Genomic DNA, 55,205 nt, shown 5'->3' on the forward strand with positions numbered 1-55,205 from the left:
GGTGGGTTACATCGTGCTGGCCGGATTCGCCCTGCGCAGCACGCAGCGCCCGGCCAAGACGCTGCTCAGCGTCCTGGCGCTGGGCGCACTGGGCGGGATTTTCTACCTGGCGCTGGCCAAGCCCTGGTGGTGATCAGCGGCCGAGCAGGCGCGCCAGGCCGACGCCGATGGGCGTCGGTTGCGCAAGGCTGAAATGCGCCAGCAGGCGGCTGTTGTCGGCGCGCGAGTGGCGGATGTCGCCGGCACGCGCTTCGGTGTGAGTCACCGAGGGTAGGCCGCCGACCAGTTGGCCGATCTCGGCGAGCAGCTGGTTCAGGCTGGTGACCTGGTTCAGCCCGACGTTCACCGCGCCCTCGACGACCTGCTGCGCTTCCAGCGCCTGCACCAGCAATTGCACGAGATCGGCGACGTAGATGAAGTCGCGGGTCTGCTCGCCATCGCCGAACACCGTGATCGGCTGCCCGGCCTGGGCGCGCTGGGTGAAGATGCTGATCACCCCGGAATAGGGCGAGGACGGGTCCTGGCGCGGGCCGTAGACGTTGAAGAAGCGGAAGATCGCCGGCTCCAGGCCATGTTGGCGGCGATAGAAGTCCAGGTAGTGCTCGCTGGCCAGCTTGTCCGCCGCATAAGGTGTCAGCGGCGACTTCGGCAGGTCCTCGGTGATCGCCGTGCCCTGGCCATTCTGCCCGTAGACTGCCGCGCTGGAAGCGAAGAGCACGCGTTTCACGCCCTCTTCGCGCATCGCTTCGCAGAGATTGAGGGTGCCGATGAAGTTGCTCTGGTGGGTCGCCACCGGATCGTCCACCGACGCCTGCACCGAGGCTACCGCCGCGAGGTGCACAACAGCTTGGCAGCCGCTCAGCGCATGGCGCACCACGGTGGCATCGGCGACGTCGCCGACCAGCAGTTCCACGCCCGCTGCCAGGTTCTCGCGCTTGCCGGCGGATAGGTTGTCCAGCACGCGCACGCGGTAGCCGCGCGCCAGCAGCGCGTCGGCCAGGTGCGAGCCGATGAAACCGGCGCCGCCGGTGATGAGGATGGGGGCGGCGGATGCCGGGGAGATGTCAGCCACGACGGTAGTAACGGTCCAGTAGGGTCGGCAGCGCGGCGCGCCAGGCGCGCGGCTTGATGCCGAAGGTGTGGAGGATCTTCTTGCAGGCGAGCACCGCGTGCTGCGGCTCCTCGCTGGCGTCGGCGCGCACGGCATGGGCCTGGGCGCTCGGGTCGCGCAAGTTCTGCCCGCTGAGAGCACGGGCCTCGGCGACGATCACCTGGCCCAGGGCCAGGGTGGTGGTGGCCTCCAGGCCGCCGTAGTGATAGGTGCCCCACAGCGGCGCCTGGCAGTCGAGCTGCTTGAGCACCGAGAGGATCACCCGAGCGGCGTCGTCCACCGGCGTCGGGTTGCCGCGGCGGTCGTCGGCGAGGAAGAACTCCTGGTCCAGCCGCGTGCGTTCGAGGAAACGCCCCAGGCTGCCTTCCAGGCTGTCATCGATCAGCCAGCCGAAGCGCAGCAGCACATGGCGCGGGCACGTTGCACGCACCCACTGCTCCATGCGCCACAAAGCCTGGCCGCGACGACCCAGCGGCATGGGCTCGTCCTTCTCGCTGTAGGCGGTGGCGCGGGCGCCATCGAACACGCGGTAGCTGGAGGGCTGCAGCAGGAGGATGTCGTGGTGCTGGCAAAGCTCGGCGAGGCGTTCGACCGCGCGTTCCTGGCCGGCCAGGCGCGCCTCGTCGACGGTCTCGGCCTGGAACCAGTCGAAGTAGTAGGCGAGGTTGATCACCGCGTCGGGGCGGGTCTCGTCCAGCAGCAGGGTCAGGCTGGAGGCGTCCCAGCCGGTCTCGGGCGGGCGGGGTGCGAGGAAGCCGATGTCCTCCTCGGCACCCAGGCGGATCAGCGCCTGTCCAAGGGCATTACCACCACCCAACAGCATCAGGCGCATGCGCATCTTCAGGGGGTCACTCGAATCGTGGGCCACGGCCGACGGCGCGACCGTCGGCAATATCCCCGGCATTTTTCCTGCCCTCCGGGACAGCGTCAAGCACAGCCGCCGCGCGGCGCGCGGGATTGAGCCCCTTCAGCGGCGGCGGAACAGCGGCCTGGGCTCGATCGCCGAGCGTCCGTAGAGCACGCTGAGGCCGGCCAGGCCCTTGATGGCGTCCTCCACGGGCTTGTCCTCGCGCACCGCGAAACTGTCGAATCCGCACTGGCGCATGTGCGCGAGCTGGTCGCGCAACACGTCGCCCACCGCCCGCAGTTCGCCGCGCCAGCCCAATCGCTGGCGCAGCAGGTAGGCCAGGCTGTAGCCACGACCGTCGCGGAAGCTGGGGAAGTCGATGGCGATCAGCGAAAGCTCGTCCAGCCGCTCGACGAGGCGCTGCGGATCATCTTCCGGCGCCAGCCACACCCCCCGCGTCGCCCGCGAGGCCAGCCAGGCTTCCAGCGGCAGGATCAGGTCGCCTTCGGGCAGCACCTCCGGCACCTCGCGCAGCAACTCCCAGGAATCTTCCGGCGCCAGCTGTGCCACGCCCTCGTGCAAACGGATCAGGTTCTTCATGCCGGCACCTCCGCCTGCTGGTAGACCCGCGCCTTGAACGGTTCCAGGCCGACGCGCTCGACGGTCTCGACGAAGCTCTCGCCGGCGCCGCGTTGCTCGACGTAGGTGGCGACGATGCGCTCGATCACAGCCGGCACCTCGGCGGCGCTGAACGACGGGCCTATCACCTTGCCCAGCGTGGCGCGCTTGCCCTGGGCGCCGCCGAGGGTGACCTGGTACCACTCGCTGCCGTTCTTGTCGACGCCGAGGATGCCGATGTTGCCGATGTGGTGGTGGCCGCAGGCGTTCATGCAGCCGGAGATGTTCAGGCTCAGCTCGCCGAGGTCATGCAGGTAGTCGAGGTCCTCGAAGCGCTGCTGGATGCCCTGGGCGATGGGAATCGACTTGGCGTTGGCCAGCGCACAGTAGTCGCCGCCCGGGCAGGCGATTACATCGGTGAGCAGGCCCTGGTTAGGCGTTCCCAGCCCGACGGAGCAGGCTTCTTTCCACAGCGCGTGCAGGTCGGCCTTGCGCACGTCCGGCAGCACCAGGTTCTGTTCGTGGGCAACGCGAATCTCGCCGAAGCCGTAGCGCTCGCTCCAGTCGGCGACGCACTCCATTTGCTCGGCGGTGACGTCACCCGGCGGTGCGGCCACGCCCGGCTTGGTCGACAGCACCACGCTCGCGTAGCCCGGCACCTTGTGCGGGCGCACGTTGCGCGAGGCCCAGCGGGCGAAGTCGGCATCGCCGGCCAGGGCACTGCCGTAGGCCAGCTCGTCGCCGGCGGCGGCTTCGTAGCGCGGCGGATCGAAGGCCGCGACCACGCGCTGCAGTTCGGCCAGGGTCAGCTGCGCCTCGCCGTCGCGGATGTGCTCCCACTCCTCCTCCACCTCGCGGGCGAAGGCCTCGATGCCCAGCGCCTTGACCAGGATCTTGATCCGCGCCTTGTACTTGTTGTCGCGCCGGCCGTGGCGGTTGTACACGCGCAGGATGGCCTCGACGTAGGACAGCAGGTGCTGCCAGGGCAGGTCTTCGCGGATCATCTGCGAGAGGATCGGCGTACGCCCCAGGCCTCCGCCGACCATCACCCGCAGCAGCAGTTGCCCGGTCGCGTCGCGATAAACGTACAGGCCGATGTCGTGCATCATCACCGCCGCGCGGTCTTCCTCGGCGGCGCACAGGGCGATCTTGAACTTGCGCGGCAGGAACAGGAATTCCGGGTTCACCGTCGACCACTGGCGGAGGATTTCGGCCAGCGGACGCGGGTCGAGCAGCTCATCGGCGGCGACGCCGGCGAAGGCTTCGGTGGTGACGTTGCGCACGCAATTGCCGGAGGTCTGGATGGCGTGCATCTCGACCTCGGCCAACTGTTCGAGGATGTCCGGCACCTGCTCCAGCTCGATCCAGTTGAACTGGATGTTCTGCCGCGTAGTGAAGTGCCCGTAGCCACGGTCGTACTCGCGGGCAATGCGCGCCAGCGCGCGCAGCTGGGCGCTGGCCAGGGTGCCGTAGGGAATCGCCACGCGCAGCATGTAGGCGTGCTTCTGCAGGTAGAGGCCGTTCTGCAGGCGCAGCGGCAGGAACTCCTCCTCGCTCAGCTCGCCGGAGAGCCGGCGCGCCGCCTGGTCGCGGAACTGCGCGACGCGCTCGCGCACCAGAGCGTGGTCGTAATCGTCGTATCGGTACATCGCCGGGGGCCCTCACAAGGCTGCTGCGGCAGCCTGCGTCGGACCACCACTGATGGATGGCCGCACTATGGCCGGCGGCTGTACTGCAAAACAGCGGCAGATCGCACGCAAAAAAGCAGATCAGATGTTTCGCCAGGCACCACTGGGCCGCCCTGCGACCGCGTGCCGCGCCTACCAGCCAGGCCGCGCGCCGCGCCTGGTCCGGCGCATCTGATATGGCTTTTTCCGCAATACCTGAATCTGTTTCGCCTGCAGGGTCGTTCCTATAGTCGCGGCGCATCCCCAGCCTGATGGGCCACGACAATGAGCGAAAGAATCCCCGCGAAGATCGTCGAGATCGCCGCCCCGCAACGCTTCACCCCGCCGCCCAAGCCGCTCTCGGCGGTCACCCCGACGGTCTACACCAAGCGCTTCACCGGGCGCTTCCGCGACCTGCGGCGGCTCGGCGGCGCGGCGCTGTTCCTGCTGTTCTTCGGCACCCTCTGGCTGAACTGGAACGGCCGCCAGGCGGTGCTCTGGGACCTGCCCGAGCGCAAGTTCTACATCTTCGGCGCGACCTTCTGGCCGCAGGACCTGATCCTGCTCTCGGCGCTGCTGATCATCGCCGCCTTCGGCCTGTTCTTCATCACGGTGCTGGCCGGGCGCATCTGGTGCGGCTACACCTGCCCGCAGAGCGTGTTCACCTGGGTCTTCATGTGGGCCGAACAGGTCACCGAAGGCGACCGCAACCAGCGCATGAAGCTGGACAAGGCGCCGCTGAGCGCCGAGAAGGTCCTGCGCAAGGGCGCCAAGCACGGCCTCTGGCTGCTGGTCAGCCTGGCCACGGCGATCACCTTCGTCGGCTACTTCACCCCGGTGCGCCCGCTGGTCGCTGATCTGTTCAGCTTCCAGCTCGACCTGGAAAGCAGCTTCTGGGTGGCCTTCTTCGCCGCCGCGACCTACGCCAACGCTGGCTGGCTGCGCGAGCAGGTGTGCATCCACATGTGCCCCTACTCGCGCTTCCAGAGCGTGATGTTCGACAAGGACACCCTGGTCATCTCCTACGACGCCGCCCGCGGCGAATCGCGCGGCGCGCGCAAGAAGGAAGCCGACCCGAAAGCCCTCGGCCTGGGCGACTGCATCGACTGCCAGCAGTGCGTGCAGGTCTGCCCCACCGGCATCGACATCCGCGACGGCCTGCAGATCGCCTGCATCGGCTGCGCCGCCTGCGTCGACGCCTGCGACACGGTGATGGACAAGATGGGCTACGCCCGCGGCCTGGTCGCCTACACCTCCGAACGCGCCCTCGAAGGCGGCCGCACGCACCTGCTGCGTCCGCGCCTGGTCGGCTATGCGGCGGTGCTGGTGGCGATGATCGGCGCCTTCGTCTGGGCGCTCGAAGCACGGCCGCTGATCAACCTGGACGTGGCCCGCGACCGTGGCCTGTTCCGCGAGAACGCCGCCGGCGAGATCGAGAACATCTACAACCTCAAGCTGATCAACAAGACCCAGCAGCCGCAGCGCTACCACCTGAGCCTCGCGGATGCCTCGGGCTACCGCCTGCAGGGCGTGCCGGAGCTGAGCCTGGCGCCCGGCGAGATCCGCGACTTCGCCGTCTCGGTGGCCAGCCTGGCGCAGAGCAGCGCCGGCGGATCGGTGCCACTGCACTTCCAGGTCAGTGACGGCCATCAGCAGATCGACGCCGCCAGCACCTTCGTCTCGCCGAGGCGCTGAGCATGGCGCTCCGGCATGGCGACAACCTCGCGCAGCGCCTAGAGTGGGAGCCTTCGCCCCACGCCCAGGACAAGATGAAGCGCTACGAGAAATTCGCCGACGAAATCGCCGAGCTGATCCGCAGCGGCGTGCTCGCCCCCGGGCAGAAGGTGCCCTCGGTGCGCCACGCCAGCCGCACCTACGGGGTCAGCGCGTCCACCGTGTTCCAGGCCTACTACCTGCTGGAGGACCGCGGGCTGATCGTCGCCCGCGCGCGCTCCGGCTACTTCGTCCGCGAGCACGCGCGGCGCGACCTGGCGGAACCTGAGATCGCCCGCCACGAGGCGCAGACCACCGAGGTGGACGTCAGCGAGCTGGTGTTCTCGGTACTCAGCTCGATCAAGGACCCGGACACCGTGCCCTTCGGCTCGGCCTTCCCGGCCCCGGAACTGTTCCCCCTGCCACGCCTGGCGCGCTCCATGGCCCAGGCCGTGCGCGACATGGACCCGCGCGCCACGGTCGCCGACATGACGCCCGGCAGCCACGCCCTGCGCCGGCAGATCGCCTTGCGCTACATGGTCAATGGCACGCCCTTGCCGGTGGAAGAACTGGTCGTAAGCAACGGCGCGCTGGAAGCGCTGAACCTGTGCCTGCAGGTGGTCACCCGCCCCGGCGACCTGGTGGCCATCGAGGCGCCAGCCTTCTACGCCACCCTGCAGGTGCTCGAACGGCTGAAGCTCAAGGCCGTGGAAATCCCCGTGCACCCGCGCGAGGGCATCGACCTCGACGTGCTGGCCGACAGCCTGGAGCGCCTGCCGATCCGCGCCTGCTGGTTCATGAGCAACTTCCAGAACCCGCTCGGCGCCAGCATGAGCGAGGACAAGAAGCGCGCCCTCGCCGGCCTGCTGGCAAAGCACCAGGTGCCGATGATCGAGGACGACGTCTACGCCGAGCTGTACTTCGCCCAGCAGGCGCCCAAGCCGGTGAAGGCCTACGACAGCGAAGGCCTGGTGATGCACTGCAGCAGCTTCTCCAAGAGCCTGGCGCCAGGCTACCGGGTCGGCTGGGTGGCCGGCGGGCGCTTCCACGAGCAGATCGCCCGGCTCAAGCTGATGACCAGCCTGTCGGCCTCGGTGCCGGCCCAGGCGGCCATCGCCGACTACCTGCAGCACGGCGGCTACGACCGCCACCTGCGCAAGCTGCGCCATTCCCTGGAAAGCCAGCAGCACGCGATGCTCGCCGCGGTGGCCCGGCACTTACCCGATGAAACCCGGGTGACCCGCCCCAGCGGCGGCTACTTCCTCTGGCTGGAACTGCCCGAGCGAATCGACGCGCTGCGCCTGTTCCAACTGGCCCTGGCCCAGGGCATCAGCATCGCCCCGGGGCCGATCTTCTCCGCCACCCGCGGCTTCCGCCACTGCCTGCGGCTGAACCACGGCCACCCGTGGACGACGCGCAGCGAAAAGGCCATGGAGACCCTGGGGCGGATCATCCAGTCGCTCTGAACTGCTCCGCTGTCCGGCGGCCGATCTGTACCTGTGCGACCGACCGCCGCAGCGTTAGGCTGGAAGCCTTCGATCACCCTGGAGGGAAGGACATGGAAGCCGAATCCCTGCACATCTTCCTCACCGTCCTGGCGGCGCTCGGCGTGCATCTGGGCGTGCGCTGGTACATCCGCCACGGGCTGGCCGAACGGCGCGACGACTGGGAGGCCTGAGGCCAGCCCCCACCACGAATACCGCCCCCGTAGGGCGAATAACCCCGTGGGGGTTATCCGCCGTTTTCGTGCCGGGCCGCGGCGCATAACCGCGAACGCGGTCATGCGCCCTACGGGTGGATCGGCGCGGGGAATCTCGCGGATGAGATCCGCTTCTACGGGATGACGCCAACCGCCCACCCCACCTGGCCACCCCTCCCCCGCCTGCCATACTTCCTCGCATGATCACCGCGACCTTCCGTTTCTACGAGGAGCTCAACGACTTCCTGCCGAGCCTGCGTCGGCGGCGGGCGTTCGATTGCGTGTGTGCGCAATCCGCGACGGTGAAGCACATGATCGAAGCCCTCGGCGTGCCGCATACGGAAGTCGAGCTGGTGCTGCTCAACGGCGAGTCGGTGGGCTTCGACCGGCTGATCCTGGATGGCGACCGGGTCGCCGTATACCCGAAGTTCGAACGCCTGGACATCAGCCCGCTGCTCAAGGTGCGCACGCGACCGCTGCGGGTGCTGCGCTTCATCGCCGACGCCCACCTCGGCGGGCTTGCCGCGCTGCTGCGCATGAGCGGCTTCGACACCCTCTACGACAACGCCTTCGAGGACGGCCAGATCGCCGAGATCGGCGCCCATGAGGGGCGCGTCGTGCTGACCCGCGACCGCGAACTGCTGAAGCGGCGGATCATCAGCCACGGCTGCTACCTGCATGCGCGCAAACCGGCGCCGCAACTGCGCGAACTTTTCGAGCGCCTGGACCTGGCGCGCAGCGCACGGCCGTTCAGCCTGTGCCTGCGCTGCAACCATCCGCTGCACGAGCTGCCAGCCGAGCTCGCCCGCAGCCGCGTACCGCCAAGCATCGCCGCGCGGCACAGCCGCTACCTCGCCTGCGACGCCTGCGACCGGGTGTTCTGGGAAGGCTCGCACTGGCGCAGCATGCAGGCGCTGCTGGCGCCGCTACTAAAAGCGCGGGAGCGCTAGGACGGCCGGTACAGGTGCTGGTGCCGGGCGCTGTACAGCGACGATTCGGTGAAGCCCTCTGCCCCCAGTACGTGCCCGACGAGGATCAGCGCGGTGCGCTTGAAGCCCTTGGCGCGGGCCTTGGGCAGGATATCGCCGAGGGTGCCGGTGACCTGGTCCTGATCCGGCCAGCTGGCGCGGTGGATGACCGCGATCGGGCAGTCCGCTCCGTAGTGCGGCAGCAGCTCCTCGACGATCTTCTCCAACTGCCCCACACCCAGGTGGATAGCCATGCTCGCCCGGTGCCGCGCCAGGTCGCCCAACTGCTCGCCCTCGGGCATCTTCGTCTTGCTCGCATAGCGGGTGAGGATCAGCGTCTGCGAGATATCCGGCAGTGTCAGCTCGCAGCCCAGCAGCGCGGCGCAGGCAGCCGTCGCAGTGACGCCGGGGACGATCTCGTAGGGGATGCCGAGTCGGCGCAGGTGCTGGATCTGCTCGCCGATGGCGCCGTACAGCGAAGGGTCGCCGGAGTGCACGCGGGCCACGTCCTTGCCCTTGCCGTGGGCCTCGGCAAGCAGCGCGATGATCTGCTCCAGGTGCAGCTCGGCGGTGTTCACCACCACCTCCGCGCTGTGCCCTTCCAGCACCGCCTCGGGCACCAGCGAGCCGGCGTAGAGAATCACCGGGCAGCTGCGCACCAGGCGTTGGCCCTTGACCGTGATGAGCTCGGGATCGCCGGGGCCGGCGCCGATGAAATAGACCGTCATGCTGGCTTCGCTTCGGATCGGAAAAGGTGCGCAGTCTATCCCAACGCAAAGGGCGCCATGGCCAGCGCGCAGGTGGCGTTGGCGCTGCGCCGCTTGGTCAGCACCAGGCGCGCCGGGCCTTCGGCCAGCGCCTCGGCCAGCGCCAGCGCGGAGGCTTCGGCCACGCCGGGGCTGCCGGTGGCCTGGCGCACCAGCGCCGAGGTCGAGCTGAGCTGGCTTTCGTAGGGCAACAGGCGCTCGGCGGGCAGCAGCTCCAGCGGCAAGCGCAACTGGCGCGCGAGTTCGCGCAAGCCGCCCTCCAATGCCTTGGCCTCGCTGCTGGCCAAGGCTTTCAGCAGCGTCTCGTCGAGCCCGGCTTCGCGCAGGCAGGCCCGCAGCAGGGCGAGCAGTTCGTCGGCGCCGCAATCTTTGCGGCAGCCCAATCCGGCAACCAGGATCATGCGGGCCTCCTCGGGCGGGGAATCGCCGGGCAGCTCAGCACGGGCCCCGCGCGCCGTCAACGGCCGGGTGGCGATTGACCGGCCCAGGCGGCCTGCGTAGCCTGTGCGCCTTCGAGGTTCTTCGGCCGCGCGCCGAAGCTAAGAGGGAACGTGGTCCAAGCCACGGCTGCCCCCGCAACTGTAAGCGATCGGAACTCCTTCGAATGCCACTGCCGCAAGGTGGGAAGGCGAAGGACGAGGCGAAAGCCGGATCGCGAGCCAGGAGACCTGCCTCGCACAGCATTACGACAACCGGGCGGGGTGATCCGGGTGGCGGCTTCCGTTGCACGGCTGCTCCGTGCGCGCGCCTCTGCATCCCGTCCTCTGCGCAGAGGCGAACATGCAAACCCTGGCCAAGCTCCCCGTCACCATCGTCACCGGCTTCCTCGGCGCCGGCAAAACCACCCTGCTCCGGCACATGCTCGACAACGCAGAAGGCCGCCGCATCGCGGTGATCGTCAACGAGTTCGGCGAGCTCGGCATCGACGGCGAAATCCTCAAGCAATGCTCCATCGGCTGCAGCGAAGAAGAGGCCGTCGGCCGCGTCTTCGAGCTGGCCAACGGCTGCCTGTGCTGCACCGTGCAGGAAGAGTTCTTCCCGGTGATGCGCGAGCTGGTGGCCCGCCGCGGCGACCTCGACCAGATCCTCATCGAGACCTCCGGCCTGGCCCTGCCCAAGCCGCTGGTGCAGGCCTTCCAGTGGCCGGAAATCCGCAACGCCTGCACCGTCGACGCGGTGATCACCGTGGTCGACAGCCCGGCCGTGGCCGCCGGCACCTTCGCCGCGCACCCCGAGCAAGTGGACGAGCAGCGCAAGCAGGACCCGAACCTCGACCACGAATCGCCGCTGCACGAACTGTTCGAAGACCAGCTCACCAGCGCCGACCTGGTGGTGCTGAACAAGGCCGATCTGCTCGACGCCGCCACCATCGCCCAGGTGCGCGCGCACGTCGCCGAAGAACTGCCGCCGGCGGTGAAGATCATCGAGGCCAGCGCCGGCCAGCTGCCGCTCTCGGTGCTGCTGGGACTGAACGCCGAGGCCGAGCTGCATATCGACAGCCGCCCGACCCACCACGATCACGAAGGGCACGAGGACCACGACCACGACGAGTTCGACTCCTTCCACGTCGACCTGCCGGAAGTCGAGGAGCGCGCCCTGCTGGAAGCCCTCGGCCAACTCGTCGAGCGCCACGGCATCCTGCGCATCAAGGGCTTCGCCGCCATCCCCGGCAAGCCCATGCGCCTGCTGATCCAGGGCGTCGGCAAGCGCTTCGACAAGCACTTCGACCGCAAGTGGCTGAGCGACGAAACCCGCGCCACGCGCCTGGTGGTGATCGGCCAGGAGCTGGACCAGGCGGCCATCACCAACGAGCTGCGCACCGCGCTGGCGTAACACCGCTTTTCGTAGGAGCGAGCTTGCTCGCGAATAGCCCAGCAGCGGGTTTGGTTCGCGAGCAAGCTCGCTCCTACGAAGAGCCACAACCGAGCACGCCCATGCACCTGCTGCGCACCCAACCCGGCGGCTTCGTCCCCGACGACGGCATCGCCCACCTGGCCCAGACGCCCGCCGAGCTGGTCATTCTCTGCAGCGGCGACTCGCACCTCGCGCTGCTTGCCGAGGCCGCCCGCGAGTTGCCGGAGGACTACCCGAGCCTGCGCCTGGCCAACCCCATGCAGCTGCAGAATCACGCCTCGGTGGACCTCTACGTCGACGAGGTGCTGCAGCACGCGAAGGTCATCCTGATATCGGTGCACGGCGGCGTCGGCTACTGGCGCTACGGCATCGAGCAATTGGTAGCGCTGGCCGAGCGCGGCGCCACGCTGATCCTCGCACCCGGCGACGACAAGCCCGATCCCGAGCTGGCCGCGCTCTGCACTGTGTCGCCGCAAGAAGCCGAACGCCTCTGGCAGTACCTGCGCCAGGGCGGCCTGGACAACGCCCGGCAGTTCTTCGCCTGCCTGGCCGCGCAGTACCTGGAGCGCGACTATCCGTGGCGCGAACCGCGCACCTTGCCGCGTGTGGCGCTGCATCATCCGCAGCAGGCAGCAGCCACCCTCGCCCACTGGCAAGCCGAGTGGAATGCGGACTGGCCCGTCGCCGCGCTGCTGTTCTATCGCACTCACCTGCAAGCGGCGAACACCGGCTTCATCGACACCTTCTGCGAACGCCTGCGCGCGCAACAGCTCAACCCGCTGCCGATTGCCGTGGCCAGCCTGAAGGAAGGCGCCTGCCTGGAGCAGGCCGAAGCACTGCTGGACGAGGCCGACGCCGAACTGATCATCAACACCACCGGCTTCGCCCAGTCGAATCCCGAGGCACCGCAAGCCCGGCCATTCCGCCGCGACGTGCCGGTGTTGCAGGCCATCTGCTCGCTGGACAACCTCGAACAGTGGCGCGCCAACCCGCAGGGTCTGGGGCCGCGCGACCTGGCGATGCACATTGCGCTGCCGGAGCTGGACGGCCGCCTGATCACCCGCCCGATCAGCTTCAAGGGCCTGGCCTGGCGCAGCGAGCGCAGCCAGAGCGACGTGGTCTGCTACCTGCCCCATTTGCCGGGCATGGACTTCGTCGCCGAGCTGGCGCGGCGCTGGATCACCCTTGGTCGCAAGCGCAACGCCGACAAGCGCGTGGCGCTGATCCTGGCCAACTACCCGACCCGCGACGGCCGCATCGGCAATGGCGTCGGCCTCGACACACCGGCCGCCGCGCTGAATATCCTGCGTGCGCTGGAAGACCAGGGCTATCCGCTTGCCGGCCTACCGCAAGACGGCACCGCGCTTATCCACAGCCTGCTCGGCGGCGTCAGCAACGACCTCGACAGCCTCGACCTGCGCCCCTGCGCACAGAGCCTGGCGCTGGACGATTACCTCGCCTGCTTCGCCCGCCTGCCGGCCGCCAACCAGCAAGCCGTGCGCGAGCGCTGGGGCGAGCCCGAGCAGGACCCGATGTTCCGTGGCGGTCGCATGATGGTCGCCGGCCTGCGCTTCGGCTTGGCCTTCGTCGGCATCCAGCCGGCGCGCGGCTACCAGCTCGACCCGGCGGCCATCTACCACGACCCGGCGCTGGTCCCGCCGCACGGCTACCTGGCCTTCTACTTCTGGCTGCGCGAGGTATTCGGCGTCGATGCGGTGATCCATGTCGGCAAGCACGGCAACCTCGAATGGCTGCCCGGCAAGGGCGTCGGCCTGTCCGAGGAATGCTGGCCCGACGCGATCCTCGGCCCGCTGCCGAACCTCTACCCGTTCATCGTCAACGACCCCGGCGAAGGCGCCCAGGCCAAGCGCCGCAGCCAGGCGGTGATCATCGACCACCTGATGCCGCCGCTGACCCGCGCGGAAAACTACGGCCCGCTGCGCGACCTCGAACGCCTGGCCGACGAGTACTACGACGCCTCGCTGCTCGACCCGCGCCGCGCCGAACAGCTGCGCGGGGAAATCCTCGACGCGGTGCGCGCCGCCGCGCTCGACCGCGAGCTCGGCCTGCAGCTGAACGACGACGAGGACAGCTGGCTGCCGCAGCTCGACGCCTACCTGTGCGACCTCAAGGAATCGCAGATCCGCAACGGCCTGCACGTGTTCGGCGAATCGCCGGTCGGCCAGCTGCGCCGCGACACGCTGCTGTCGCTGGTGCGCATTCCGCGCGGCGATGGTCGCGGCGCGAACGCGAGCTTGCTGCGCGCGCTTGCCGAGGACCTGAAGCTCGGCCGCGATCCGCTGGACTGCAATTTCGCCGAGGCCTGGGAAGGCCCGCGTCCGGCCTTGCTGGCCGTCGTCAGCGACGAGCCCTGGCGCAGCAACGGCGATACCCGCGAGCGCCTGGAACTGCTCGCCCTGCTGCTGATCGAGAACGACCTGGCAACGCCTGGCGAGGCCAGCGCGCAAGTCCTGCGCCAGCTGCGCGAACAGGTGGCGCCGCTGCTCGATGCCTGCGGCGACAACGAGATCGGCCAGTTGCTGGCAGCGCTGGAAGGCCGCTTCGTTCCCGCTGGGCCCAGCGGCGCGCCGAGTCGCGGACGTCTGGACGTGCTGCCCACAGGGCGCAACTTCTTTACCGTCGACGTGCGCAACCTGCCCACGCCAACCGCCTACCGCCTCGGCTTCCAGTCCGCCAGCCGGCTACTCGAACGCCACCTGCAGGACCACGGCGACCACCTGCGCCAGCTCGGGCTCTCGGTGTGGGGCACGGCGACCATGCGCAGCGGCGGCGACGACATCGCCCAGGCCCTGGCATTGATGGGCGTGCGCCCGGTGTGGCAGGCCGGCAGCCAGCGCGTGGAGGATTTCGAGATCCTGCCGCTGAGCCTGCTCGACCGCCCGCGCGTGGACGTGACCCTGCGCGTCTCCGGCTTCTTCCGCGACGCCTTCGCCAACCTGATCCGGCTGTTCGACGCAGCCGTGCAAGCAGTCGCCGCGCTCGACGAGCCGGAAGACATGAACCCGCTGGCCGCCCGCGTGCGCGCCGAATGCGCGCAACTGCAAGCGAGCGGAGTGGAGGAGCAAAACGCCCGACGCCAGGCCGGCTGGCGCATCTTCGGTGCGCAACCCGGCTCCTACGGGGCCGGCGTGCAAGGCGTGATCGAGGAACGCAATTGGGAAAGCCGCGCCGACCTCGCCGCTGCCTACCTCAACTGGGGCGGCTACGCCTACGGCGCCGGCGACGAAGGCACGCCGGCCCGCGAAGGTTTCGCGCGTCGCCTGGAGGGCCTGCAGGCGGTGCTGCACAACCAGGACAACCGCGAGCACGACATCCTCGATTCCAACGACTACTACCAGTTCCAGGGCGGCATGCTGGCGGCGGCGGAAGTCATCCAGGACCGCCGTGTCGCCAGCTACCACGGCGACCACAGCCAGCCGGACAACCCGCGCATCCGCACGCTGAAGGAAGAGATCGGCCGCGTCGTCCGCGCCCGCGCGGTGAACCCGAAGTGGATCGCCGGGATGAAGCGCCACGGCTACAAGGGCGCCTTCGAAATGGCGGCAACGGTGGATTACCTGTTCGCCTTCGACGCCACCAGCGAACTGGTCGACGATCACCAATACCAGCTGCTCACCGATGCCTACGTGCTCGACGAAGACACCCGCGAATTCATCCGCCAGCACAACCCCGAAGCCCTGCGCGACATCGCCGAAAGGCTGGTCGAAGCGCAGCAGCGCGGGCTGTGGGAAGAGCCCGGCGAATACCGCGAGGCGCTGGAGAACATCCTGGTGGACAGCGAGGAGCAATAGCGCCGACCGGTTCTTCGTAGGAGCGGATTCATCCGCGATCCGTATCATCGACGGAGTCCGCTCGCCCCTGTAGGAGCGGCCCATGGCCGCGATTCGCGCGCATGGCGCGCTCCTACAAGGTCGCATCGGTGCCAGTATTTTCGCGGACAAGATCCGCTCCTACGCGGCACGGATCGACCGTAGGGCGCACAACCGCTCGCGGATGTACACCATGACGCGACGCCCCTGTAGGAGCGGACCTTGTCCGCGATTCGCGCGCATGGCGCGCTCCTACAAGGTTGCATCGGCGCCAGGATTTTCGCGGATAAGATCCGCTCCTACGGCACCGCTCAGCCGCGACGCAACCGCTCCGCCGCATCCAGCAGCAACGCCTCGGTACCGCTCCAGCCCAGGCAGCCGTCGGTGATCGAGACGCCGTAGCGCAGCTCGCCGGACAGCGGCTGGCAGCCGTCGAACAGGTGCCCTTCGAGCATCACCCCGCGCAGGGATGTGTCGCCGGCCAGGCGCTGGTCGAGCACGCTTTGCAGGACCGCCGGTTGGCGCAGTGGGTCCTTGCCGCTGTTGGCGTGGCTGCAGTCGACCATGATGCTCGGCGCGATGCCCAGCTTCTCCAGCCCTTCGCGGATCTTCCGCACGCTGTCCGCATCGTGGTTCGGCCCGCCGTGGCCGCCGCGCAGCACCAGGTGGGTGTCCGGATTGCCCTGGGTCTGCACCAGCGACGGCCGGCCCTGCGGGTCGATGCCGAAGTGCTGGTGCGGGTGCGCCGCCGAGCGCATGGCGTCGGTGGCGATGCCGATGCTGCCGTCGGTGCCGTTCTTGAAGCCCACCGGCAGATCCAGCCCGCTGACCATCTCGCGGTGCACCTGCGACTCGCTGGTGCGCGCACCGATGGCGGCCCAGCCGAGCAGGTCGTCGAAGTAGCCGGCCACCAGCGGTTGCAGCAGTTCGGTGGCGATCGGCAGGCCGCGTTCGAGCATGCCCAGCATCAGCTTGCGCGACAGCACGAGGCCCCCGGCCATGTCGCCGCTGCCATCCAGCTGCGGGTCGTACACCAGGCCCTTCCAGCCGACGGTGGTGCGCGGCTTCTCGACGTAGGCGCGCATCACCAGCAGCAGCTGGTCGCTCACCTGCGGCGCCAGCGCGGCCAGGCGGTCGGCGTATTCGAGGGCGGACTCGGGGTCGTGGATGGAGCACGGGCCGACCACCACCAGCAGGCGTGGGTCGCGACCATCGAGGACGGCGCGGATGGCCTCGCGGCCTTCGCGGACCTGGTGAGCAATGGCGGCAGGCAGCGGCAGGCGCTGGCGCAGTTCGGCGGGGCTCGGCAGCGGCTGTTCGCGGCGGCGAGCGGAGGGCAGCGGCAGGTCGAGGACTTCGGCGGACTGCGGCAGGTCGTGGCGGATCAGGGCGGAAACGGAAGAGTTCATCGGTGGGCATCCTTGGCCGGCGCGGTCATCTGCCGCGCGCGGCGCTATCTGAGTGTTCGACTGAGTCGTTCGGGTGTGGCAGCGGCGCGGCTGCTAAATCGCCAGTCGGAGGTGCGGTAATAGCGGTAGGTGGTGTAAGCGGTCATGTTTCGATCCTGTGCTTGAAGTGTGTTGGCCTTGTGGGCCGGAAAAACAAAAACCCCGGTCGGGTTGCCGACCGGGGTTTCGTGAATCTGTCTGGTTGGCGACCCTGCTTGCTAGGGCGCCTGTGGGGTATCAGGCGCGCCTGTGGCTAAACCAATACCCATAAAAGAAATAACCGGCCGCAGCAGCCAGAACCTGCGCGCGAGCGACCACGGAGCCGATGGCACCGAGGCGAGCGAGGGACTGGATGGACAGGCTGGACGACATGGTTATCTCCACAAGTTGAGGGCCAACTTACTGCATCGCCGCAGGGCTTTCAATCACTCTTGTCTATCGGACCGATCCGCAACGGTCGCCCGACCCTTCCGCCTTCGCTACCATTCGCCCTCTCACGCCCGCCACAGGTAAACCCGATGCAAGCGCACTTCCCCCTCGCCGCCGTGGTCGCCGCCGACGACCTGAAACTGGCGCTGTGCCTGGCCGCCATCGACCCGGCCATCGGCGGCGTGCTGATCGAGGGACCGCGCGGCATGGCCAAGTCGACCCTGGCCCGCGGCGTCGCCGACCTGCTCGATGGCGGGCGCTTCGTCACCCTACCGCTGGGTGCCAGCGAAGAGCGCATCGTCGGCACCCTCGACCTCGATGCCGCACTGGGCGAAGGCCGCGCGCGCTTCTCGCCGGGCATCCTGGCCAACGCCGACGGCGGCGTGCTCTACGTCGACGAGGTGAACCTGCTGCCCGACCACCTGGTGGACCTGCTGCTGGACGTCGCCGCCAGCGGGGTAAACCACGTCGAGCGCGATGGCCTGTCGCACAGCCACCCGGCGCGCTTCGTGCTGATCGGCACCATGAACCCCGAGGAAGGCGAATTGCGCCCGCAACTGCTCGACCGCTTCGGCCTCAAGGTCGAGCTGGACAGCACCCCGCAACCGGCCGAGCGCGCCGAGATCGTCCGCCGCCGCCTGGCCTTCGATGCCAATCCGCAGGCCTTCCTTGCACGCTGGCAAGCCGAGCAGGAGGCCCTGCGCCAGCGCTGCAGCGACGCGCGCCAGCGCCTGGCCTACATCCCGCTGGACGACGACGCATTGCAGGCGATTGCCGAGCGTTGCTACGCCGCCGGCGTCGACGGCCTGCGCGCCGATCTGGTCTGGCTGCGGGGCGCCCGCGCGCATGCCGCCTGGCGCGGCGCCGACCGCATCGAAGCGGTGGATATCGACGCGCTCGATCCCTTCGCCCTGGCCCACCGCCGCCGTCATTCGCCGCCCGCGCAGAGCCAGCCGCCATCCGCGCAAGCACCGAGCGCCAACGAACCGCAGCAAGGCAATCAGGGCGACGGCCAGTGGGGCGAACTGCCCGCCCGCGCCGTGCCGATGGGCGCCGCGCGCGAATTGCCGCGCTGGCCAAAAAAGCCCTGAGCATCCGCCCGCGCCCGGCCCCAGGCGCGGATGCCAACCCCAGACCCGGCCAGCTCGCCGGCGGCCGCAGCGGCGCCCGCCGCGACGGCGCGCAGTTGCGCATCGACTGGCCGGCGACGCTGCGCCACGGCCGCCCGCGAAAGCGCGACGATCTGCGCTGGCATGCCCGCAGCGCGCGGCCCCAGGAACTCTGGCTGGTCCTGCTCGACGCCTCGGCCAGCACCCACCGCCACGGCGCGCTGAGCCAGGCCAAGGGCCTGCTGGCAAACGTCTTCGAGCAAGCCTACCGCAAGCGCGCACGCCTCGCCGTGCTGCACGCCGCAGGCAGCGAACCGCGCTGGCTGTGGCAAGGCCAGAAAGCCTCGCGAGAGCTGCGCGACTGGCTTCGCGAAGTGGGCGCCGGCGGCGGCACGCCGCTCCCCGAAGCACTCGCCCAGGCCAGTGACTGGCTGCAACGGCGCCAGCGCCACAAGCCTGGTGAAAACCAGCGTTTGCTGATCCTCACCGACGGCCGCCTGAGCGACAGCGCCCCCCTGTCGCCACTGCCCTGCCCGACGCTGCTGGTGGACATCGAAAGCGGCCCCGTGCGTCTCGGCCGTGCCCGCCTGCTGGCCAAAAAGCTGGGCGCCGAGTACCAGCCCATCGGCTCGCTGGCGCTGCGCTGATTCCCCGCCAGCGGGCCGCCGATCCCCCGGGCTCGGGGCAATATCCCCAGCCGCGTTCCCCCTCACTTCTTCCTCACTCTCTCCTGCAAGCCGCATGGCACTAGGCCAGCGGCGCGCCAGGCAATTTGTTGCAAATTGTGGCGCGAGCTTTGCGACGGCCCCTTCGCCAACACCAGAAACACCCGCGGCCGTTCCGTACACCGCGGATCGCTACGTCGACCCATCCGCTCGCGAAGCGAAGGAAGCCGAACATGAACTCACAACGCCCCAGGGTTCCCTCACGCCGTCTCAGGAACCTCTCCTGCACCCTGATCCTGGCTGCCGCGCCGGCGCTGCAGGCCTCCTCGCTGGACGACTTCGGCCAGCCGCCGGACAACGATGTCTCCTACTTCCGCGACGTCCCCAACGACGTCGACGCGGCCGCCGAACTGGCCAACACCCCGGATGCCAACCAGGGCGCCTTCGACCTGCCCAACGGCGTGGAGGGCGACCGCACTACGCCGCGCACCGAGAACGTCCTGCCGCCGCTGCAGCAGACCTCGTTCAACTACCCCACCAACGGCAAGCCGAGCCCCCTGTTCGGCGCCCAGCCGTTCACCCAGCAGATGCTGCTGTTCGAGGAATTCGGCCCGGTGAAACTGGACCCGACGACCCCGCCCGGCCCCCTGACCTTCCCGCTGCCGACCGTTGGCCCGGCTCCCGAGCAGGACCCGCTCAGCGTCGCCCGCAGCGGCCCGGCAAGCAGCGCACTGGACGCCTTCCTCAAGCAGCCGGGGCTGACGCCCTACCCCAGCCAGTTCGCCAACGTGCTCGACCGCAACCCCTGGAAGCGGCCGATCGAGGACTTCCTCAACCGCCAGCCGATCGGTTCGCCCGCCGAGGGCCGGCCACCGGGCAAGGGCTGGTCGCACCAGCGCTGGAACGAGTTCTACCCGCAGGCCGCGTACAAGACCGTGCAGGCCGGCGCACGCGCCAACGGCGGCGTGCGCGACGCCTGGCAGATGCACCACTACGCGGTCGGTGAGTTCGCGCCTGGCGGGCTCTACCACAACACCACGGGTACGCAGGGCTTCGACGGCACAACCAAGGGCATCCCGATCCGCATCCACCCGCTGATGCCGATCCAGGACCACAACTCGGTGTGGACCTTCGACGGCACCCTGCCGCCGAAGCTGCTCATGGTGCGCTACGGCCAGCCGCTGCTGATGCGCCACTACAACGCCCTGCCGATCGACCCGGCGGCCAACCGCGGTTTCGGCCTGCACACCATCAGCACCCACGAGCACAACGGCCACACCCCGGCGGAAAGCGACGGCTATACCGCGGCGTTCTTCTTCCCCGGGCAGTACTACGACTACCGCTGGCCGATCCAGCTGGCCGGCTACGACAGCATCAACACCCGAGCCCAGGACCCGCGCGCGGCCTTCCCTTGCGCCCCCGGCGAAACCCTCTGGGTGTATGACGAGCAACCAGGCCTGAAGACCTGCCAGAACGGCCGCATCAACATCCGCGGCGACTGGCGCGAAACCATGAGCACCCACTGGTTCCACGACCACATGCTCGATTTCACCGCGCAGAACGTCTACAAGGGCAACGCCGCGATGATGAACTACTACAGCGCCCTGGACCGCGGCAACGAGGCCATCGACGACGGCGTCAACCTGCGCCTGCCCAGCGGCTCGGCATTGGCCTGGGGCAACCGCGACTACGACGTCAACCTGGTGATCGCCGACAAGGCCTGGGATCAGAGCGGCCAGCTGTGGTTCAACCCGTTCAACACCGACGGCTTCCTCGGCGACCAGGTGCTGACCAACTGGGAGTACAAGCCCTACCTCAACGTGCGCGCGCGCAACTACCGCTTCCGCATCCTCAACGGCTCGGTGTCGCGCTACCTGAAGCTTGCCCTGGTCCGCGAGATCAACGGCAAGGGCGGCGAGTTCCAGGGCCCCTCCGGCTCCAACCTGACCTATGCGCGGGTGCCGTTCCACATGGTCGCCAACGACGGCAACCTGATGGAGCACGCGGTGCCCTTCGACGGCAGCATGGACCTCGATGGCGACGGCGACCGCAGCAACAACAACGCCATCCTGCCGACCCAGGGCATCGCCGAGCGCTACGACATCCTGGTCAACTTCTCCCGCAACGGCATCAAGCCCGGCGACAAGCTCTACCTGGTCAATCTCAAGGAACACGACACCGGCAAGGGCACCAAGCGCGACGTGCCGTTGGCCGACGTGCTCTCGGAGAAGTACAAGGCGGTCATCAAGCAGGGCAGCAAGGGCCCGCAATGGGACAGAGGCGACCCCGGCGTCGGCCTGGTCATGCAGTTCATCGTCAAACCCTACAGCGGCCAGGACCTCAGCCTCGACCCGGTGGCCTACGAGCCGGCCAAGCCGGGCAAGCCCGCCGGCAAGAAGATGATTCCGCTGACCCTCGACCGCGACAACCCGGCCGACAAGGCGAAGCTCGCCCAGGCCCGCCATCGCACCTTCATCTTCGGCCGCTCCGACGGCACCGACGAAGCGCCCTGGACCATCAAGACCGACGGCGGCCTGGGCTTCAGCATGAACTCGCTGCGCGTCTCCGCCGCGCCGCAGCTGGCCAACGGGCCGACCGACGCGGGCTGGAGCGGTGACGGCACCCTCGAGGTGTGGAAGATCCAGAACGGCGGCAACGGCTGGAGCCACCCGGTGCACGTGCACTTCGAGGAAGGCATCGTCCTCAGCCGTGGCGGCAAGGCGCCGCCGGAGTGGGAAAAGTGGGCGCGCAAGGACGTCTACCGCATTGGCGAGGACGCCGACAGCCAACAGGAAGTGCAGATGGCCATCCACTTCCGCGAGTTCGCCGGCACCTACATGGAGCACTGCCACAACACCCAGCACGAGGACAACTCCATGCTGCTGCGCTGGGATATCGAGTTCCCCGGGCAGTTCCAGCTGATGCCGACGCCGCTGCCGACCTGGGATGGCGTCGAATACGCCGGCTCCGTCGCCCTGCCGACCTTCCGTACCGGCGATGTCACCAGCAACAGCGGGGCGCAGCCGTGAAAAGCGCGGCCCGGTGGCTGAAGCCCTGGCTACTGCTCCTGGCGGCCGTCTGCCACATGGCGGCCGCCGAGGGCGATGGCCCCTGGGGCCGCGACTACTTCCCCAACACCGAGCTGGTCGACCAGGACGGCCGGCACCTGCGCTTCTTCGACGACCTGATCGCCGGCAAGGTGGTGGCCATCAACTTCATCTTCACCGGCTGCTCGGCCACCTGCCCGGCGGAGACCGCGCGCCTGCGCCAGGTGCAGAAACTGCTGGGCGACCGGGTCGGCAAGGACCTGTTCTTCTACTCCATCAGCATCGACCCGGCGGCCGACACCCCGGAAGTGCTCAAGGCCTACGCCGAGCGCTTCCACGTCGGGCCCGGGTGGCGTTTCCTCACCGGCGACTTCGCCGCCATCACCGAACTGCGCCAGCGCCTGGGCCTGCTCGACGCGCGGATCGACCCGCAGAACAAGAGCCAGCACAACCTCAGCCTGATCATCGGCAACCAGGCCACCGGGCAATGGATGAAGGTCTCGCCCTTCGAGAATCCGTACATCCTCGCCGACCGCCTGGGCAACGAGCTGCACAACTGGAAAGTGGCCAGCGCCAAGCCCAACAGCTACGCCGACGCGCCCCAGCTGCGCACGCCCTCGCACGGCGAGCAGCTGTTCCGCACCCGCTGCTCCGCCTGTCACTCCCTGGGCGCCGACGCCAATGCCCTGCGCCAGGCCATAGGCCCGGACCTCGTCGGCGTTACCCAGCGCCGCGAACGCGCCTGGCTCAGCCGCTGGCTGCGCGAGCCGGACCGCATGCTGGCCGAGCAGGACCCGATCGCCAGCGCGCTCTACCAGCAGTTCAACCAGGTGGCCATGCCCAACATGGGGCTGGGCGAAACGGACGTCGAAGCGCTGCTCACCTACCTCGAAAACCCCATGCCGCCGGCCGCCCCCACGAAGCCGGCGCTGCAGCAGGCCAGCCAGTGAAACGTCGCCGCCCGACGACCGGTCGGCGCGATCGCCCTCCTGGCGTGTTCCGCAATCACTGGCCGCTCTTTACGAGGGCCGTCAGTGGACCCAGAGCATGTGAGCCCCGGATCGGGCCTCGTGCCCCCAAGCCAATGGAGAGACTCCCATGAAGTTGAAAAAAAGCCTGTTGGTCCTGGCCGTTGCTGGCGCACTGGTAGCGGCTCATTCCTGGCTGCCCGACAATCTTTCGCCGCTGTCCAGCGCCGAGGCGCGGGAAGGCGGTAGCGGCGGAGGCGGAGGCGGAGGCGGCCACGGTGGTGGCGGCAGCGGCGGCGGTGGTGGCGGCCATGGCGGTGGCGGCAGCGGCGGCGGTGGTGGCGGCCATGGCGGTGGTGGCAGCGGCGGCGGCGGTGGCGGTCACGGCGGCGGTGGCAGCGGTGGCGGTGGTGGCGGTCACGGCGGTGGTGGCAGCGGCGGCGGCAATGGTGGCGGCCACGGTGGAGGCAGCAGTGGCGGTGGCAGCGGCCATGGCGGCGGCAACAGCGGTCACGGCAGTGCCAACAGCGGCAGCAGCCACAGCGGCGACAGCGCCGGCAACAGCGGCCGTAGCGGTACCCATGCCGAGGCCGGGGACGACCATGGCAACCATGCCGAAGCCGGCGATGACCACGGCAACCACGCCGAAGCCGGTGACGACCATGGCAATCACGCCGAGGCCGGAGACGACCATGGCAATCACGCCGAGGCCGGAGACGATCACGGCAATCACGCTGAGCCCGGCGACGACCGCGGCGCCAGCTAGTTAGCTAACCGAGCGGCGTATGACCCTTCGCGGTCATACGCCGCTCCCCAGGCTGCGGTTGAAGCGCTCGTTATTCGTTGACGAGAGGCCCCAACGCCTCCCACATCTCTTCGACGCCCTCGAACTGCCGGTCCACCGTCGGCAGTTCGGGACGCGCCAGTATCAGCACCGGAATCCCCCGCTCACGCGCCACCTGCAGCTTCGGCTCGGTGGCCTGGCTGCCGCTGTTCTTGCTGATCAGCACATCGGTCCCCAGGCGCTCGAACAGCTCGCGCTCGCCCTCCAGCGTGAAGGGGCCGCGTGCGCCAAGCACTTCGGCGCGTTCGGTGCCCGGCAGGTTCTGCAGGCAGCGCACCGTCCAGAACTGCTCGGCGGGGATCTCGTGCAGGTGCTCCAGCGGTTCGCGACCCAGGGTGAACAGCGGACGGCGGAATGGCGCCGACGCCTCGATCAGCGCTGCCCAGTCGCGCACCTCGCGCCAGTCGTCGCCAGCACCAGCCTGCCAGCCCGGACGGCGCAGCGCCCAGCAGGGCACACCGGCCAGCTGCGCGGCGCGCGCGGCGTTCGCGCTGATCTGCGCCGCGTAGGGATGGGTGGCGTCGAGCAGCAGGTCGTAGCCCTGCTCGACGATGAACTGCGCCAGCCCCTCGGCGCCGCCATAGCCGCCGACGCGCACCTGGCAGGCCAGGTCGTCCGGCACCTTGCCCAGGCCGGCGAGGCTGTACAGGTGTTGCGGGCCGAGGCGACGGGCGATGGACAGCGCCTCACCGATACCGCCGAGCAGCAGGACGCGCTTGCCACTCACGGTTTGCGCAGCGCCAGCAAGGTGATCGGCAGCGCCGCGCGCCAGGTGTCGAAGCTGCCCAGCGCTTGTGCCTGGGCCACTTGCAGGCGGACCAGCTCGCCGCCGTGGCGCTCGCGCCAGCTCACCAGCATCGCTTCGCTCTGCAGGGTCACGGCGTTGGCGAGCAGGCGCCCGCCCGGCTTCAGGTTCGCCCAGCAGTTTTCCAGCACACCCGACACGGTGACGCCGCCGCCGATGAAGATGGCATCCGGCGCTTCGAGGCCGTACAGCGCTTCGGGCGCATGCCCCGCCACCAGTTGCAGACCGGGTACGCCGAGGGCATCGCGGTTATGCGCGATATGGCCCTGGCGCCCTTCGTCGGCCTCGATGGCGATGGCACGGCAGCTGGGGTGCGCGCGCATCCACTCGATACCGATGGAGCCGCAGCCGGCGCCAACGTCCCAGAGCAGTTCGCCCGGTTCCGGCGCCAGGCGCGCGAGGGTCACGGCGCGCACGTCGCGCTTGGTCAGCTGGCCGTCGTGGCGATAGACGTCGTCCGGCAGGCCGGGCGTCAGCGGCAGGCGCCTGGCATCCACGCCAGCCACGCAGTCGATGGCGATGACATTGAGCGCAGCCGTCTCGTCGACCGCCCAATCGGCAGCCAAACCATCGATGCGCCGCTCGCGTTCGCTGCCCAGGTGCTCCAGCACACTCAGCCGGCTCGGCGCGAAACCGCGCTCACGCAGCAGCGCCGCAACCGCTGCCGGGCTGCGGCCGTCGTTGCTCAGCAGCAACAGGCGACGCCCCGCATGCAGGCGCGAATTGAGCGCCGCCAGCGGACGCCCGACCAGCGACAGCAGCTCGACCTCCTGCAGCGGCCAGCCCAGGCGCGCAGCGGCCAGGCTCACCGAGGACGGCGCCGGCAGCACCTGCATCTCCTCCACCGGCAGCTGCCGCGCGAGCGTTGCGCCGATGCCGAAGAACATCGGGTCGCCACTGGCCAGCACGCAGGTCGGCGTGCCGCGTCGCGCCAGCAGCGGCGCCAGGTCGAAGGGACTCGGCCAGGCCACGCGGCGGGCCTTCAGGCAGTGCGGCAAAAGGTCCAACTGGCGCTCGCCGCCAAATACCACGCCGGCCGCCAGCAGCGCGCGGCGAGCGGCCTTGCCGAGGCCGGCATAGCCGTCCTCGCCGATGCCGACGATGGTCAGCCAGGCTGTCATGGAAACTCCTCGATCTCGCTGCCCACCGATCCGACGGGCAGGCTTTTCCAGCATTCGGACAAAGCGGGCATAATACGCGCTTCGTCGGTGCCCATCAGGGCCGAAGAGGGAACACGGGACCAACCGTGGCTGCCCCCGCAACTGTAAGCAGCGAGTCCGCGCGAATTGGCCACTGGGCAACCGGGAAGGCCGCGCTGGATGAGGACCTGCCAGCCAGGAGACCTGCCGACGAGACCAGTCGCACGTGCAGACATCGAGCGGGGTGTATCGGTGTTGTGAGGTCGCCCTCCGGGGCGATCCGCATGGTCACGGCGACCCAGCCCTGGTGACCCTGTGCAGCGCCCGTCCCCTGCCCCATCCACTGCCATCCGCCCCTCGGCCTGCCCGGGGCTGCTGCGCATCGTCGCCTCGCGCGATGGCGGCATCTGCCGCATCAAGCTGCCCGGCGGGCGTCTCGACGCCGTCGCCGCGCGCGTCATAGCCGCTGCCGCCGAGCGTCATGCCGATGGCGTGCTGGAAGCGACCAATCGAGCAAACCTGCAGATTCGTGGCGTGCATGCCGGCGCCGAAGCAGCGCTTTCCGCCGACCTGCTCGCCGCCGGGCTCGGCCCGCGCGTGGCCGCCGCCGATGACGTGCGCAACCTGCTGCTCAGCCCCGCCGCCGGCATCGATCCGGCCATGCAGCGGGACGTCACGCCACTGGCACAGCGTCTGCTCGACCTGTTGCAGGACAATCCGCGCTTCCACGCCCTGTCGGCCAAGTTCGCCCTGCAACTGGACGGCGGCGAAAGCCTGGCGATGCTCGAACATCCCCACGACCTTTGGCTCTCGGCCATGGACGAAGGGCGTTTTGCTTTCGGCCTCGCGGGCTGCCCGCCAATTCATGCAGACGATCAACCGGCCCTCGCCGCTGTTGCTACCGAGCAAGTACCGGCGCTGGTCGAAGCGCTGCTGAACCTGTTCCTCGACCTGTCCGGCGAAGGCCAGGCGCGCATGCGCCAACTCCTCGAAACGACACCGGCCGAACGCCTGCTGGAGCAGCTCGACGTCCCGCTGCAACGCGGTGCCGCTGTGGGTAACTGGCGGCGCCAGCCGGTGCAGCCCTTCGCCCAGCTCGGCGTTCGCCCGCAGCGCCAGCCAGGCTCGTGCAGCATCGGCGCCGGCTTCGTGCTCGGCCGCCTGGACAGCCGACTGCTGCGTGCGCTCGCCGATCTGGCCGAGCGTGAAGGCGACGGCAGCCTGCGCCTCACGCCCTGGCAGGGCGTGCTGCTGCCGAACATTCCGAACGAGCGCGCCGATGCCGTGCTCGCCGCACTGGCTGACCTGGGCCTGACCATTTCGGCCGAGCAGCCGCTGTCCCGATTGATCGCCTGCAGCGGCTCGACCGGCTGCGCCCGTGGCCTGGCCGACACCAAGGGCGACGCCCTGCGCCTGGCCGAGCGCCTGCAAGCGCCGCTGCCGACCGGCGTGCACCTGTGCGGTTGCCCGCGCTCCTGCGCCGCCGCCCATGTCGCGCCCTTCACCCTGCTGGCAGTCGCCGACGGCCGCTACGACCTCTTCCGTCGCGCCAATAGCGTGGCCGGCTTCGGCCAGCCGCTGGCGCGCAACCTTTCCCTCGACGCCGCCGCCGACCGGCTGCGCGATCCCGGAGTGATTCCCGATGCTTGATTACATCCGCGATGGCCAGGCGATCTACCGCCATTCCTTCGCCACCATCCGTGCCGAGGCCGATCTCTCGGCCATCCCCGCCGACCTGGAAAAACTCGCCGTACGGGTGATCCACGCCTGCGGCATGGTCGACGTGGTGCAGGAGCTGCGCTTCTCCCCCGGAGCAGGAACGGCTGGCCGTGAAGCCCTGGCCAAGGGCGCGCCGATCCTCTGCGATGCGCGCATGGTCGCCGAAGGCATCACCCGAGCACGCCTGCCGGCTGACAACCAGGTGATCTGCACTCTCAACGAAGCCGATGTCCCGGCGCTGGCCCGCGAGCTGGGCAACACCCGCTCGGCGGTCGCCCTGGAGCACTGGCGCGAGCACCTGGAAGGCAGCGTGGTGGTGATCGGCAACGCGCCGACCGCCCTCTTCTACCTGCTGGAAATGCTCGATGCCGGCGCACCGAAACCGGCGCTCATCCTCGGCTTCCCGGTGGGCTTCGTCGGCGCCGCCGAATCCAAGGACCTGCTCGCCGCCGACAGCCGCGGCGTGCCCTACGTGATCGTCCGCGGCCGTCGCGGTGGCAGCGCCATGGCCGCCGCCGCGGTGAACGCCCTGGCCACGGAGGTGGAATGATGACTGGCCGCCTGCTCGGCCTCGGCGTCGGCCCCGGCGACCCCGAGCTGATCACCCTCAAGGCCCTGCGCCTGCTGCAGAGCGCGCCCGTGGTCGCCTACTTCGTGGCCAAGGCCAAGCACCACGCGGGCCACGGCGGCAATGCCTTCGGCATCATCGAACAGCACCTGGGCGAGGCGCAGGAGCGTCTGCCGCTGGTGTACCCGGTGACCACCGAAAAGCTGGAGCCGCCGCTTACCTACGAAGGCGTGATCAGCGACTTCTACGACACCGCCGCCGAGCAGGTCGCGCGCCACCTGGACGCTGGCCGCGACGTCGCGGTGATCTGCGAGGGCGATCCGTTCTTCTACGGCTCCTACATGTACCTGCACGACCGCCTGGCCGAGCGCTATCCGGCGGAAGTAGTGCCGGGTGTGTGCTCGATGCTGGGCAGCGCGGCGGTGCTTGGCGTGCCGCTGGTGTACCGCAACCAGAGCCTTTCGGTGCTCTCCGGCGTGCTGCCGGAAGACGAGCTGAAGCAGCGTCTGGCCAGCGCCGATGCGGCAGTGGTGATGAAGCTTGGGCGCAACTTCGACAAAGTCCGCCGCGTGCTGCGCGAACTGGGCCGCGACGACGGCGCGCACTATGTCGAGCGCGCGACCATGCGGGAACAACGCATCGTGCCGCTGGACGAAGTCGACCCGATGGCCTCGCCCTACTTCTCCATGGTGGTGATTCCCGGCGAAAGGTGGCGCGGCTGATGAACGCCTCCCCCGCCATCGTCATCCTCGGCGCCAGCGCCCTGGCCACCGCGAAACGCCTGCAGGCGCTTTATCCACAGGCGCGCATCCACGGCCTGCAGGGCCGCGCCGAAGGCGCCGACGAGCTTTACCAGGACTTCGGCGACACCCTGCGTGCGCTCTACCGCGGCAACACCCCGCTCATCGCCCTGTGCGCCGCCGGCATCGTCATCCGCAGCCTGGCGCCACTGCTGCAGGAGAAAGGCGCCGAGCCGCCGGTACTGGCCGTCGCCGAAGATGGCAGCGCCGTGGTGCCGCTGCTCGGTGGCCTGGCCGGGGTGAACCGCCTGGCGCGCGAGATCGCCGCCGCACTGGAAGTGGCTCCCGCCATCACCACCAGCGGCGAGCTGCGCTTCGGCACCTGCCTGCTGGAGCCGCCCGCCGGCTACGAACTGGCCGATATCGAACAGGGCAAGCGCTTCGTCGCCGACCTGCTCGGTGGCGAAAGCCTGCGCATAGAAGGTGAAGCGCCCTGGCTGGCCGACGCGAAGTTACCGCTGGCCGAGGATGCCCGGCGCAGCGTGCGGGTGACGTGCGAGGCGGGCCCGGCGCAGCGGGATGAACTGCTGATCCATCCGCGCTGCGTGCTCGCTGAAATCGAAGCGCCCACCGGCAATCTGGAAGCGCTTGTCCACAACGCCCTGGCCGCCGCGAATCTTGCCCCGGCCGCCCTCGCCGCCCTGCTCGCCCCGAGCGAGCACATGGCCGATGCGCATCTCGGTGAGGTCGCCCGGGCGCTCGGTGTACCGCTGCGCTTCATCGCCGAAGACGTATTACCGCCCGTGCATTCGAGCCAGAACGGCATCCGTCTGCGCCTCGCCGATTCCCCAGAGCAGGCCGCTGTCATCGGTCGTCCGCGCGGTCGCCTCAGCGTGATCGGCCTCGGTCCCGGCGCCGCCGAGCACATGACCCCGGCCGTGCGCCGCGCGCTGGATGAAGCCGAAGACCTGCTCGGCTACGAGACCTACGTGAAGATGGCCGAGCCGCTGCGCCCGGAGCAGGTGCGCCATTGCACCGACAACCGCGAGGAAATGCAGCGCGCCCGCCATGCCTTCGAGCTGGCGGCGAGCGGACGCAAGGTGGTGGTGATTTCGTCCGGCGACCCCGGGGTGTTCGCCATGGCCGCAGCGGTGATGGAAGCGCTGCACGAGAGCAGCGATGCGCAATGGCACAACGTCGAGCTGGAGGTGCTGCCCGGCGTCTCCGCCGCGCTTGCCGCGGCTGCCAAGGCCGGCGCACCGCTGGGGCATGACTTCTGCCTGATCTCGCTGTCGGACAACCTCAAGCCCTGGGACATGATCGAGAAGCGCCTGGCCCACGCCGGGCTCGCCGACCTGGCCATGGCCTTCTACAACCCGATCTCGAAGGCGCGCCCCTGGCAGCTCGGCCGCGCCCTGGAAATCGTCCGCGAACACCGTGCGCCGGAAACCCTGGTGGTGCTCGGCCGCGACATCGGCCGCCCGGCCGAGGCGCTGCGGGTGCTGACCCTCGGCGAGCTGCGGCCGGAGATGGTCGACATGCGCACCCTGGTGATCATCGGTTCTTCGCTGACCCGGCGCTTCCCCCGCGCCGACGGCGGCGACTGGGTGTATACGCCGCGCTGGTATCGCTGATCTGCCTAGTGCGATTGGCAGCGGCGGATAAGGCTAGGCCTTGCGATTCGTAGGATGGGTTGAGCCGAAGGCGATACCCATGCTGCCCTGGAAGACGCCCAGGCCGGGCATCGTGTGCGCCGCACCAGTCGCCGCATGGGTTTCGTGCCTCAACCCATCCTACGGGGCTGGCATGCGCCTAGCAGCGCTCCTACAAACGGAAATGAAAAAGCCCGGCATCCCCAAGGGGAATGCCGGGCTTCTTTGAGACCGATCCGACGCTTAGAACGGAATGTCGTCGTCGAAGCTGTCGTAGTCCGGAGCCGGCTGCGGGGCCGGAGCCTGCTGCTGCGGGGCCGGGCGCGGAGCCTGTTGCGGACGCTGCTGCGGCTCACGCGGAGCGCGCGGGGCGTCGTCGCCACCGGCGCCCGGACGACCGCCGAGCAGCTGCATGTTGCCGTTGATGTCTACCACGATCTCGGTGGTGTACTTGTCCTGGCCGTCCTGCCCCTGCCACTTGCGGGTACGCAGGCTGCCTTCGACGTAGATCTGCGAACCCTTGCGCACGTACTCGGCGACGATTTCCGCCAGGCGACCGAAGAACACCACGCGGTGCCATTCGGTGCGTTCCTGTTGCTGACCGGTCTGCTTGTCCTTCCAGCTCTCGCTGGTGGCCAGGGTGACGTTGGTCACCGCATTGCCGTTGGGCAGGTAGCGGGTTTCCGGGTCACCACCGACGTTGCCAACCAGAATGACTTTGTTAACCCCACGGGCCATGACGTTCTCCTGAAGGATCAGCACGCCACCGGCGCGGCTTGCGCCAGACGCTCGAGGGACATGCGATCGACTTGTTGGGTATCCACTTTGACATAGGCGGCGCCTTCCTCGGCGACCACCATCACATCTGCCACACCGGGCAGTGCCTTGAATCGCTGTGCCAGCTCTGCGTCGCGCAGGGCCTCCTCCGAGAGGGGCAGGCGGATGCTGGTCACGTAAGGCGGTTCGCGCATGGTAACAGCAATCGCCAACCAGAGGGCAGCCAGCACCGCGCAGCCGATGAACACCCCGTCGAGGCCACCGTGCTGGAACATCCAGCCGCCGAGAATGCCGCCCACGGCTGCGCCGAGGAACTGGCTGGTGGAGTACACGCCCATCGCCGTGCCTTTACCGCCGGCCGGCGACACCTTGCTCACCAGCGACGGCAGCGAGGCCTCCAGCAGGTTGAAGGCGGTGAAGTAGACGACGATGCCGAACACCAGCTCCTTGAGGCTGTAGCCGAACTCCCAGAAGTACAGCTCGCAGAGCAGCAGGGTCGCTACCGCGCCACTGAGCACGCGCTTCATCTGGCGCTTCTTCTCGGCATAGATGATGAACGGGACCATGCCGAAGAACCCCACCAGCAGCGCGGTCAGGTAGACCCACCAGTGCTCTTCCTTGGGCAGGCCGGCGCGCTCGACCAGCGCCAGCGGCAGGGCCACGAAGCTGGCCATGAGGATCGCATGCAGGACCAGGATGCCGACGTCCAGGCGCAGCAGCTCGGGGTTCTTCAGGGTCGGCACCAGCGACTGCTTGGCCACGCTGGATTCGCGGTGCTGCATGCGATGGTCGGGCGTCGGCACCACGAAGAGGATGATCAGCAGCCCCACCAGCGCCATGCCGGAGGTGAACCAGAACAGCCCGTGCAGGCCGAACAGGTGGGTCAGCACAGGACCGGCGACCATGGCCACGGCGAACGACAGGCCGATGCTCATGCCGATCATGGCCATGGCCTTGGTGCGGTGCTGTTCGCGGGTCAGGTCCGAAAGCATGGCCATGACCGCCGCGGAGATCGCCCCGGCGCCCTGCAGCACGCGGCCGGCGATGATGCCCCAGATGGAATCGGCGTTGGCCGCCAGCGCAGCGCCGGCGGCAAAAATCAGCAGCCCGACGACGATGATCGGCCGGCGGCCGATGCGGTCGGACAGGGTGCCCAGCGGAATCTGCAGGATCGCCTGGGTCAGGCCATAGGCGCCGATGGCCAGGCCGATCAGTGCCGGGGTCGAGCCGGCGAGGTCCTGACCATAGGTGGCCAGGACTGGCAGGACCATGAACATGCCGAGCATGCGAAACGCGAAAACCAGGGACAGGCCCATGGCGGCGCGGGTTTCGGTGCCGCTCATGCGCTCGGTGTGGGTGTCGTGCATAAGCCCCTCGTGGGAAGAATGGATGCGGGCGTTGCCTCATGCCCCGCGCTGGCGTGTCCATCCGCTCCCGGGATGGCCGGCTGGCGCCGACGCCGAAAAACAGCCGGGCATTCTAGCAGCCATGCCGGCCGAGGGCACCAGTCGGCGCTTTGCCGCAGCGGCCGGGGGAAACGTATACTCAGCGGTTTTCGCCCGCCATGCGAGGCCGCTGTGGACAAGATCCTCATCCGTGGGGCACGTACCCACAACCTGAAGAACATCGACCTGACCCTGCCGCGCGACAAGCTGATCGTGATCACCGGCCTGTCCGGCTCCGGCAAGTCTTCCCTGGCCTTCGACACCCTCTACGCCGAGGGCCAGCGCCGCTACGTGGAATCCCTGTCGGCCTACGCCCGGCAATTCCTCTCGATGATGGAAAAGCCCGACGTCGACACTATCGAAGGTCTGTCGCCGGCCATCTCCATCGAGCAGAAGTCGACGTCGCACAATCCGCGCTCCACCGTCGGCACCATCACCGAGATCTACGACTACCTGCGCCTGCTGTATGCGCGCGTCGGCATTCCGCGCTGCCCGGACCACGACATCCCGCTGGAGGCGCAGACCGTCAGCCAGATGGTCGACCAGGTCCTGGCGCTGCCCGAAGGCCGCAAGTTGATGCTGCTGGCCCCGGTGATCCGTGAGCGCAAAGGCGAGCACCTGGCGGTGTTCGAGGAAATGCGCGCGCAAGGCTTCGTCCGCGCCCGGGTCAACGGCAAGCTCTACGAGCTCGACGAGCTGCCCAAGCTGGACAAGAAGCTGAAGCACTCCATCGACGTCGTGGTCGACCGCTTCAAGGTCCGTGGCGACCTGCAGCAGCGCCTGGCCGAGTCCTTCGAGACGGCGATCAATCTCGCCGATGGCATCGCCCTCGTGGCACCGATGGACGACGAAGAAGGCGAAGAAATCATCTTCTCCGCCCGCTTCGCCTGCCCTATCTGCGGTCACTCGATCAGCGAGCTGGAACCCAAGCTGTTCTCCTTCAACAACCCGGCCGGCGCCTGCCCGACCTGCGATGGACTGGGCGTGAAGCAGTTCTTCGACGCGCGCCGGGTGGTGAATGGCGAGCTGACCCTGGCCGAGGGCGCCATCCGCGGCTGGGACAGGCGCAACGTCTATTACTTCCAGATGCTCGGCTCGCTGGCCGCACACTTCGGATTCAGCCTGGAGGAACCCTTCCAGGACCTGCCACCGGAGCACCAGAAATTCATCCTCAATGGCTCCGGCCGCGAAAATGTCGAGTTCCGCTACCTCAACGACCGCGGCGACATCGTCAAGCGCGCGCACCCCTTCGAGGGCATCCTGCCGAACCTGGAACGCCGCTACCGCGAAACCGAGTCGGCCACCGTGCGCGAGGAGCTGGCCAAGTTCCTCAGCACCCAGCCCTGCCCGGACTGCCACGGCACCCGCCTGCGCCGCGAGGCGCGCCACGTATGGGTCGGCGACAAGACCCTGCCGGCGGTCACCTCGATGCCGGTGGGCGCTGCCTGTGACTACGCCGAGGGGCTGACCCTGACCGGTCGCCGCGGCGAGATCGCCGCGAAGATCCTCAAGGAAATCCGCGAGCGCCTGCAGTTCCTGGTCAACGTGGGCCTCGACTACCTGACCCTGGACCGCAGCGCCGACACCCTGTCAGGCGGCGAAGCCCAGCGCATCCGCCTGGCCAGCCAGATCGGCGCCGGCCTGGTGGGCGTCATGTACATCCTCGACGAACCCTCCATCGGCCTGCACCAGCGCGACAACGAGCGCCTGCTGGGCACCCTCACCCACCTGCGCAACCTCGGCAACACGGTGATCGTGGTGGAGCACGACGAGGACGCCATCCGCCTCGCCGACTACGTGGTCGACATCGGCCCCGGCGCCGGCGTGCACGGCGGGCAGATCGTCGCCGAGGGCACGCCGCAGGAGGTCATGGACCATCCGGACTCGGTCACCGGCAAGTACCTCTCCGGACGCCAGAAGATCGTGGTGCCGGCCGAGCGCACGCCGCGCAACAAGAAGCAGCTGCTCAAGCTCAAGGGCGCGCGCGGCAACAACCTGCAGAACGTCAACCTGGAAATCCCGGTCGGCCTGTTCACCTGCGTGACCGGCGTGTCCGGCTCGGGCAAGTCGACGCTGATCAACAACACCCTGTTCCCGATCACCGCCACCGCGCTGAACGGCGCCACCAGCCTGGAGGTCGCACCCTACGAAACCTTCGATGGGCTGCAGCACCTGGACAAGGTGGTGGATATCGACCAGAGCCCGATCGGCCGCACACCGCGCTCGAACCCGGCGACCTACACCGGCCTGTTCACCCCGATCCGCGAGCTGTTCGCCGGCGTGCCGGAAGCCCGTTCGCGCGGCTACGGCCCGGGGCGCTTCTCGTTCAACGTCAAGGGCGGCCGCTGCGAGGCCTGCCAGGGCGACGGCGTGATCAAGGTGGAGATGCACTTCCTGCCGGACATCTACGTGCCCTGCGACGTCTGCAAGGGCAAGCGCTACAACCGCGAGACCCTGGAGATCCGCTACAAGGGCAAGAGCATCACCGAGGTACTCGACATGACCATCGAGGACGCCCGCGAGTTCTTCGACGCCGTCCCGGCCATCGCCCGCAAGCTGCAGACGCTGATCGACGTGGGCCTGTCGTACATCAAGCTGGGGCAGAGCGCGACCACCCTCTCCGGCGGCGAGGCGCAGCGGGTCAAGCTGTCCCGCGAGCTGTCCAAGCGCGATACCGGCAAGACCCTGTACATCCTCGACGAGCCGACCACCGGCCTGCACTTCGCGGACATCCAGCAACTGCTCGACGTACTGCACCGCCTGCGCGACCACGGCAACACCGTGGTAGTGATCGAGCACAACCTGGACGTGATCAAGACCGCCGACTGGCTGGTCGACCTCGGCCCCGAGGGTGGCTCCAAGGGCGGCCAGATCATCGCGAGCGGCACACCGGAACAGGTGGCGGAGATGGAGCAGTCGCACACCGGCCGCTTCCTCAAACCGCTGCTGGAACGCGATCGCGCCTGACGGCCGAAAACGAAAAAGCCCCGCAAACCCAGGCCGTGTGAAAACACGCTGTGAGCAAGGCAAAACAAACGCCCCGACTGGTTCGGGGCGTTTGTTTTTTTGGAGGGATCAGCCCATCAACTCGATCAGGCGACGCGCGCCGAGTACCTGAATCGCGCGTTTGAGGTTGTAGGCCTGCACGGCCAGGGCCATTTCCGTACTGGCGCCCGCTAACTGCCGCAGCAGGAAGCGGCCGTTGCCGAATATCCACTGTTTCAGGTTACCGAAGGGGTGTTCGACGATCGCCCGGCGCTTGGCCATCATCTCCGGCCGGGCCTTCAGGCGTTGCTGCATGCGCTCGAACGCTGATTCATGGGCATGACGGCTGAGATGACGACGCTGGCTATTCGTGCAGCGCGCCTTCAAAGGGCAAGCACGGCAGTCGCCGGCGATCGCATAAATCCTCTCTGTGCCTCGTACCTGTTTGAGCGGGAGCCACTGGCCTGCCGGGCACTGATAGCGGTCATGCTCCGCGTCGTAGGTAAAGGCGCTTCGGTCGAACAGCGCCGTGCCGTTGCCATGATTGTTAACGCCACGGTTCGGCGGTACATACGCCGTGATGCCTGCATCCTCGCACGCCTGGAATTGCTCGCCATTGGAGTAGCCGGCGTCCGCCGTGACCGTCAGTTGCGCCTGTTCCAGCACGGCTTGAGCGGCTTCCGCCATCGGCTGCAACTGGCGAGTGTCATTGCCATCCTGGGTCACCTCGTGGTGCAGCACCAAGCAATGCTTGTCATCGACGGCACTTTGCACGTTGTAGGCGACCCGTGCGCCCTGGTGAGTTCGCATCAACAGGGCATCGGCCTCGCCGATCACGAATTGCTCGAGCCCCTGGGCCTGCATCAGTACCTGGCAGGTCAGGTTGTCCGCGTGTTGAGCCTGCAACTGCTCCAGCGCAGTCTTCACGGCACTCCGGTCGACCCCATCGCCCGCTTCGGCGCGGTCGGCCTCATCCAGGTCGCTCAGATAGCGGGCTATCTCGGCCTCCAGCTTGGCTTGCTGACGCTTGAGCCGCGCCAGGCTCAGGTGCTTGCGCCGTGAAGCCACCGCCTGGAATTTGCTGCCATCGATGGCCACCAACTGACCACCGAGCAACCCGACCTGGCGGCAGAACTGCACGAAAGCACGACAGGTCGCCTGAAACGCCGAACCATTGTCTTTGCGGAAGTCGGCAATGGTCTTGAAGTCCGGCGACAGGCGACCCAGCAGCCACATCACTTCGACATTGCGCTGGCATTCGGCTTCCAGTCGGCGCGAGGAGCGAATTCGCTGGAAGTAGCCATACAGGTACAGCTTGAGCAAGTCGGCCGGATCATAGGCCGGGCGCCCCGTCCGGCTCGCCTGCGCCTTGCTGAAGCCCAGCCGCTGCAAATCCAACCGCGCCACGTAGGCCTCGATCACGCGGACCAGATGTTCTTCGGGAACCAACTCATCCAGCGACACTGGAAACAAGCTGCCCTGATCACGCCCTTCACCGCGGATATAGCCCATGAACGACAATGCCCGTATCGATCGATACGGGCATTGTCTTTGGCTTGTGCTCAGACGGCTAGGTTTTCACACAGTCTGAATCGCCCGGCTTTTTCTTTCAGCACTGGAGCATCAGGCCAGGTCGAAACGGTCCAGGTTCATCACCTTGGTCCAGGCGGCGACGAAGTCCTCCACCAGCTTCTGCTTGCCGTCGGCACTGGCATACACCTCGGCGTAGGCGCGCAGCACCGAGTTGGAGCCGAACACCAGGTCGTTGCGGGTCCCGGTGTACTTTACCTTCCCGGTCTTGCGGTCCTTGCCCTCGAAGACTTCGCCAGAGCTGTCCACAGCCTTCCACTCGGTGCCCATGTCCAGCAGGTTGACGAAGAAGTCATTGCTTAGCACGCCGACCTTGTCGGTGAACACGCCGTGCTGGCTGCCGTCGTGGTTGGCTCCCAGCACCCGCAGGCCACCCACCAGCGCGGTCATCTCGGGCGCAGTCAGCGTAAGCAGTTGCGCTTTGTCGATCAGCATGGCCTCGGTAGGAACACCGAGCTTGCCCTTGCTGTAGTTGCGGAAGCCATCGGCAACCGGCTCCAGCACGCCGAAGGAGTCGACGTCGGTCTGGTCCTGGCGAGCATCGACACGGCCCGCGCTGAACGGCACGTCCACACTTACGCCGGCAGCCTTGGCGGCCTGCTCGATACCCACGTTACCGGCCAGTACGATGACGTCGGCCAGCGACGCCTTGCCAGATGCTTTCTGGATATCCACCAGCTTGGGCAGCGCCTTGACGGCACGTTGGTTGACCACCCAGTCCTTCTGCGGCGCCAGAGCCAGGCGCGCACCGTTGGCGCCGCCGCGCTTGTCGCCACCGCGGAAGGTCGAAGCCGAGGCCCAGGCTACCGAAACCAGGTCGCCAACCGACAGCCCGGAGGCAGCGATCTTCGCCTTCAGATCAGCGATATCGGCAGCGCTCGGATTGTGCGTGGCCGCCGGCAGCGGGTCTTGCCAGAGCAGGTCTTCCTTCGGCACTTCCGGGCCGAGGTAGCGTGCTTTCGGGCCCAGGTCGCGGTGGATCAACTTGAACCAGGCGCGGGCGAAGGCGTCGGCGAAGGCCTGCGGATCGTCCAGGAAGCGCTTGGAAATCTTGCCGAACTCGGGATCGAAACGCAGGGTCAGGTCGGTGGTCAGCATGGTCGGCTTGTGGAATTTGCCGGGGACATGCGCATCCGGAATGATTTCCGGAGCGTCCTTGGCGATCCACTGCTTCGCACCTGCCGGCGAGGTGGTAAGTTCCCACTCGAACTTGAACAGGTTCTCGAAGAAGTTGTTGCTCCACAGCGCCGGGGTCTTGGTCCAGGTGACTTCGAGGCCACTGGAAATGGTGTCCTTGCCGTGGCCGCTGCCGAAGTTGCTGATCCAGCCGAGACCTTGGGCTTCGATGGGCGCGCCTTCCGGTTCCGGGCCCTTGTGCGATTCAGGCGCGGCGCCGTGGGTCTTGCCGAAGGTGTGGCCACCGGCGATCAGGGCCACGGTTTCCTCGTCGTCCATGGCCATGCGGCCGAAGGTTTCGCGGATATCGCGGGCAGCGAGCATGTAGTCGCCACTGGCATTCGGGCCTTCGGGGTTCACGTAGATCAGGCCCATGTGGGTGGCACCGAAAGGCGGGGTCAGATCACGGGCGGCGTCGACGCGCTCGGGGTCCACGCCCAGCCACTTGATCTCGGCGCCCCAGTTCACGTCCTGGTCCGGTTCCCACACGTCTTCGCGGCCCGCGCCGAAACCGAAGGTGCGGAAGCCCATGGATTCCAGCGCGACGTTACCGGCAAGCAACAACAAGTCGGCCCAGGAAATCTGTTGGCCGTACTTCTGCTTGATCGGCCAGAGCAGCCGGCGGGTCTTGTCGATGTTGACGTTGTCCGGCCAGGAGTTGAGTGGAGCGAAGCGCTGCTGGCCGCGACCGCCGCCGCCACGGCCGTCGGTGGTGCGATAGGTGCCGGCGGCGTGCCAGGCCATGCGGATCATTTGTGGACCGTAGTGGCCGAAGTCAGCGGGCCACCAGTCCTGGGAGTCGGTCATCAGCCGGACCAGGTCGGCCTTCAGGGCCTTGTAGTCGAGCTTCTTGAATTCTTCGGCGTAGTTGAATTTCTTGCCGAGCGGGTTGGACTTGTTCGAATGCTGGTTGAGCAGATCCACGCGAAGCTGGTTGGGCCACCAATCCCTGTTAGTGGTGCCGCCACCTGCGACATGATTGAACGGGCATTTTGCTTCATTCGACATTGCTCTCTCCTTTGTCCTCTGTCCTCATCGAGTCGGTCTGGACGACTACGGCCGACGGTTGGGTAAGACTAGACCCGCTCCAAAGAAGGGACCAATTTATGAAAAGCAACGCCACGATAGTTTTTATCTCTTAAAAACTGACATCCTGATAGGCAGCCGCCGGTGCGCTACAGACGCCTGAACGCGCTTCCCGACCCAACAAAAAGCCCCTGGTGCACGGCAGCACCAGGGGCTTCTTTTATGGCGATTCGGCTGTCAGATCTGCGACTGCAGGTAGTTCTCCAGCCCCATCTTGGCGATCAGACCGAGCTGCTGCTCGAGCCAGTAGGCGTGGTCTTCCTCGGTGTCGGCCAGCTGCGCCTTGAGAATCTCGCGGGAAACGAAATCGCGGTGCTGTTCGCAAAGCGCGATGCCTTTGGCCAACGCGGCGCGCACCTGGCGCTCCAGCTTGAGATCGGCCTCGAGCATTTCCGGCACGGTGCGACCTGGATGAATTTCGTCCGGACGCATGCGGGGCGTGCCCTCGAGCAGCAGGATGCGACGGAGCAGCGCGTCGGCGTGCTGAGTTTCCTCTTCCATCTCATGGTTGAGGCGCTCGTAAAGCTTGCTGAAGCCCCAGTCCTCGTACATGCGCGAATGGATGAAATATTGGTCGCGCGCGGCCAGCTCGCCTGCCAGCAGCATGTTGAGATAGTCGATTACTTCCGCGTGGCCTTGCATCAGTCAGCTCCATGAATCCGATGAAGAAAATAAGGGGAGTCCGCCCTCCACGACCGCGATCCGGATCGGGTCGAGGATAGCCCCATTGCGAAAATGCTGACGAAATACGAGCCATTTCCAGGGGCAACAAAAAACCGGGCACGAGGCCCGGTTTCTTGTAGAGCAGCAAGCAGGCTTATTCAGCCGCTTCGACCTGACCGGCAACCGGACGATCGATCAGCTCGACGTACGCCATGGGGGCGTTGTCGCCGGCGCGGAAGCCGCACTTCAGGATGCGCAGGTAGCCGCCCGGACGGTTGGCGTAGCGCTTGCCCAGGTCGTTGAACAGCTTGCCTACGGCTTCTTTCGAACGGGTACGGTCGAAAGCGAGACGACGGTTGGCAACGTTGTCGACCTTGGCCAGGGTGATCAGCGGCTCGGCAACGCGACGCAGTTCCTTGGCCTTGGGCAGGGTGGTTTTGATCAGTTCGTGTTCGAAGAGCGACACAGCCATGTTCTGGAACATAGCCTTGCGGTGCGCGCTGGTGCGGCTCAGGTGACGACCACTTTTACGATGGCGCATGGTTCAATTCCTTTCCAAACTTTACGTTCGGTAGCTACGACGATCAGGCAGTAGCCTTGTCGTCTTTCTTGAGACTTGCCGGCGGCCAGTTATCGAGGCGCATACCGAGGGACAGACCGCGAGAGGCCAGGACGTCCTTGATTTCGGTCAGGGACTTCTTGCCCAGGTTCGGAGTTTTCAACAGCTCTACTTCGGTGCGCTGAATCAGGTCACCGATGTAGTAGATGTTCTCCGCCTTCAGGCAGTTGGCCGAACGGACAGTCAGCTCCAGGTCATCGACCGGACGCAGCAGGATCGGATCGATCTCGTCTTCCTGCTCTTCAACGACAGGCTCGCTGTCACCCTTGAGGTCCACGAACGCTGCCAGCTGCTGTTGCAGGATGGTAGCGGCGCGACGGATAGCCTCTTCAGGGTCCAGGGTGCCGTTGGTTTCCAGATCGAGGACCAGCTTGTCCAGGTTGGTACGCTGTTCGACACGGGCGTTCTCGACCACGTAGGCAACACGACGTACGGGGCTGAACGAGGAATCGAGCTGCAGACGGCCAATGCTACGGCTTTCGTCTTCATCGCTCGAACGAGCATCAGCCGGCTCGTAGCCACGGCCACGAGCGACTTTCAGCTTCATGTTCAGCGCACCGTTATCGGCCAGGTGGGCGATAACATGGTCACCGTTGACGATCTCGACATCATGATCCAGCTGAATATCGGCAGCGGTCACCACACCCGAGCCCTTTTTCGCCAGGGTCAGCGTCACTTCGTCACGGCCGTGCAGCTTGATGGCCAGACCTTTCAGGTTGAGCAGGATTTCAATGACATCTTCCTGCACACCTTCGATCGCGGAGTACTCGTGGAGTACGCCGTCGATCTCGGCCTCGACCACTGCACAGCCGGGCATGGAGGACAACAGGATGCGACGCAGCGCGTTGCCCAGGGTATGGCCGAAACCACGCTCGAGAGGCTCGAGAGTGATCTTGGCGCGGGTTTGGCTGACCACCTGCACATCGATGTGGCGGGGGGTCAGGAACTCATTTACCGAACTCTGCATGGATGCACCTATTTTCTAGCCCTTACTTGGAGTAGAGCTCGACAATCAGGTTTTCGTTGATGTCGGCGGACAGGTCGGCACGAGCCGGAACGCTCTTGAAGGTACCGGACTTCTTGTCGGTGTCCACTTCGACCCACTCAACGCGACCGCGCTGGGCGCACAGTTCGAGGGCTTGAGCGATACGCAGCTGGTTCTTCGACTTTTCGCGAATAGCAACGACGTCGCCGGCCTTAACCTGATAGGACGGGATGTTGACGGTCTGACCGTTCACGCTGATGGTCTTGTGGGACACCAGCTGACGGGATTCCGAACGGGTGGAACCGAAGCCCATACGGTAGACGACGTTGTCCAGACGGCATTCCAGCAGCTGCAGCAGGTTCTCACCGGTAGAACCTTTGCGGCGGGATGCTTCCTGGTAGTAACCACGGAACTGACGCTCCAGTACGCCGTAGATACGACGGACTTTTTGCTTCTCACGCAGCTGCAGACCGTAGTCGGACAGGCGACCACGGCGAGCGCCGTGCTGGCCAGGAACCTGTTCGGCCTTGCACTTGGAGTCGAGGGCGCGAGCGCCGCTCTTCAGGAACAGATCAGTGCCTTCACGGCGAGACAGTTTGCACTTGGGACCAATGTAACGAGCCATTTCTCACTGTCTCCTATTACACGCGACGCTTTTTCGGCGGGCGGCAGCCGTTATGCGGGATCGGGGTTACGTCGGTGATGCTGGCGATCTTGTAACCGCAGGCATTCAGCGCACGAACAGCCGACTCACGACCCGGGCCCGGGCCCTTGACGTTTACGTCGAGGTTCTTCAGGCCGTATTCCAGAGCAGCCTGGCCGGCACGCTCGGCCGCTACCTGGGCAGCGAACGGGGTGCTCTTACGCGAGCCGCGGAAGCCCGAACCACCAGAGGTAGCCCAGGACAGAGCGTTGCCCTGACGGTCGGTGATGGTAACGATGGTGTTGTTGAAGGACGCGTGGATGTGAGCGATCCCGTCAACCACCGTCTTTTTGACTTTCTTACGAGGACGAGCAGCAGGTTTTGCCATGACTAAATTCCTAAGCGATTACTTGCGGATCGGCTTACGCGGGCCCTTACGGGTGCGCGCGTTGGTCTTGGTACGCTGACCGCGAACCGGCAGACCGCGACGATGACGCAGACCACGGTAGCAACCGAGGTCCATCAGACGCTTGATGTTCATGTTGATTTCGCGGCGCAGGTCACCCTCGGTGGTCAGTTTGCCCACTTCGGTACGCAGCTGATCAATCTGCTCTTCGCTCAGATCCTTGATCTTTGCCGACGGGCTGATGCCAGTCGCTACACAGATGCTCTGTGCAGTAGTGCGACCAACACCATAGATGTAGGTCAGCGAGATAACAGTGTGCTTGTTATCCGGAATGTTTACGCCTGCAATACGGGCCATTCAGAAAAACTCCAATTGACAGCTACCCGGCGCCCAGGAAGCCAAGAAAGGGCGCGGATATTAGCGCTGTAAAAACAAATAATCAACCCGGCAGCACACTAGCTGCCGGGCTATATCGCGTGGATCACACTCAGCCTTGGCGCTGCTTGTGACGCGGCTCCGCGCTGCAGATCACGCGAACAACACCTTCGCGGCGGATGATCTTGCAGTTACGGCACAGCTTCTTAACCGATGCACGAACTTTCATCAGTGACTCCTACTAACCTTACGGGCCGGTCAGCGCAGCATGCTGCTGCCGCCATAACCCTTCAGGTTGGCTTTCTTCATGAGGGATTCGTACTGGTGAGAAACGAGGTGCGATTGTACTTGGGCCATAAAGTCCATCACAACCACGACCACGATCAGCAACGAGGTCCCGCCGAGGTAGAACGGAACGTGAGCTGCCACCACCAGGAACTGGGGCAACAGGCACACCGCCGTCATGTACAGGGCACCGAACATGGTCAAACGGGTCAGAACGCCATCGATGTAGCGAGCCGACTGTTCACCCGGACGAATACCCGGAATAAATGCACCGGACTTCTTGAGGTTTTCCGCCACGTCCTTCGGGTTGAACATCAGCGCTGTGTAGAAGAAGCAGAAGAAAACGATCCCTGCGCTAAACAGCAGAATGTTCAACGGCTGACCGGGGGCGATCGCTTGCGCGACGTCCTGCAGCCAACCCAGGCCCTCCGACTGACCGAACCAGGCGCCCAGGGACGCCGGGAACAGCAGAATGCTGCTGGCGAAGATGGCCGGGATTACGCCCGCCATGTTCACCTTCAACGGCAGATGGCTGGTTTGCGCGGCAAACACCTTGCGGCCTTGTTGGCGCTTGGCGTAATGCACGGCAATCCGGCGCTGGCCACGCTCGATGAACACAACGAACGCGATGATCGCAACGGCCAGCAGGCCTACGGCGATCAGGGCGAAGATGTTGATGTCACCTTGGCGAGCAGACTCGAAAGACTGCCCGATAGCGCGCGGCAGGCCGGCAACGATACCGGAGAAGATCAGCATGGAAATACCATTGCCGACGCCTCGCTCGGTGATCTGCTCGCCCAGCCACATCATGAACAGTGCACCCGCCACGAAGGTGGTGACCGACACGAAGTAGAAGCCGAAGTCATTGGAGAAGGCCACGCCCTGGCTGCCCAGACCAACGGACATGCCGATGGCCTGGACCAGCGCCAGAGCGACGGTCCCGTAGCGGGTGTACTGGCTAATCTTGCGACGCCCAGACTCACCCTCTTTCTTCAACTGTTCCAGCTGCGGGCTGATGGATGTCATGAGCTGCATGATGATCGATGCCGAGATGTACGGCATGATCCCCAGCGCAAAAATGCTCATGCGCTCCAGCGCGCCGCCGGAAAACATGTTGAAGAGGCTAAGAATGGTCCCCTCGTTCTGCCGGAACAGTGACGCCAAGCGGTCGGGGTTGATGCCCGGAACCGGGATGTGCGCACCTATCCGATAGACGATGATCGCCAGGAACAGGAAGCGCAGACGTGCCCAGAGCTCGGACAGACCACCACCGTTGCTCAGCGCAGAGAGAGCACCTTGCTTAGCCATTTAGTCCTCGATTTTGCCGCCAGCTGCTTCGATGGCCGCGCGCGCACCTTTGGTGGCGCCGATGCCTTTCAGGGTTACCGCACCAGCAACTTCGCCGGACAGCACGACTTTGACGCGCTGTACGTTACGGTTGATGACATTGGCATCCTTCAGGGACTGCACGGTCACGACTCCGCCTTCGACCTTGGCCAGCTCGGAGGTACGAACCTCGGCGCGGTCCAGGGCTTTCAGGGACTTGAAGCCGAACTTCGGCAGACGACGGTGCAGAGGCTGCTGGCCGCCCTCGAAGCCCGGAGCGATGGTGCCGCCGGAGCGGGAGGTCTGACCCTTGTGGCCGCGACCACCGGTCTTGCCCAGGCCGCTACCGATGCCACGACCCGGACGGTGCTTCTCGCGACGGGCACCCGGCGCGGAACGCAGATCGTTCAGTTGCATGATTAACCCTCAACCTTCAGAAGGTAGTAAGCCTTGTTGATCATGCCGCGGTTTTCAGGAGTGTCCTGAACTTCGACGGTGTGACCAATGCGACGCAGGCCCAGACCCTTGACGCAGGCTTTGTGATTGGCCAGACGACCGTTCACGCTCTTTACCAGAGTAACTTTTACGGTTGCCATGGTTAGAGAATCTCCTCGACGCTCTTGCCACGCTTGGCCGCTACCGACTCAGGGGACTGCATGTTCTTCAGGCCCTTGAAGGTGGCGTATACCACGTTGACCGGATTGGTCGAGCCGTAGCACTTGGCCAGAACGTTCTGCACACCAGCAACTTCCAGGACAGCACGCATGGCGCCGCCGGCGATGATGCCGGTACCTTCCGAAGCCGGCTGCATGTACACCTTGGAGGCGCCATGAGCGGACTTGGTCGGGTACTGCAGGGTGGTGCCGTTCAGATCGACCTGGATCATGTTGCGGCGAGCAGCTTCCATGGCTTTCTGGATGGCAGCCGGCACTTCACGCGCCTTGCCACGACCGAAGCCAACACGGCCCTTGCCATCGCCAACCACGGTCAGCGCGGTGAAGGCGAAGATACGGCCACCTTTTACGGTTTTGGCGACGCGGTTAACTTGAACCAGCTTCTCGATGTAGCCTTCGTCGCGCTTTTGATCGTTGTTTGCCATAACTTAGAACTCCAGACCGCCTTCGCGAGCGGCATCAGCCAGGGCCTTGATGCGGCCGTGGTACTTGAAGCCAGAACGGTCGAACGCCACCTGAGTGACGCCGGCAGCCTTGGCGCGTTCGGCGACCAGTTGACCAACTTTCTTGGCTGCGTCGACGTTGCCGGTGGCACCTTCGCGCAGTTCCTTGTCCAGGGTCGAGGCGCTGGCCAGGACCTTGCCGCCATCGGCCGCAATGACCTGGGCGTAGATGTGCTGGGAAGAGCGGTACACGCAGAGGCGTACAGCTTCCAGTTCGCGCATCTTCAGGCGTGCCTTGCGAGCGCGACGCAGACGGGTTTCTTTCTTGACGCTCATTTGCTATGCCCTACTTCTTCTTGGCTTCTTTACGAAGTACGACTTCGTCGGAGTAACGCACGCCCTTGCCTTTGTACGGCTCCGGCGGACGGAAGTCGCGAATCTCCGCGGCAACCTGACCGACCAGCTGCTTGTCGATGCCCTTGATCAGGATATCGGTCTGGCTGGGGGTTTCGGCGACGATGCCGGCGGGCAGTTCGTAATCAACCGGGTGGGAGAAGCCGAGGGCCAGGGACAGCACTTGGCCTTTGGCCTGCGCCTTGTAACCAACGCCGACCAGCTGGAGCTTGCGCTCGAAGCCCTGGCTAACGCCGATTACCATGTTGTTGACCAGAGCACGGGTAGTACCGGCCATGGCACGGGTCTGCTGGTCGCCGTTACGGGCGGCGAAACGCAGCTCACCGTTGTCCTGGATGACTTCTACGGACGGGTGGACTTTCAGTTCCAGGGAACCTTTGGAGCCCTTGACCGAGAGTTCCTGACCAGCCAGCTTGATTTCAACGCCGGCGGGCAGTTTGACGGGGTTCTTAGCAACGCGAGACATGCTGATTCCCCTTAGAACACAGTGCAGAGCACTTCGCCACCAACACCAGCGGCACGGGCAGCACGGTCAGTCATCACACCTTTGTTGGTGGAGACGATCGACACACCCAGACCGCCGCGTACTTTCGGCAGCTGATCTACGGACTTGTACTGGCGGAGGCCAGGACGGCTGATACGCTTCACTTCCTCGATGACAGGCTTGCCTTCGAAGTACTTCAGCTCGATCGACAGCAGAGGCTTGGCCTCAGTGCTGACTTGGAAATCCGCAATGTAGCCTTCGTCCTTGAGGACTTTGGCTACGGCTGCCTTCAGCTTGGAAGACGGCATGCTCACGACGGTCTTCTCAGCCATCTGGGCATTACGGATGCGAGTTAGCATGTCTGCTAACGGGTCCTGCATACTCATGGGCTTAATGCTCCTGATACAAAAGATAAGCCTTCAACTTCATCACCCCTCAAAACACCGGGCGACATAAACCCAGGCTCGGGGGAGCCGGGTATTCTAGAGATCGCTCAAAAACGAATCAAGCCCCACGAGGGGGCTTGATTTGCGAAGCGATCAACGGGGCTGTTGCCAACCCCGCTAACGACTTACCAGCTGGCTTTCACCAGGCCCGGTACGTCACCGCGCATCGCGGCTTCACGCAGCTTGTTACGGCTCAGGCCGAACTTGCGGTAGAAGCCGTGCGGACGACCAGTCAGACGGCAACGGTTACGCAGGCGGCTGGCGCTCGCGTCACGCGGTTGCTTCTGCAGGGCGACCTGAGCAGCCCAACGGTCTTCCGCACTGGTAGCCGGATTCGCGATGGTAGCTTTCAGCTCGGCACGCTTTTTGGCGTACTTGGCTACCGTGCGCTGACGCTTCAGCTCACGGTTCTTCATGCTCTCTTTAGCCATGGTCCTACTCCAATCAGTTGCGGAACGGGAAGTTGAAGGCGCGCAGCAGTGCACGACCTTCATCATCCGAACGAGCGGTGGTGGTCAGAGTGATATCCATGCCGCGCAGAGCATCGATTTTGTCGTAATCGATTTCCGGGAAGATGATCTGCTCTTTAACGCCCATGCTGTAGTTGCCACGACCATCGAAGGACTTGGCATTCAGGCCGCGGAAGTCACGTACGCGCGGCAGGGAGATGGAGAGCAGGCGGTCCAGGAACTCGTACATCCGGTCGCCACGCAGGGTGACCTTCACGCCGATTGGCCAGCCTTCACGAATCTTGAAGCCAGCGATGGACTTACGAGCGTAAGTCACAACCGGTTTCTGGCCAGCGATCTTTTCCAGATCGGCTACGGCGCTCTCGATGACTTTCTTGTCGCCGACAGCTTCGCCCAGACCCATGTTCAGGGTGATTTTGGTGACGCGCGGAACTTCCATCACGTTCGCCAGCTGAAGCTCTTGCTTCAGCTTGGGCGCGATTTCCTTCCGATAAATTTCTTTCAATCGTGCCATGGTGATCTACCTAGCTCCCTCAAGCCTGAACCGGTTTCTGGGTCGACTTGAAGACACGAACTTTCTTACCGTCTTCTACCTTGAAGCCAACGCGGTCAGCCTTGCTGGTTTCCGGGTTGAAGATGGCGACGTTGGAGACGTGCAGAGGCGCCTCCTTCTCGACGATCCCGCCTTGCTGGTTGAGCATGGGGTTCGGCTTGGTGTGGCGCTTCACCAGGTTGATCCCACCAACGACCAGACGGTCGTCAGCGAGAACCTTCAGCACCTTGCCACGCTTGCCCTTGTCCTTGCCGGCAATGACGATGATTTCGTCGTCACGACGAATTTTTTGCATGACGGCTACTCCTTACAGCACTTCAGGGGCGAGCGAGACGATCTTCATGAACTTCTCGGTACGAAGTTCACGAGTCACTGGCCCGAAGATACGGGTGCCGATCGGCTCCTGCTTGTTGTTCAGCAGGACGGCGGCGTTGCCGTCGAAGCGAATGATCGAGCCGTCGGTACGACGTACGCCGTGCTTGGTGCGAACGACCACGGCAGTCATTACCTGGCCTTTCTTCACTTTGCCGCGCGGAATCGCTTCCTTGACGGTGACCTTGATAATGTCGCCAATGCCGGCGTAGCGGCGGTGGGAACCGCCGAGCACCTTGATGCACATTACGCGACGCGCGCCGCTGTTATCAGCGACATCGAGCATGGATTGAGTCTGAATCATCTTCTATCTCCGACCCTTAGACTTCCACTGCGCGCTCGACGATATCAACCAGAGTCCAGGCCTTGGTTTTGGCCAGCGGACGAGTTTCGCGAATGGTGACCAGGTCACCAATGCGGCACTGATTGGTTTCGTCGTGGGCGTGCAGTTTGGTCGAACGCTTCACGTATTTGCCGTAGATCGGGTGCTTTACGCGACGCTCGATCAGAACGGTGACGGTCTTGTCCATCTTGTCGCTGACGACGCGGCCAGTCAGCGTACGGACGGTTTTCTGAGCTTCAGCCATGATTACTTACCTGCTTGCTGGTTGAGCACAGTTTTAACGCGAGCGATGTCGCGCTTCACTTGCGAGAGCAGGTGAGACTGCCCCAACTGGCCAGTTGCTTTCTGCATGCGCAGATTGAACTGGTCGCGCAGCAGGCCGAGCAGTTGCTCGTTCAGCTGCTCAACGGATTTTTCACGAAGTTCATTCGCTTTCATCACATCACCGTCCGCTTAACAAAGGAGGTGGCGAGCGGCAGCTTTGCAGCAGCCAGGGCGAAGGCCTCGCGCGCCAGCTCTTCGGATACACCCTCGATCTCGTACAGGACCTTGCCCGGTTGAATCTGGGCTACCCAGTACTCGACGCCGCCCTTACCTTTACCCATACGTACTTCCAGGGGCTTTTTGGTAACAGGCTTGTCAGGGAATACGCGGATCCAGATCTTGCCGCCACGTTTTACGTGACGGGTCAGCGCACGACGTGCGGACTCGATCTGACGCGCGGTGAGACGGCCACGGCTGGTCGCTTTGAGGGCGAACTCACCGAAGCTGACTTTGCTACCGCGATGAGCCAGGCCACGGTTGTGACCGGTCATTTGCTTGCGGAACTTCGTACGCTTAGGTTGCAGCATTTGCGTACTCCTTACTTAGCAGCTTTTTTACGAGGAGCGGGCGCTACAGGCTTCAGCTCTTCCTGGCGGCCACCAATGACCTCGCCTTTGAAGATCCAAACCTTCACACCGATCACACCATAAGTGGTGTGCGCTTCGTAGGTTGCGTAGTCGATGTCGGCACGCAGGGTGTGCAGAGGCACACGACCTTCGCGATACCACTCGGTACGAGCGATTTCAGCGCCACCCAGACGACCACTCACCTGGATCTTGATGCCTTTGGCACCAATGCGCATGGCGTTCTGTACAGCGCGCTTCATGGCGCGACGGAACATAACGCGACGCTCCAGCTGCTGAGCTACGCTCTGCGCAACCAGCATGCCATCGAGTTCCGGCTTGCGGATTTCCTCGATGTTGATGTGCACGGGCACACCCATTTGCTTGGTCAGGTCCTGACGCAGCTTCTCAACATCTTCACCTTTCTTGCCGATCACGATGCCGGGACGAGCGGTGTGGATGGTGATACGTGCGGTTTGAGCCGGGCGATGGATATCGATACGGCTTACGGACGCGCTTTTTAGTTTGTCTTGGAGGTATTCACGGACCTTCAGGTCGGCGAACAGATAATCAGCGTAAGTGCGCTTATCTGCGTACCAAACGGAGGTGTGCTCCTTGACGATACCCAGGCGGATGCCATTGGGATGTACTTTCTGACCCATCTGATCGACTCCGTTACTTGTCCGCAACCTTGACAGTGATATGGCAAGACCGCTTGACGATGCGATCAGCACGGCCTTTAGCACGCGGCATGATGCGCTTGAGCGAACGACCTTCGTTTACGAAGACGGTGGAGACTTTGAGATCGTCCACATCGGCGCCTTCGTTGTGCTCGGCGTTGGCCACAGCCGACTCCAGCACTTTCTTCATGATCTCGGCGGCTTTCTTACTGCTGAAAGCCAGGAGGTTGAGCGCTTCGCCCACCTTCTTCCCGCGGATCTGGTCGGCGACCAAGCGGGCTTTCTGGGCGGAGATACGAGCGCCCGACAGCTTAGCGGCTACTTCCATCTTCCTTACCCCTTAACGCTTGGCTTTCTTGTCCGCAGCATGCCCACGATAAGTGCGGGTAGCAGCGAACTCGCCGAGTTTGTGACCGACCATGTCTTCGTTGACCAGAACCGGCACGTGTTGACGGCCGTTGTGGACAGCGATGGTCAGACCAACCATATGCGGCAGAATCATCGAACGACGCGACCAGGTCTTGATCGGTTTACGGTCGTTCTTTTCCACCGCCACTTCGATCTTCTTCAGCAGGTGAAGATCGATAAAAGGACCTTTTTTCAGAGAACGCGGCACTGTCGTATCCCTCTATTTACTTGCGGCGACGGACGATCATGTTATCGGTACGCTTGTTCGCGCGAGTCTTCTTACCTTTCGTCTGAAGACCCCACGGCGACACCGGATGACGACCAGCAGAGGTACGACCTTCACCACCACCATGCGGGTGGTCGACCGGGTTCATGGCAACACCACGAACGGTCGGGCGAACGCCACGCCAGCGCTTGGCACCAGCTTTACCCAGCGAACGCAGGCTGTGCTCGGAGTTCGAGACTTCACCCAGGGTCGCACGGCAGTCAGCCAGGACTTTGCGCATTTCACCGGAACGCAGACGCACGGTTACGTATGCACCTTCACGGGCAACCAGCTGAGCGGAAGCGCCAGCGGAGCGAGCGACCTGAGCGCCTTTGCCAGGCTTCAGTTCGATACCGTGGATGGTGCTACCAACCGGGATGTTGCGCAGCGGCATGTTGTTGCCGGGCTTGATCGGCGCGCCGATACCGGAGATCAGCTGATCGCCAGCTACTACGCCTTTGGGGGCGATGATGTAGCGACGCTCGCCGTCCGCGTATTTCAGCAGAGCGATGTGAGCAGTACGGTTCGGATCGTATTCCACGCGCTCAACGATGGCAGGAATGCCATCCTTGTTGCGGCGGAAGTCGACCAGACGGTAGTGCTGCTTGTGACCACCACCGATATGACGGGTGGTGATACGACCGTTGTTGTTACGGCCGCCCGACTTGGATTTCTTTTCGAGCAGGGGAGCGAACGGAGCACCTTTGTGCAGGTCCTGGTTCACTACCTTGACTACGAAACGACGACCAGCGGAAGTCGGTTTGCATTTAACGATTGCCATGATGCACCCCTTTACTCAGCGCCAGCTGCGAAATCGAGATCCTGGCCCGGCTGGAGAGCGATGTACGCTTTTTTCCAGTCGTTACGCTTGCCCAGGCCGCGAACGGTACGCTTGGTCTTGCCCTGAACATTCAGGGTGGTGACGCGACGTACTTTCACGCCGAACAGGCTTTCTACGGCCTTCTTGATTTCCAGCTTGGTTGCATCAGTGGCAACCTTGAAAACGAATTGGCTGTTGCCGTCCGCGAGACCAGTGGCCTTCTCGGAGATATGCGGGCCCAGCAGCACTTTGAATACGCGTTCCTGGTTCATGCCAGCAGCTCCTCGAACTTCTTCACGGCAGACACGGTGACGAGCACCTTGTCGTAGGCGATCAGGCTGACCGGGTCGGAACCCTGAACGTCGCGTACGTCGACGTGCGCCAGGTTGCGCGCAGCCAGGTACAGGTTTTCATCGACGCCATCGGTAACGATCAGCACGTCTTTCAGGCCCAGGCCGTCCAGCTTGCTAACCAGACCTTTGGTTTTCGGTGCATCGACAGCGAAGTCGGCAACGATTACCAGGCGCTCCAGACGAACCAGCTCGGAGAGGATGGAGCGCATTGCGGCGCGGTACATCTTCTTGTTGAGCTTCTGGGAGTGATCCTGCGGTTTGGCGGCGAAAGTGGTGCCGCCCCCACGCCAGATGGGGCTACGGATGGTGCCAGCACGAGCACGACCAGTGCCCTTCTGACGCCACGGCTTCTTGCCACCACCGGAGACTTCGGAACGAGTCTTCTGAGCACGGGTACCCTGACGACCGCCAGCCATGTAGGCGACGACTGCCTGGTGAACCAGAGTCTCGTTGAATTCGCTACCAAAGGTACGCTCGGAGACTTCGATAGCCTGAGCGCCATTTACATTAAGTTGCATCTCAGCTTCCCCTCTTAACCGCGTGCCTTGGCTGCCGGACGCACGAGCACGTCACCGCCGGTAGCGCCAGGAACGGCACCTTTGACCAGCAGCAGATTGCGCTCTGCATCGACACGCACGACCTCGAGGGATTGAACGGTTACACGCTCAGCACCCATGTGGCCGGACATTTTCTTGCCCTTGAACACTCGACCAGGAGTCTGGCACTGGCCGATCGAACCCGGGACGCGGTGGGAAACGGAGTTACCGTGGGTATTGTCTTGACCACGGAAGTTCCAGCGCTTGATGGTACCGGCGTAGCCTTTACCTTTGGATTCGCCGGTAACGTCTACCAGCTGACCCGCTTGGAACAGATCGACGGAAATGGAATCGCCCGCCTTGAACTCCTCTTCGCCCAAACGGAATTCCCACACGCCGCGACCGGCGGCGACATTCGCCTTGGCAAAGTGACCGGCCTGAGCCTTGGTCACGCGAGAAGCACGACGCTCGCCAGCAGTTACCTGCACAGCGCGATAGCCATCAGTCTCTTCGTTTTTGAACTGGGTGACGCGATTCGGCTCGACCTCAATGACCGTGACCGGAATGGAGACACCATCTTCGGTGAAAATGCGGGTCATGCCGCACTTACGACCGACAACACCAATTGTCATCTTTAGAACCTCTTTAGTGTACGGGGCTTTCACCCGCTATGGCCGCCCATTTCAGAGCGTTACACGACCAATGCCGAAGGCATTAGCCGAGGCTGATCTGTACTTCGACGCCAGCAGCAAGGTCGAGCTTCATCAACGCGTCGACGGTTTTGTCGGTCGGCTGAACGATGTCGAGAACACGCTTGTGGGTACGAATTTCGTACTGGTCACGAGCGTCCTTGTTGACGTGCGGGGAAATCAGCACGGTGTAACGTTCCTTGCGGGTCGGCAGAGGAATCGGACCACGCACCTGAGCGCCAGTACGTTTCGCGGTTTCCACGATTTCCTGGGTAGATTGGTCGATCAGGCGATGGTCAAAAGCCTTCAACCGAATACGGATTTGTTGATTTTGCATTTGACCTCAGACTCCAAGTTGCCATTCCCAACGGACGGACTCCGCCCGTTAAAAGGAGGCGCAATTGTACGGATGCCCCCTGAGGGTGTCAATATTTGATCAACGAAACGAAAAAGGGGCCCCGAAGGGCCCCTTTTTCTCATGCGCTAGATCAACGATTACTCGAAGATCTTGGCAACCACGCCGGCGCCAACGGTACGACCGCCTTCGCGGATCGCGAAGCGCAAGCCATCTTCCATGGCGATCGGAGCGATCAGGGTGACAACCATTTTCACGTTGTCGCCCGGCATTACCATCTCAACGCCTTCCGGCAGTTCGCAGTTGCCGGTTACGTCGGTGGTACGGAAGTAGAACTGCGGACGGTAGCCCTTGAAGAACGGGGTGTGACGACCACCTTCCTCCTTGGACAGCACGTACACTTCGCACTCGAACTTGGTGTGCGGCTTGATGGTGCCCGGCTTGGCCAGAACCTGGCCACGCTCTACGTCTTCACGCTTGGTGCCGCGCAGCAGGGCGCCGATGTTCTCGCCAGCACGACCTTCGTCGAGCAGCTTACGGAACATTTCAACGCCGGTGCAGGTGGTCTTGGTGGTCGGACGGATACCGACGATTTCGATTTCCTCGCCCACTTTGACGATGCCGCGCTCAACACGACCGGTCACCACGGTGCCACGACCCGAGATCGAGAACACGTCTTCGATCGGCATCAGGAACGGCTGGTCAACAGCGCGAACCGGCTCAGGGATGTAGGCGTCCAGGGTTTCTACCAGCTTACGCACGGCGGAAACGCCCATCTCGTTGTCGTCCTGGCCGTTCAGGGCCATCAGAGCGGAACCGATAACGATCGGGGTGTCATCACCCGGGAAGTCGTAGGTGCTCAGCAGGTCGCGAACTTCCATCTCGACCAGTTCCAGCAGCTCGGCGTCGTCAACCATGTCGGCCTTGTTCAGGAACACGACGATGTAAGGAACGCCTACCTGACGGGACAGCAGGATGTGCTCACGGGTTTGCGGCATGGGGCCGTCAGCAGCCGAGCAGACCAGGATCGCGCCGTCCATCTGGGCAGCACCGGTGATCATGTTCTTCACGTAGTCGGCGTGGCCGGGGCAGTCAACGTGCGCGTAGTGACGAACAGCCGAGTCGTACTCTACGTGCGAGGTGTTGATGGTGATGCCGCGAGCTTTTTCTTCCGGAGCGTTGTCGATCTGGTCGAAAGCGCGAGCGGAACCGCCCCAGGTCTCGGAGCAGACTTTGGTCAGAGCAGCGGTCAGAGTGGTTTTACCGTGGTCAACGTGACCGATGGTGCCAACGTTGACGTGCGGTTTGTTACGTTCGAATTTTTCCTTGGCCACGACAGTAAACCTCTTACTTAAAGGGCTGAATCAAGCTTGTTTTTTAACCAGCGCTTCGACGATGTTCGACGGAGCTTCGGCGTATTTGGAGAATTCCATGGAGTAGCTCGC

61 protein-coding genes and 2 riboswitches (2 of these 63 running past the window's edge) are annotated in these 55,205 nt (G+C 65.3%); of the genes, 16 read left to right on the forward strand and 45 right to left on the reverse strand.

Going from position 1 to position 55,205, the window contains the following annotated elements:
* Positions 1-133, forward strand: partial view of a SirB2 family protein gene (locus tag ACA097_RS09010; protein WP_371369857.1) — the final stretch only. The gene continues 224 nt to the left of window position 1, outside the view; only the last 133 of its 357 coding nucleotides appear in the window; its start codon lies off the left edge, out of view; the stop codon is at positions 131-133.
* Here ACA097_RS09010 and ACA097_RS09015 read toward each other — a convergent pair whose 3' ends face one another.
* From ACA097_RS09015 to ACA097_RS09030, 4 genes are all read right to left on the reverse strand, one after another.
* Positions 134-1,072 carry an NAD-dependent epimerase/dehydratase family protein gene (locus ACA097_RS09015; RefSeq protein WP_371369859.1) on the reverse strand — a complete coding sequence of 313 codons (939 nt, stop codon included), beginning with the start codon at positions 1,070-1,072 and terminating at the stop codon, positions 134-136.
* Positions 1,065-1,949, reverse strand: a complete 885-nt coding sequence (locus tag ACA097_RS09020) for a sugar nucleotide-binding protein (protein ID WP_043256861.1) — start codon at positions 1,947-1,949, stop codon at positions 1,065-1,067. Before ACA097_RS09020 ends, ACA097_RS09015 begins: the two co-directional genes overlap by 8 nt.
* Before the next feature lie 129 nt (positions 1,950-2,078).
* The gene (locus tag ACA097_RS09025; protein ID WP_160285738.1) at positions 2,079-2,558 is read right to left on the reverse strand and encodes a DUF934 domain-containing protein; all 480 of its coding nucleotides are present in this window, start codon (positions 2,556-2,558) and stop codon (positions 2,079-2,081) included.
* Positions 2,555-4,225 carry a nitrite/sulfite reductase gene (locus tag ACA097_RS09030; RefSeq protein WP_371369861.1) on the reverse strand — a complete coding sequence of 557 codons (1,671 nt, stop codon included), beginning with the start codon at positions 4,223-4,225 and terminating at the stop codon, positions 2,555-2,557. Before ACA097_RS09030 ends, ACA097_RS09025 begins: the two co-directional genes overlap by 4 nt.
* 303 nt (positions 4,226-4,528) lie before the next feature.
* On the opposite strand from ACA097_RS09030, the gene ccoG reads away from it, so the two are divergent.
* The 3 genes from ccoG to ACA097_RS09045 all read left to right on the forward strand — a co-directional run bounded on the left by ccoG (position 4,529) and on the right by ACA097_RS09045 (position 8,605).
* Positions 4,529-5,938, forward strand: coding sequence for a cytochrome c oxidase accessory protein CcoG (ccoG, locus tag ACA097_RS09035; protein WP_371369863.1), 1,410 nt, complete (start codon positions 4,529-4,531; stop codon positions 5,936-5,938).
* A gap of 74 nt (positions 5,939-6,012) precedes the next feature.
* Entirely contained in the window at positions 6,013-7,422 is a 1,410-nt protein-coding gene (gene mapR / locus ACA097_RS09040; RefSeq protein WP_043256860.1) for a GntR family transcriptional regulator MpaR, read from the forward strand.
* A gap of 433 nt (positions 7,423-7,855) precedes the next feature.
* Complete coding sequence (locus ACA097_RS09045; RefSeq protein ID WP_371369865.1) at positions 7,856-8,605, forward strand: Mut7-C RNAse domain-containing protein; 750 nt, start codon at positions 7,856-7,858, stop codon at positions 8,603-8,605.
* Here the strand turns inward: ACA097_RS09045 and cobM are convergent.
* Both cobM and ACA097_RS09055 read right to left on the reverse strand, forming a co-directional pair.
* Positions 8,602-9,351 (reverse strand): precorrin-4 C(11)-methyltransferase, encoded by a 750-nt coding sequence (gene cobM, locus ACA097_RS09050; RefSeq protein ID WP_371369867.1) that lies wholly within the window; start codon positions 9,349-9,351, stop codon positions 8,602-8,604. The genes ACA097_RS09045 and cobM overlap by 4 nt on opposite strands.
* A 35-nt stretch (positions 9,352-9,386) precedes the next feature.
* A complete protein-coding gene (locus tag ACA097_RS09055) occupies positions 9,387-9,791 on the reverse strand; it encodes a cobalamin biosynthesis protein (protein WP_371369869.1) in 405 nt (134 codons plus the stop codon).
* A 97-nt stretch (positions 9,792-9,888) separates the two neighbouring features.
* Positions 9,889-10,081: riboswitch (cobalamin riboswitch) on the forward strand.
* 89 nt (positions 10,082-10,170) lie between these two features.
* On the opposite strand from ACA097_RS09055, the gene cobW reads away from it, so the two are divergent.
* Complete coding sequence (gene cobW / locus ACA097_RS09060) at positions 10,171-11,223, forward strand: cobalamin biosynthesis protein CobW (RefSeq protein WP_371369871.1); 1,053 nt, start codon at positions 10,171-10,173, stop codon at positions 11,221-11,223.
* Between the two features lie 101 nt (positions 11,224-11,324).
* Entirely contained in the window at positions 11,325-15,056 is a 3,732-nt protein-coding gene (gene cobN, locus ACA097_RS09065) for a cobaltochelatase subunit CobN (protein WP_371369873.1), read from the forward strand.
* A gap of 329 nt (positions 15,057-15,385) precedes the next feature.
* On the opposite strand, the gene ACA097_RS09070 is transcribed toward cobN, so the two are convergent.
* Both ACA097_RS09070 and ACA097_RS09075 read right to left on the reverse strand, forming a co-directional pair.
* Positions 15,386-16,483 carry a 3-deoxy-7-phosphoheptulonate synthase gene (locus tag ACA097_RS09070; RefSeq protein ID WP_371369875.1) on the reverse strand — a complete coding sequence of 366 codons (1,098 nt, stop codon included), beginning with the start codon at positions 16,481-16,483 and terminating at the stop codon, positions 15,386-15,388.
* 276 nt (positions 16,484-16,759) lie between these two features.
* Positions 16,760-16,894: a hypothetical protein gene (locus ACA097_RS09075; protein WP_269090803.1), complete on the reverse strand. Its 135-nt coding sequence runs from the start codon at positions 16,892-16,894 to the stop codon at positions 16,760-16,762.
* Positions 16,895-17,040: 146 nt separating this feature from the next.
* Here ACA097_RS09075 and ACA097_RS09080 point away from each other — a divergent pair, with 146 nt between their 5' ends.
* The 5 genes from ACA097_RS09080 (at position 17,041) to ACA097_RS09100 (ending at position 23,506) form a co-directional block, all read left to right on the forward strand.
* Positions 17,041-18,042 (forward strand): ATP-binding protein, encoded by a 1,002-nt coding sequence (locus tag ACA097_RS09080; RefSeq protein ID WP_371369877.1) that lies wholly within the window; start codon positions 17,041-17,043, stop codon positions 18,040-18,042.
* Entirely contained in the window at positions 18,024-18,707 is a 684-nt protein-coding gene (locus ACA097_RS09085) for a VWA domain-containing protein (RefSeq protein ID WP_371370499.1), read from the forward strand. Before ACA097_RS09080 ends, ACA097_RS09085 begins: the two co-directional genes overlap by 19 nt.
* 251 nt (positions 18,708-18,958) lie before the next feature.
* The gene (locus ACA097_RS09090) at positions 18,959-21,754 is read left to right on the forward strand and encodes a multicopper oxidase domain-containing protein (RefSeq protein WP_371369879.1); all 2,796 of its coding nucleotides are present in this window, start codon (positions 18,959-18,961) and stop codon (positions 21,752-21,754) included.
* Between the two features lie 56 nt (positions 21,755-21,810).
* Positions 21,811-22,722 (forward strand): SCO family protein, encoded by a 912-nt coding sequence (locus ACA097_RS09095; protein WP_371370500.1) that lies wholly within the window; start codon positions 21,811-21,813, stop codon positions 22,720-22,722.
* A gap of 148 nt (positions 22,723-22,870) precedes the next feature.
* Positions 22,871-23,506, forward strand: coding sequence for a hypothetical protein (locus tag ACA097_RS09100; protein ID WP_371369881.1), 636 nt, complete (start codon positions 22,871-22,873; stop codon positions 23,504-23,506).
* A 70-nt stretch (positions 23,507-23,576) separates the two neighbouring features.
* On the opposite strand, the gene ACA097_RS09105 is transcribed toward ACA097_RS09100, so the two are convergent.
* A complete protein-coding gene (locus ACA097_RS09105) occupies positions 23,577-24,311 on the reverse strand; it encodes a cobalt-precorrin-6A reductase (protein WP_371369883.1) in 735 nt (244 codons plus the stop codon).
* Complete coding sequence (gene cbiE, locus ACA097_RS09110; protein WP_371369885.1) at positions 24,308-25,510, reverse strand: precorrin-6y C5,15-methyltransferase (decarboxylating) subunit CbiE; 1,203 nt, start codon at positions 25,508-25,510, stop codon at positions 24,308-24,310. Before cbiE ends, ACA097_RS09105 begins: the two co-directional genes overlap by 4 nt.
* Positions 25,511-25,578: 68 nt before the next feature.
* Positions 25,579-25,755: riboswitch (cobalamin riboswitch) on the forward strand.
* Positions 25,756-25,843: 88 nt separating this feature from the next.
* Here cbiE and cobG point away from each other — a divergent pair.
* The 4 genes from cobG to cobJ are packed head-to-tail and all read left to right on the forward strand — an operon-like array spanning position 25,844 to position 30,189.
* A complete protein-coding gene (gene cobG / locus ACA097_RS09115; RefSeq protein WP_371369887.1) occupies positions 25,844-27,178 on the forward strand; it encodes a precorrin-3B synthase in 1,335 nt (444 codons plus the stop codon).
* Entirely contained in the window at positions 27,171-27,797 is a 627-nt protein-coding gene (locus ACA097_RS09120) for a precorrin-8X methylmutase (protein ID WP_371369889.1), read from the forward strand. The genes cobG and ACA097_RS09120 overlap by 8 nt, the downstream gene beginning before the upstream one ends.
* Entirely contained in the window at positions 27,794-28,537 is a 744-nt protein-coding gene (locus ACA097_RS09125) for a precorrin-2 C(20)-methyltransferase (protein WP_371369891.1), read from the forward strand. The genes ACA097_RS09120 and ACA097_RS09125 overlap by 4 nt, the downstream gene beginning before the upstream one ends.
* Positions 28,537-30,189, forward strand: a complete 1,653-nt coding sequence (gene cobJ / locus ACA097_RS09130; RefSeq protein ID WP_371369893.1) for a precorrin-3B C(17)-methyltransferase — start codon at positions 28,537-28,539, stop codon at positions 30,187-30,189. Before ACA097_RS09125 ends, cobJ begins: the two co-directional genes overlap by 1 nt.
* A gap of 261 nt (positions 30,190-30,450) precedes the next feature.
* Here the strand turns inward: cobJ and ssb are convergent, their stop codons facing one another.
* Entirely contained in the window at positions 30,451-30,945 is a 495-nt protein-coding gene (gene ssb, locus ACA097_RS09135) for a single-stranded DNA-binding protein (RefSeq protein WP_043248969.1), read from the reverse strand.
* A 17-nt stretch (positions 30,946-30,962) separates the two neighbouring features.
* Positions 30,963-32,351, reverse strand: coding sequence for an MFS transporter (locus ACA097_RS09140; RefSeq protein ID WP_160285722.1), 1,389 nt, complete (start codon positions 32,349-32,351; stop codon positions 30,963-30,965).
* Positions 32,352-32,561: 210 nt separating this feature from the next.
* Between ACA097_RS09140 and uvrA the strand changes: the two genes are divergently transcribed.
* Positions 32,562-35,396: an excinuclease ABC subunit UvrA gene (gene uvrA, locus ACA097_RS09145; protein ID WP_043248965.1), complete on the forward strand. Its 2,835-nt coding sequence runs from the start codon at positions 32,562-32,564 to the stop codon at positions 35,394-35,396.
* Positions 35,397-35,504: 108 nt separating this feature from the next.
* On the opposite strand, the gene ACA097_RS09150 is transcribed toward uvrA, so the two are convergent.
* The 33 genes from ACA097_RS09150 to fusA all read right to left on the reverse strand — a co-directional run.
* Entirely contained in the window at positions 35,505-36,926 is a 1,422-nt protein-coding gene (locus ACA097_RS09150; protein WP_371368433.1) for an IS1182 family transposase, read from the reverse strand.
* Between the two features lie 111 nt (positions 36,927-37,037).
* Positions 37,038-39,188 carry a catalase/peroxidase HPI gene (katG, locus tag ACA097_RS09155; RefSeq protein WP_371369896.1) on the reverse strand — a complete coding sequence of 717 codons (2,151 nt, stop codon included), beginning with the start codon at positions 39,186-39,188 and terminating at the stop codon, positions 37,038-37,040.
* A gap of 255 nt (positions 39,189-39,443) precedes the next feature.
* Entirely contained in the window at positions 39,444-39,908 is a 465-nt protein-coding gene (gene bfr, locus ACA097_RS09160) for a bacterioferritin (RefSeq protein ID WP_043248961.1), read from the reverse strand.
* A 175-nt stretch (positions 39,909-40,083) separates the two neighbouring features.
* Entirely contained in the window at positions 40,084-40,470 is a 387-nt protein-coding gene (gene rplQ / locus ACA097_RS09165; RefSeq protein ID WP_043248958.1) for a 50S ribosomal protein L17, read from the reverse strand.
* Between the two features lie 43 nt (positions 40,471-40,513).
* On the reverse strand, positions 40,514-41,515 hold the full coding sequence (rpoA, locus tag ACA097_RS09170; RefSeq protein ID WP_043248956.1) for a DNA-directed RNA polymerase subunit alpha: 1,002 nt from the start codon (positions 41,513-41,515) through the stop codon (positions 40,514-40,516).
* Between the two features lie 22 nt (positions 41,516-41,537).
* Positions 41,538-42,158 carry a 30S ribosomal protein S4 gene (gene rpsD, locus ACA097_RS09175; RefSeq protein ID WP_043248954.1) on the reverse strand — a complete coding sequence of 207 codons (621 nt, stop codon included), beginning with the start codon at positions 42,156-42,158 and terminating at the stop codon, positions 41,538-41,540.
* 16 nt (positions 42,159-42,174) lie between these two features.
* On the reverse strand, positions 42,175-42,564 hold the full coding sequence (gene rpsK / locus ACA097_RS09180; protein ID WP_003093689.1) for a 30S ribosomal protein S11: 390 nt from the start codon (positions 42,562-42,564) through the stop codon (positions 42,175-42,177).
* Positions 42,565-42,582: 18 nt separating this feature from the next.
* Entirely contained in the window at positions 42,583-42,939 is a 357-nt protein-coding gene (gene rpsM / locus ACA097_RS09185; RefSeq protein WP_043248952.1) for a 30S ribosomal protein S13, read from the reverse strand.
* Positions 42,940-43,069: 130 nt separating this feature from the next.
* Positions 43,070-43,186 (reverse strand): 50S ribosomal protein L36, encoded by a 117-nt coding sequence (rpmJ, locus tag ACA097_RS09190; RefSeq protein ID WP_002555468.1) that lies wholly within the window; start codon positions 43,184-43,186, stop codon positions 43,070-43,072.
* Between the two features lie 29 nt (positions 43,187-43,215).
* Entirely contained in the window at positions 43,216-44,550 is a 1,335-nt protein-coding gene (secY, locus tag ACA097_RS09195) for a preprotein translocase subunit SecY (protein ID WP_043248950.1), read from the reverse strand.
* Complete coding sequence (gene rplO, locus ACA097_RS09200; RefSeq protein WP_043248948.1) at positions 44,551-44,985, reverse strand: 50S ribosomal protein L15; 435 nt, start codon at positions 44,983-44,985, stop codon at positions 44,551-44,553. It abuts the gene before it with no gap.
* Positions 44,986-44,987: 2 nt separating this feature from the next.
* Positions 44,988-45,164 carry a 50S ribosomal protein L30 gene (rpmD, locus tag ACA097_RS09205; RefSeq protein ID WP_043248946.1) on the reverse strand — a complete coding sequence of 59 codons (177 nt, stop codon included), beginning with the start codon at positions 45,162-45,164 and terminating at the stop codon, positions 44,988-44,990.
* 2 nt (positions 45,165-45,166) lie between these two features.
* On the reverse strand, positions 45,167-45,667 hold the full coding sequence (gene rpsE / locus ACA097_RS09210) for a 30S ribosomal protein S5 (protein ID WP_009617173.1): 501 nt from the start codon (positions 45,665-45,667) through the stop codon (positions 45,167-45,169).
* 3 nt (positions 45,668-45,670) lie between these two features.
* Positions 45,671-46,021 (reverse strand): 50S ribosomal protein L18, encoded by a 351-nt coding sequence (rplR, locus tag ACA097_RS09215; protein ID WP_009617172.1) that lies wholly within the window; start codon positions 46,019-46,021, stop codon positions 45,671-45,673.
* 10 nt (positions 46,022-46,031) lie between these two features.
* Positions 46,032-46,565 carry a 50S ribosomal protein L6 gene (gene rplF / locus ACA097_RS09220; protein ID WP_009617171.1) on the reverse strand — a complete coding sequence of 178 codons (534 nt, stop codon included), beginning with the start codon at positions 46,563-46,565 and terminating at the stop codon, positions 46,032-46,034.
* 11 nt (positions 46,566-46,576) lie between these two features.
* Positions 46,577-46,969, reverse strand: coding sequence for a 30S ribosomal protein S8 (gene rpsH, locus ACA097_RS09225; protein ID WP_043248944.1), 393 nt, complete (start codon positions 46,967-46,969; stop codon positions 46,577-46,579).
* Positions 46,970-47,154: 185 nt separating this feature from the next.
* On the reverse strand, positions 47,155-47,460 hold the full coding sequence (gene rpsN, locus ACA097_RS09230; protein ID WP_043248942.1) for a 30S ribosomal protein S14: 306 nt from the start codon (positions 47,458-47,460) through the stop codon (positions 47,155-47,157).
* A gap of 13 nt (positions 47,461-47,473) precedes the next feature.
* Positions 47,474-48,013: a 50S ribosomal protein L5 gene (gene rplE, locus ACA097_RS09235; RefSeq protein ID WP_043248941.1), complete on the reverse strand. Its 540-nt coding sequence runs from the start codon at positions 48,011-48,013 to the stop codon at positions 47,474-47,476.
* A 19-nt stretch (positions 48,014-48,032) separates the two neighbouring features.
* The gene (rplX, locus tag ACA097_RS09240) at positions 48,033-48,347 is read right to left on the reverse strand and encodes a 50S ribosomal protein L24 (RefSeq protein WP_043248939.1); all 315 of its coding nucleotides are present in this window, start codon (positions 48,345-48,347) and stop codon (positions 48,033-48,035) included.
* 12 nt (positions 48,348-48,359) lie between these two features.
* A complete protein-coding gene (rplN, locus tag ACA097_RS09245; RefSeq protein WP_003093714.1) occupies positions 48,360-48,728 on the reverse strand; it encodes a 50S ribosomal protein L14 in 369 nt (122 codons plus the stop codon).
* Between the two features lie 16 nt (positions 48,729-48,744).
* A complete protein-coding gene (gene rpsQ / locus ACA097_RS09250; protein WP_009617165.1) occupies positions 48,745-49,011 on the reverse strand; it encodes a 30S ribosomal protein S17 in 267 nt (88 codons plus the stop codon).
* A 2-nt stretch (positions 49,012-49,013) separates the two neighbouring features.
* Complete coding sequence (gene rpmC / locus ACA097_RS09255; RefSeq protein ID WP_003093720.1) at positions 49,014-49,205, reverse strand: 50S ribosomal protein L29; 192 nt, start codon at positions 49,203-49,205, stop codon at positions 49,014-49,016.
* A complete protein-coding gene (rplP, locus tag ACA097_RS09260) occupies positions 49,205-49,618 on the reverse strand; it encodes a 50S ribosomal protein L16 (RefSeq protein ID WP_009617163.1) in 414 nt (137 codons plus the stop codon). The genes rpmC and rplP overlap by 1 nt, the downstream gene beginning before the upstream one ends.
* An 11-nt stretch (positions 49,619-49,629) precedes the next feature.
* Positions 49,630-50,316: a 30S ribosomal protein S3 gene (gene rpsC, locus ACA097_RS09265; protein WP_015475326.1), complete on the reverse strand. Its 687-nt coding sequence runs from the start codon at positions 50,314-50,316 to the stop codon at positions 49,630-49,632.
* 13 nt (positions 50,317-50,329) lie between these two features.
* Positions 50,330-50,662: a 50S ribosomal protein L22 gene (gene rplV, locus ACA097_RS09270; RefSeq protein ID WP_003103908.1), complete on the reverse strand. Its 333-nt coding sequence runs from the start codon at positions 50,660-50,662 to the stop codon at positions 50,330-50,332.
* Positions 50,663-50,674: 12 nt separating this feature from the next.
* Positions 50,675-50,950 carry a 30S ribosomal protein S19 gene (gene rpsS / locus ACA097_RS09275; protein ID WP_015475324.1) on the reverse strand — a complete coding sequence of 92 codons (276 nt, stop codon included), beginning with the start codon at positions 50,948-50,950 and terminating at the stop codon, positions 50,675-50,677.
* Between the two features lie 16 nt (positions 50,951-50,966).
* Positions 50,967-51,788 carry a 50S ribosomal protein L2 gene (gene rplB / locus ACA097_RS09280; protein ID WP_043248936.1) on the reverse strand — a complete coding sequence of 274 codons (822 nt, stop codon included), beginning with the start codon at positions 51,786-51,788 and terminating at the stop codon, positions 50,967-50,969.
* Positions 51,789-51,799: 11 nt separating this feature from the next.
* Positions 51,800-52,099 (reverse strand): 50S ribosomal protein L23, encoded by a 300-nt coding sequence (rplW, locus tag ACA097_RS09285; RefSeq protein WP_015475322.1) that lies wholly within the window; start codon positions 52,097-52,099, stop codon positions 51,800-51,802.
* Positions 52,096-52,698: a 50S ribosomal protein L4 gene (gene rplD, locus ACA097_RS09290; protein ID WP_043248932.1), complete on the reverse strand. Its 603-nt coding sequence runs from the start codon at positions 52,696-52,698 to the stop codon at positions 52,096-52,098. Before rplD ends, rplW begins: the two co-directional genes overlap by 4 nt.
* 14 nt (positions 52,699-52,712) lie before the next feature.
* The gene (gene rplC, locus ACA097_RS09295; RefSeq protein WP_009617147.1) at positions 52,713-53,348 is read right to left on the reverse strand and encodes a 50S ribosomal protein L3; all 636 of its coding nucleotides are present in this window, start codon (positions 53,346-53,348) and stop codon (positions 52,713-52,715) included.
* Positions 53,349-53,430: 82 nt separating this feature from the next.
* Positions 53,431-53,742, reverse strand: a complete 312-nt coding sequence (rpsJ, locus tag ACA097_RS09300; RefSeq protein WP_003243886.1) for a 30S ribosomal protein S10 — start codon at positions 53,740-53,742, stop codon at positions 53,431-53,433.
* A gap of 158 nt (positions 53,743-53,900) precedes the next feature.
* A complete protein-coding gene (gene tuf, locus ACA097_RS09305) occupies positions 53,901-55,094 on the reverse strand; it encodes an elongation factor Tu (RefSeq protein WP_043248914.1) in 1,194 nt (397 codons plus the stop codon).
* 30 nt (positions 55,095-55,124) lie between these two features.
* Positions 55,125-55,205 carry the 3' end of an elongation factor G gene (gene fusA, locus ACA097_RS09310; RefSeq protein WP_043248930.1) on the reverse strand. Its footprint extends 2,049 nt past the window's final position, so the window shows 81 of its 2,130 coding nt (coding positions 2,050-2,130); its start codon lies off the right edge, out of view; its stop codon occupies positions 55,125-55,127.

Source organism: Pseudomonas sp. QL9 (assembly GCF_041409665.1).
In the GTDB taxonomy this organism is placed as follows: Bacteria; Pseudomonadota; Gammaproteobacteria; order Pseudomonadales; family Pseudomonadaceae; genus Pseudomonas; species Pseudomonas knackmussii.

Coding starts and splice junctions, on each gene's coding strand:
- ccoG (WP_371369863.1), top strand. CDS start 4,529: ATGAGCGAAAGAATCCCCGCGAAGATCGTCGAGATCGCCGCCCCGCAA.
- rpmD (WP_043248946.1), bottom strand. CDS start 45,164: ATGGCAACCGTAAAAGTTACTCTGGTAAAGAGCGTGAACGGTCGTCTG.
- rplX (WP_043248939.1), bottom strand. CDS start 48,347: ATGCAAAAAATTCGTCGTGACGACGAAATCATCGTCATTGCCGGCAAG.
- ACA097_RS09030 (WP_371369861.1), bottom strand. CDS start 4,225: ATGTACCGATACGACGATTACGACCACGCTCTGGTGCGCGAGCGCGTC.
- rpoA (WP_043248956.1), bottom strand. CDS start 41,515: ATGCAGAGTTCGGTAAATGAGTTCCTGACCCCCCGCCACATCGATGTG.
- ACA097_RS09095 (WP_371370500.1), top strand. CDS start 21,811: ATGGCGGCCGCCGAGGGCGATGGCCCCTGGGGCCGCGACTACTTCCCC.
- rplN (WP_003093714.1), bottom strand. CDS start 48,728: ATGATTCAGACTCAATCCATGCTCGATGTCGCTGATAACAGCGGCGCG.
- rpsQ (WP_009617165.1), bottom strand. CDS start 49,011: ATGGCTGAAGCTCAGAAAACCGTCCGTACGCTGACTGGCCGCGTCGTC.
- cbiE (WP_371369885.1), bottom strand. CDS start 25,510: ATGACAGCCTGGCTGACCATCGTCGGCATCGGCGAGGACGGCTATGCC.
- ACA097_RS09125 (WP_371369891.1), top strand. CDS start 27,794: ATGATGACTGGCCGCCTGCTCGGCCTCGGCGTCGGCCCCGGCGACCCC.
- ACA097_RS09025 (WP_160285738.1), bottom strand. CDS start 2,558: ATGAAGAACCTGATCCGTTTGCACGAGGGCGTGGCACAGCTGGCGCCG.
- ACA097_RS09100 (WP_371369881.1), top strand. CDS start 22,871: ATGAAGTTGAAAAAAAGCCTGTTGGTCCTGGCCGTTGCTGGCGCACTG.
- rplO (WP_043248948.1), bottom strand. CDS start 44,985: ATGCAACTGAACGATCTGCGTTCCGCGCCGGGTGCCCGTCGCGAGAAG.
- ACA097_RS09150 (WP_371368433.1), bottom strand. CDS start 36,926: ATGGGCTATATCCGCGGTGAAGGGCGTGATCAGGGCAGCTTGTTTCCA.
- ACA097_RS09090 (WP_371369879.1), top strand. CDS start 18,959: ATGAACTCACAACGCCCCAGGGTTCCCTCACGCCGTCTCAGGAACCTC.
- rpmJ (WP_002555468.1), bottom strand. CDS start 43,186: ATGAAAGTTCGTGCATCGGTTAAGAAGCTGTGCCGTAACTGCAAGATC.
- rpsH (WP_043248944.1), bottom strand. CDS start 46,969: ATGAGTATGCAGGACCCGTTAGCAGACATGCTAACTCGCATCCGTAAT.
- cobN (WP_371369873.1), top strand. CDS start 11,325: ATGCACCTGCTGCGCACCCAACCCGGCGGCTTCGTCCCCGACGACGGC.
- ACA097_RS09080 (WP_371369877.1), top strand. CDS start 17,041: ATGCAAGCGCACTTCCCCCTCGCCGCCGTGGTCGCCGCCGACGACCTG.
- bfr (WP_043248961.1), bottom strand. CDS start 39,908: ATGCAAGGCCACGCGGAAGTAATCGACTATCTCAACATGCTGCTGGCA.
- rplR (WP_009617172.1), bottom strand. CDS start 46,021: ATGAGCGTCAAGAAAGAAACCCGTCTGCGTCGCGCTCGCAAGGCACGC.
- katG (WP_371369896.1), bottom strand. CDS start 39,188: ATGTCGAATGAAGCAAAATGCCCGTTCAATCATGTCGCAGGTGGCGGC.
- rplW (WP_015475322.1), bottom strand. CDS start 52,099: ATGAACCAGGAACGCGTATTCAAAGTGCTGCTGGGCCCGCATATCTCC.
- rpsC (WP_015475326.1), bottom strand. CDS start 50,316: ATGGGTCAGAAAGTACATCCCAATGGCATCCGCCTGGGTATCGTCAAG.
- rplF (WP_009617171.1), bottom strand. CDS start 46,565: ATGTCTCGCGTTGCTAAGAACCCCGTCAAACTGCCCGCCGGCGTTGAA.
- ACA097_RS09020 (WP_043256861.1), bottom strand. CDS start 1,949: ATGCGCATGCGCCTGATGCTGTTGGGTGGTGGTAATGCCCTTGGACAG.
- ACA097_RS09055 (WP_371369869.1), bottom strand. CDS start 9,791: ATGATCCTGGTTGCCGGATTGGGCTGCCGCAAAGATTGCGGCGCCGAC.
- ssb (WP_043248969.1), bottom strand. CDS start 30,945: ATGGCCCGTGGGGTTAACAAAGTCATTCTGGTTGGCAACGTCGGTGGT.
- rpmC (WP_003093720.1), bottom strand. CDS start 49,205: ATGAAAGCGAATGAACTTCGTGAAAAATCCGTTGAGCAGCTGAACGAG.
- rplQ (WP_043248958.1), bottom strand. CDS start 40,470: ATGCGCCATCGTAAAAGTGGTCGTCACCTGAGCCGCACCAGCGCGCAC.
- rplB (WP_043248936.1), bottom strand. CDS start 51,788: ATGGCAATCGTTAAATGCAAACCGACTTCCGCTGGTCGTCGTTTCGTA.
- ACA097_RS09045 (WP_371369865.1), top strand. CDS start 7,856: ATGATCACCGCGACCTTCCGTTTCTACGAGGAGCTCAACGACTTCCTG.
- rpsJ (WP_003243886.1), bottom strand. CDS start 53,742: ATGCAAAATCAACAAATCCGTATTCGGTTGAAGGCTTTTGACCATCGC.
- rplP (WP_009617163.1), bottom strand. CDS start 49,618: ATGCTGCAACCTAAGCGTACGAAGTTCCGCAAGCAAATGACCGGTCAC.
- mapR (WP_043256860.1), top strand. CDS start 6,013: ATGAAGCGCTACGAGAAATTCGCCGACGAAATCGCCGAGCTGATCCGC.
- rplE (WP_043248941.1), bottom strand. CDS start 48,013: ATGGCACGATTGAAAGAAATTTATCGGAAGGAAATCGCGCCCAAGCTG.
- ACA097_RS09075 (WP_269090803.1), bottom strand. CDS start 16,894: ATGTCGTCCAGCCTGTCCATCCAGTCCCTCGCTCGCCTCGGTGCCATC.
- rplD (WP_043248932.1), bottom strand. CDS start 52,698: ATGCAACTTAATGTAAATGGCGCTCAGGCTATCGAAGTCTCCGAGCGT.
- rpsD (WP_043248954.1), bottom strand. CDS start 42,158: ATGGCTCGTTACATTGGTCCCAAGTGCAAACTGTCTCGCCGTGAAGGC.
- rplV (WP_003103908.1), bottom strand. CDS start 50,662: ATGGAAGTAGCCGCTAAGCTGTCGGGCGCTCGTATCTCCGCCCAGAAA.
- rpsM (WP_043248952.1), bottom strand. CDS start 42,939: ATGGCCCGTATTGCAGGCGTAAACATTCCGGATAACAAGCACACTGTT.
- cobJ (WP_371369893.1), top strand. CDS start 28,537: ATGAACGCCTCCCCCGCCATCGTCATCCTCGGCGCCAGCGCCCTGGCC.
- ACA097_RS09140 (WP_160285722.1), bottom strand. CDS start 32,351: ATGCACGACACCCACACCGAGCGCATGAGCGGCACCGAAACCCGCGCC.
- rpsE (WP_009617173.1), bottom strand. CDS start 45,667: ATGGCAAACAACGATCAAAAGCGCGACGAAGGCTACATCGAGAAGCTG.
- rplC (WP_009617147.1), bottom strand. CDS start 53,348: ATGACAATTGGTGTTGTCGGTCGTAAGTGCGGCATGACCCGCATTTTC.
- ACA097_RS09120 (WP_371369889.1), top strand. CDS start 27,171: ATGCTTGATTACATCCGCGATGGCCAGGCGATCTACCGCCATTCCTTC.
- cobW (WP_371369871.1), top strand. CDS start 10,171: ATGCAAACCCTGGCCAAGCTCCCCGTCACCATCGTCACCGGCTTCCTC.
- rpsN (WP_043248942.1), bottom strand. CDS start 47,460: ATGGCTAAAGAGAGCATGAAGAACCGTGAGCTGAAGCGTCAGCGCACG.
- rpsK (WP_003093689.1), bottom strand. CDS start 42,564: ATGGCAAAACCTGCTGCTCGTCCTCGTAAGAAAGTCAAAAAGACGGTG.
- secY (WP_043248950.1), bottom strand. CDS start 44,550: ATGGCTAAGCAAGGTGCTCTCTCTGCGCTGAGCAACGGTGGTGGTCTG.
- cobM (WP_371369867.1), bottom strand. CDS start 9,351: ATGACGGTCTATTTCATCGGCGCCGGCCCCGGCGATCCCGAGCTCATC.
- ACA097_RS09070 (WP_371369875.1), bottom strand. CDS start 16,483: ATGAACTCTTCCGTTTCCGCCCTGATCCGCCACGACCTGCCGCAGTCC.